The organism is Streptomyces katrae, assembly GCF_000717655.1.
GTDB classification, from domain to species: domain Bacteria; phylum Actinomycetota; class Actinomycetes; order Streptomycetales; family Streptomycetaceae; genus Streptomyces; species Streptomyces katrae_B.
In genome coordinates this window covers 224,967-282,002 of sequence record NZ_JNZY01000002.1, presented here as the reverse complement: position 1 = coordinate 282,002, position 57,036 = coordinate 224,967, and the positions used below count along the sequence as shown (strand labels likewise).

Sequence of the window (57,036 nt, the reverse complement as noted above, 5' to 3'; positions counted from 1 at the left end):
GCTCGGTGCCGCCCTCCAGCAGCTGCTTCCAGTACTCACCGATCCAGGACTCCGCGTCCCCTTGCGTGGTGAACTCCTCCGGCTCCACCGACGGGCTCGTCTCGGTGCCGTCGGCCTTCTCGAACCGCCACGTCCACGCCATGTCCGCCTCCGTTGCTCGTCCGCTGCTCGCACGCGTCTCTTCTTGAGTCTGCCCGCAGAGTAGCCGGGCGCGCACCAGTCCCGGCGACGCGGGAGGATCTTCTCGTGGAACTCACTCTGCTCGGCACCGGCACACCCGAAGGACTGCCCCGCCCCGGCTGTCCCTGCGCGGCCTGCGCGGTCTCCGTCGGCCCCCGGTCGCGCGCCGCGACGTCCCTCCTCGTCGACGGGGCGCTGCTGCTCGACCTGACCCCCGGGGCGGTCTTCGCCGGCGCCCGCGCGGGGCATTCGCTGGCCGGCGTACGGCAGGTCCTGCTCACCCATCCGCACGACGGGCCGCCGGTCGAGCTGCCGCCGGGGCTGCCGGCCGCCGGGCGGGTGCCGGACGGGCGGGAGCTCGCGGTGATCAGCGGGCACCGGGTGCGGGCGGTGCCGATGGACGCGCCGGGCACCGGGTACGAGGTGACGGGGCCGGACGGGAGCCGGCTGCTGTACCTCCCGCCCGGCGGGGCGCCGGCCGGCTGGGGGTCCCCCCGGACGGAGTCTGGGGGAGGCGCCGCCGGGCAGCGCCCGTACGACATGGTCCTCGCGGACGTGCTGGGCCGGCCGGAGTCGCTGGTGCGGCTGCGGGCGAGCGGCGCCGCCGGGCCGACCACCGACGTGATCGCCGTGCACCTGGACCACGACACCCCGCCGGGCCGGGAACTGGAGCGCCGGTGCGCTGCGGCCGGCGCGCGGGCGGTGCCGGACGGGACGACGGTGACGGTGGGCGAGTACCACGCGGTGCCGGACCTGCCGCGCCGGACGCTGGTGCTCGGCGGGGCCCGCTCGGGGAAGTCCTTCGAGGCGGAACGCCGGCTGGCGAGCTTCCCGGAGGTGGTCTACGTGGCCACCGGCGGATCCCGGGACGGCGATGCGGAATGGGCGGCGCGGATCGGCCTGCACCGGGAGCGGCGGCCTGGGAGCTGGCGCACGGTGGAGACGTGCGAGCTGGCGCCGCTGCTGGTGGAGGGAGGGCCGCCGTTGCTGATCGACTGTCTGGCGCTGTGGCTGACCGACGCGATGGACCGGGCGGGGGCCTGGGACGACGCCGTGTGGGCGGGGCAGGGCCAGAAGGAGCTCCGGGAGCGGGTGGCGGAGCTGGTGGCGGCCGTGCGGGCCACCCGCCGCACGGTGGTGGCCGTCAGCAACGAGGTGGGCTCGGGCGTCGTTCCGGCAACCGCTTCCGGCCGGCGTTTCCGCGACGAACTGGGGCGCCTGAACAGCCTGGTGGCCGCCGAGTGCGAGCACGTCCTGATGGTGGTCGCCGGGCAGGCGGTGGTCCTGAAGGACTGACTCCGCGCCCCGCCCGGCGAGCAGCCGGACGGGGCTTGGGGAGGGCCTTACCCGCTGTACGCTCTGGCAGATGACCACGCTGAATCTCGACGACTTCTCCGATCTGATCGAGCGCCCCGACGGGGGCGTCCGGCGTGACGCCGAGGAACGCCGTGAGCGGCTGGCCGTGCCGGCCGGGGCGCTGGGGCGGCTCGACGAGCTCGCCGAGTGGCTCGCCGCCGCGCAGGGGCGGGTGCCCGTCCGCCCGATCGAACGGCCCCGCGTCGTGCTGTTCGCCGCCGACCACGGGATCGCCGCCGAGGGGGTGTCCGCCCGCGCCGCCGGCAGTGCGCACGAGCTGGTGCGCTCCGTGCTCGACGGGAAGAGCCCCGTCTCGATCCTCGCCGGGCGCCTCGGCGCCACCGTACGGATCGTGGACGCCGGCCTGGACTGCGAGCCCGGCCTGCTGCCCGAGGACGTGGTCCGCCACCGCGTACGCCGCGGCAGCGGGCGGATCGACATCGAGGACGCGCTCACCCTCGAGGAGGCCGACGCGGCCCTGCGGCTCGGGATGCGGATCGCCGACGAGGAGGCCGACTCGGGCACCGACCTCGTGGTCCTCGGGGACGTGAGCGTCGGCGGGACGACGGTCGCGGCGACGCTCGTCGCCGCCCTGTGCGGAACCGACGCTTCTGTGGTCACCGGCCGCGGGGGACTGCCCATCGACGACCTGACGTGGATGCGCAAGTGCGCGGCGATCCGCGACGCGCTGCGCCGGGCCCGCCCGGTCCTCGGCGACCAGGTGGCCCTGCTCGCGGCGGTCGGCGGCGCCGACGTGGCCGCGATCACCGGGTTCCTGCTGCAGTGCGCGGTCCGCCGTACGCCGGTCATCCTCGACGGCATCGTCTCGGCGGCCTGCGGACTGGTGGCCCAGCGCGCCGCGTTCCGGGCCCCCGACTGGTGGCTGGCCGGGCAGGCCAGCGGCGAGCCGGGCCAGACGAAGGCCCTGGACCGGATGGCGCTCAACCCGGTGCTCGACCACGGCGTCACTGTGGGAGAGGGAACCGGGGCATTGCTGGCTCTCCCCCTGGTCCAGGCGGCCGCCGCGCTCGCGGCGGAACTCCCGGAGCAGGTGGCGCAGGAGCCTGCGGAGCCGGAGGAGCCGAAGGACTGAGCGTCCGGTCGGCGGCGCGCCCCATATGATCGCGTTTCATGGGAGAGGCCCGCTTGACCAGCGCAGACATCGACCGGACCGCACAGGCTGCCAAGGCAGCACAAGGATCCGGCAAAGACACGAACAGCAGGAAAGACGAGAAGAAGGACGAAGGGGGCGGCCGGGAGACCGGCCGGGGATCCGCCCGGTCGCGGCGCAGCGCCGCGTTCGCGGTCTGGTACCTGCGCGCCGTCACCTTCGTCAACTTCCTCAGCGCGGTGTGGCTTTCGCTCGGGCAGGACCTGCGCCGCCACAACACCGCCGATTTCTACACCCCTTACCTGCTCACGGCGGGCTTCGCGTCCGGCCTGTTCTCGCTGCTGCTCGCGGTCACCATGGGCCGCCGCAAGCGGGCCGCGTGGATCCTGAACCTGGTGCTCAGCGGCATGCTGCTGCTGGCCTTCGCCACCGCGGCCTTCGCCCCGTGCACCAGCGGCGACTTCGACCTCTGCTACCCGGAGTTCCGGGACCACACCCAGAACTGGGTCTCCCTGGCCCTGACGGCGGCCTTCGTCGGCGCCCTGCTGCTCGGCCGCCGGGAGTTCTACGCCAAGGGCGACCGCTCCAACCCCAAGCTGGCCACCATCGTCGGCGCCGTCGGCCTGCTGGCCACCTCGTTGCTGGCCGCGCTGATCGTCGGCGCCGCCAACACCGACCCGGACGCCGCCGACGCCACGTTCCTGGCCCGCTGGCGGTACGGCGTGATGCGGCTCATCACCCTGGAGCCCAACGCCCGCGACTACGCGGCGATCACCACTCCCGGCTGGGTGGACATCGTCATCAACGTCATGTCGACGCTGCTGCTGATCGCCGTGCTGCTCGCCGCCTTCCGTTCGCGCCGCGCCGTCGACCCGCTGACCGAGGAGGACGAGGAGAAGCTGCGCGCGCTGCTCGCCCGGCAGGGCGACCGCGACTCGCTCGGCTACTTCGCGCTGCGCCGCGAGAAGTCCGTCATCTGGTCCCCCACCGGCAAGGCCGCCGTCACGTACCGCGTCGTCGGCGGGGTCTCGCTGGCCTCCGGCGACCCGATCGGCGACCCCGAGGCCTGGCCCGGCGCCATCGAGCCCTGGCTGGCCGAGGCCCGCGAGCACGGCTGGGTGCCGGCCGTGATGGGCGCGAGCGAGGAGGCCGGGCAGATCTACGCGCGGCACGGTCTGGACGCGCTGGAGCTGGGCGACGAGGCCATCGTCGAGACCGACGAGTTCACCCTGGAGGGCCGCGCCATGCGGACCGTCCGGCAGGCCTACAACCGCGTCAAGCGCGCCGGGTACACCGTCCGGATCCGCCGGCACGCCGACATCCCGGCCGAGGAGATGGACGTGCTCCTCACCCGCGCCGACGACTGGCGCGACGGTGCGACCGAGCGCGGCTTCTCCATGGCACTGGGCCGACTGGGCGATCCCGGCGACGGCCAGTGCGTGATGCTGGAGTGCACCGACGGCAACGGCGATCTGCGCGCCGTGCTGTCCTTCGTGCCGTGGGGCCCCAAGGGTCTGTCGCTGGACCTGATGCGCCGCGACCGCGATTCCGAGAACGGTCTGATGGAGTTCATGGTCATCGAACTCCTGGAACGCTCCAAGGAGATCGGCGTCACACAGGTGTCGCTCAACTTCGCGATGTTCCGTTCTGTCTTCGAGCGGGGGTCCAAGCTCGGCGCGGGTCCGGTGCTGCGCATGTGGCGCTCGCTGCTGAGCTTCTTCTCCCGCTGGTGGCAGATCGAGTCCCTCTACCGGGCCAACGCCAAATACCGGCCGATCTGGGAACCGCGGTTCATGCTCTTCGAGAAGAGCTCCGACCTGCTGCGGATCGGCATCGCCGCGGGCCGGGCCGAGGGCTTCCTGGAGGCTCCCGGGCTGCCGAAGTGGCTGAACCGCAGACATCTGGAGACCAATCGTTGACGGCGTGGACGACCACCCCCCTGCGGCGGTTCGCCCGCCGCGAGTGGGGGCCCCTGTTCTGGACCGTCCGCGACGCGCTCGTCCGCGACAAGTGGCGGGCCGCCCCGATGACGCTGGGGGCCGTCTGCCTGACCTCGGTCTTCCAGATCGTCCAGAACACGTCCTGGGGGTTCCAGCCGGTCCAGAACCTCGGGTCGGTCAAGGCCGCCGATCCGCTGTGGCTGGCCCTGCTGCGCACCCCGCTGTCCCTGTTCGTCCCCGCCCTCGACCTGCCCGTGTGGGGGGCCCTCGCCCAGATCCTGCTGGTCTTCGGGATCTCCGAGATCTGCATCGGCTGGTGGCGCACGCTGCTGATCGGCTACGTCGCCACCCTCGCCGGGACCACGTACGCGCGGATCGGGCTCTCGCTGGGCCCCGACCACCCCTTCGGCCTGCCGGTGTCCGACCGCGTCGTCAACGACACCGGCCCGTCGGCGGCGGTGGTCGGTCTCGCGATCTACGTGTGCTGGCGCTACCGGGCGTACCTGACCGGGGCCGCCGTGATCGCGGTGATGATCGGCGAGGTGCTTGTCAAGGACAACCTGGCGGGCAAGGAGCACCTCGCGGCCATCGCCGCCGTCATGGCGGTGTGCGTGGTCCGTGCGAAATGGGGCCCTGAACGCTCCCGGACCCCCCTCGGCCGGCGCCCGCCCCCGGCCGCCCCGCTGCCCCCGCAGCGTCCCGGCTTCTGACGCCGTCCGCCCGGCCGGAGGCAGGCCGTACCGTATCGGGGTGACGACACACCTCGGGCCCTTCGCCCCCACCCGGCACTGGATGCGGACCCATCCGCTCGCCACCGATGCCGTTCTCGCGCTCGGGGCGCTCGTCTCCATGGTCGTCGGCTCGTTCGCCGATCCGCACGGCCCGCACGGCCCCACGTTCGGGACCCGGACCCCCGAGCCGTTCTCCCTGCTGCTGATGGTGCTGGGCGCGGCCGCGCTGGTGTTCCGGCGGCGGCACACGCGCACCGTGCTCGCCGTGACCATCGGGCTCTGCCTGCTGGAGCTGACCACCGGCGAGCCCCGGGCCCCGGTCGCCATGTCCACGGTGATCGCCCTGTACACGCTGGCCTCCCGCACCGACCGGCCCACCACCTGGCGGATCGCCGTGCTGACGATGGCCGGACTGACGGGCGTGGCCATGCTGGCGGGCCCCCTGCCCTGGTACGCGCAGGAGAACATCGGCATCTTCGCCTGGACCGGGATGGCCGCGGCCGCCGGCGACGCGGTGCGCAGCCGGCGGGCGTTCGTCGACGCGATACGGGAGCGGGCCGAACGGGCCGAGCGGACCCGCGAGGAGGAGGCCCGGCGGCGGGTCGCCGAGGAACGGCTGCGGATCGCGCGCGACCTGCACGACGTGGTGGCCCATCACATCGCCCTGGTCAACGTGCAGGCGGGGGTGGCCGCGCACGTCATGGACAAGCGTCCCGACCAGGCCAAGGAGGCCCTGGCGCACGTACGGGACGCGAGCCGCTCGGCGCTGAACGAGCTGCGGGCCACGGTCGGCCTGCTGCGGCAGTCCGGCGATCCGGAGGCACCGACCGAACCGGCGCCGGGGCTGGCCGTACTGGACGAACTGGTGGACACCTTCCGGCACGCCGGGCTGCCGGTGAAGGTGATGGTCGAGCTGGGCCGGGAGCGGGACGCGCTGCCGGCCGCCGTGGACCTGGCCGCGTACCGGGTGATCCAGGAGGCCCTGACCAACGTGCGCAAGCACGCGGGCCCGGAGGTCCGGGCCGAGGTCAGCGTGGTCCGGGTCGGCGCCTCGGTGGAGGTGACCGTGCTGGACGACGGCGGCACCGCCGAGCTCCCCGCGGACGACGGCGCTGGCGGCGGCCACGGGCTGCTCGGCATGCGCGAGCGGGCCACGGCCCTGGGCGGCTCCTGCTTCGCCGGGCCCCGGTTCGGCGGCGGCTACCGGGTGCACGCGGTCCTTCCGGTGGCCTAGTTCCCCGGCGGGCAGACCTGCCGCCAGACGCCCAGTTCGTACTTCTTCTGCAGCGAGCTGAACTGGAGCTCCTGCGAGCGCTCGCACCACTCGCCGATCCGGCTCTCGTACTCGACGTGGAAGACGGCCTTGCCCGCCGCGATGAACGGGGTGAGCCGCTCGCACTCGTCGTACTCGGCGCACTGCTCGTTGACCGCGAAGTCGAAGTCCCCCACCAGCTGCGGGATCTGGTCGAGGTCGTTCTTCAGCCCGACCGCGAGGCCCCGGTCGTGCGCCAGCTTCGCGATCAGCCGGTTGTACTTCAGCTGGTCGTCGGCGGAGAGCGGGAAGCCGGACTTGTTGCGGTAGCCGTCCATGTTGTCGGGCTCCACCGCGTCGAAGCCCTTCTCCCGGCACATGTCGAACCGCTTCGCGATCAGCGGCTCCAGCTCGGCCAGCCGCCGGATGTCCAGCCAGCGCTCGCCCTCCCAGCCGTTGCCCTCGCCGAGCACCGCCTTCGGGAAGGCGCCGGCGTCGGGGCGGAAGTCCTCCCAGGCGCCGGTGGAGAGGTAGCAGATGGTCCGCCGGCCGGCCTTGTTCAGCTCGGCGACCTGCTCCTTGGTGGTGTTGAACCCGTCGACGTCGTAGACGGCGGCCTTCACCGAGGTGTCCAGCTTCCCGGTCAGCTGCCACTGCCAGCTGACCCCGGGCTTCGGCTGCCAGCGCTCCCCCGGCGCCGGGGCGGGCGACACCTCGTGCGGCTCCTGCCCCTCGGTGGTGCAGGCGGCCAGCACGAGCAGCAGGAGCAGCGGCAGTGCGCGGCCGCGCCGGAGCGAGCGCGTCATCCGGTGGCCTCCAGGGCGTACGGGAGGGTCCCCCACGGGTGCGCGCCGGTCCCGGGGACGGCGCAGTGCACCGCGGCCCCGCGCTGCCGGGCGAGCTCGGCGGCGGGCGCGCCCGGCGGGACCGCGTACACGAGGTGGCAGAACCGCTGGGCGGGGTGGTCGGCCGTCCAGGGCGGCACCGCCGCGTCCCGGTAGGCGTCCCAGGGTCCCTCGAAGGTGACCAGCAGATCGGCGAGCCGGGCGTAGCCGGGGTGCGGGTGGACCCCGTGGTTGAGGACGAGGGTACGGGCGCCGGCGGCCCGGGCGGCGACGGCGAGCCGCCCGTAGTGCGACAGCAGCGCCGGATCGGCGGAGGCCTGGTCGAGGAAGGCCCCGTCGGCGCCGTACCAGTCGCGGTGGCGCAGCAGGTCCGCCACGACGGCGGCGTGCGGACGCCGCCCGTAGTCGGTGTCGGTGTAGCCGAGGACGGTCACCCCGGCGTCGCGCAGCCGCTCCGCGACGGCGGCGAACCGCTCGTCGGGGGCCTCCCCCGGCCCGCTGGCCGGGTTGAGGACCACCGAGTGCAGCCGGCCGGCGGAGCGGATCAGCCGTTCCCAGTCCTCGGGCCGGTCGGCGGGGTGCTCGTAGAGGGGCACCAGCAGCATGAGGTCCTTCTTCTTGTACGGGTTCACGTGGTACGAGTTCACGTTGTACAGGTCACGTTGTACGGGGCCGGAATCAGCGGTGGGCCGTCGCGCGGCCGAGGAGCAGGCAGACCAGCGTGCCCAGCGCCGCCGCGGCCGCACCCGCCACCGCCAGCTGGACCAGCCGCGGCTGCCCCACCCCCAGCAGCAGCGCCAGGCTCTGGGCGACGGCCGCCGAGGCGCAGACCACGGCCGCGGGCCGCACCGCCCCGAAGGACTGGAGCAGCAGCCCGGTCCACATGACGGCGCCGAGCAGCAGCAGGGTCGCGACCCGGACCACGGTCAGGCCCGGGGCTCCCGGCCACAGCAGGGTGCCGACCAGCCCGAGGAGCAGCAGCACCGCCAGGTACGCGGCGAGGCAGCGGCCCAGCGTGCCGAGCATCCGCAGCCAGAACTGCCGGGGCGAGCGGGCCGCCCGCAACCCGGCCAGGCTCCCGCTGCGGAACCGGTGGAGCAGCCATTCGGCGGGACCCATGCTGAGGGTGAGCGCCACCGCCGAGGGGGCGGCGACGGCCTCGGCGGGACCCCCGGCGAGCACCTCCCCCAGGGCGGCGTACAGCACGAGCAGGCCGGTCCCGAGGCCGAACACCCCGTACGGCACGGAGTCCCCGATGCGGGGCCCGCGCGGGCCGTACTCCTCCTCGGCGCCCCGCAGCATCCGCCAGCGCACCGGGCCCTCGCCGGGCCGGTGTCCGGCCCAGCCCCGGATCCGGCGCGCGCCGGCCCGTACTCCCTCGGCCAGCGGCAGCTCCCGTACGGCGAGGGTGCAGGCGGCCAGCAGGGACACCAGCAGCAGGCCCACCCGCAGCGGCACGGGCGGGTCGGTGAACAGCGCGAGCAGCGACCCCGCGGCCATCGGGGCGAGCGCGGCGAGCAGCACCCGCTCCCGGCCGAGCACCAGCAGCACGGTGGCGGCCCCGACGTACAGGGCCTGCCCGGCGGCGAACGCGTACGAGAACGGCGGCCCGCCCGGCACGGTCAGCGCGGCGGCGATGCCGAGCAGGGCGCCGGCGGGGGCGCCGACGAGCAGCGTCCGCCCGGCGGCGGCCCGGTCGCCCAGGCCCAGCCAGGAGTAGGCCCGGTGGGACAGCGTCTGGTCCCACACCCAGCCGATGAGCGCCCCGGCGAGCAGGGTCAGCGTCCCGGCGGGCAGCCCGAGCCGGTCCTGCGGACCCTCCAGCAGCGGGGCGCCCAGGACGTACGCCAGACCGGGCAGCGCGAAGATCACCCCGCGGAGCAGGCAGGCCGTGAGGGAGACCTTCCAGGGGTCGGGGACGTGTTCGGGCTCCGGGAAGGCGCGCGGCACCCGGGCGTAGAGCTCCTCGGCGAGGCCGAAGGAGTCGTGGCGCCCGTAGGTGAGGCGGATGTGCTCGTCGGTCATCCCGTCGGATTCGAGGACGGCGGCGATCTCGTCGGGGTGGACGGCCGCCGCGATGAAGGGTCCGAGGCGTTCGGCGAGTTCGTCCATCGGGTCGCCGGCCGGGCCGTCATCCCCCGGCCCGGTGTCCCGGGGCCGGGGGATGACGGGCAGGGTGTCGCCGCCGGGGACGCGCAGCCAGAGGGATCCGCTCACCACAGGCTCCCGTCGGCGGCGAGTTCGCGGTACCAGGGGTCGGCGACCCGCTGCGTCCAGTCGTCGCCCGCGCGGACGGGCAGCACGGGCTGCCCGGCCTGGGCGAGGCCGCGGTAGATGTGCCGGAAGCCGTCCACCGACTGGTGGAGCGTGAACTTCTCGATCACCCGCTTGCGGGAGCGCCGGCCCAGTTCGGCGCGGCGTTCGTCGTCGCGGAGCAGGGCGAGGGTGGCGCGGGCCATGGTCTCCGGTTCGCGCGGCGGGACCACGAGCCCGGTGTCGCCGACGGCCTCCCGCACCCCGCCGACGTCGGTGGAGACGGTGGTGCGGCCGCAGGACATGGCCTCGATGATGCTGAAGGGGAAGCCCTCGCTGATGCTGGAGAGCATCACGACGCTGCCCGCCGCGTAGGCCCGGGCCACCTCGGCGATGCGGCCCTCGTACGAGATGCCGTCGCTCACCCCGAGTTCGGCGGCGAGTTTCTCCAGGCGGAGCTTGTACTCCTCGCAGCCGGCCGGGACCGGGCCGAACAGGCGCAGCCGCAGGGCGGGCAGCTCCTCGCGCATGAACGCGTAGGCCCGGATGAGGGTTTCGAGGTCCTTGATCGGGTCGATGCGCCCGCACCAGCTGAGGGTGGGCACCTCGGGTTCGGGTCCGGCGTCGGGGAAGACGTACGGGTCGACCCCGTTGTAGACCGTGCGGATGCGGTCGGGGGCGGCGCCGCCGCGCTCCTCCCAGCGGCGGTTGTACTGGTTGCACGGGGTGATCAGGTCGGCCTGCCGGTAGCCCTCGGTGTTGAGCTCCCGGTAGAAGCCGAGCATCAGCGCCTTGACCGGCCAGCGCTGTTCGGCGGTGCGGTAGCCGAGGTAGCGCTCGCGCAGGTAGATGCCGTGCTCGGTGAGCAGGAAGGGCACCTTGTCGAGGTACTTGGCGGCGAGGGCCGGGAGCGTGGCGAGCCCGCTGCTGACGGAGTGCGCGACGCTGTCCGGGGGGATCCGTACGGACAGCGGCCGCAGCGCGTGCTCGATCAGGTCGGTGGCGGTGAGCGCGTCGTGGACGGTGGGCTCGGCGGCGGCGGTGACGAGGCCGGGCCGGGTCCATACGGTCATCAGCAGCCGCAGGACCGTTTCGGAACGCAGGGCCGGGGCGAGGCGGCCCGCCCGGGCCAGGACGGCGAGCTCGTGCAGGGCTTCGGAGAAACCGCCGCGGGCCGGGTCGAGGAGCGAGAGCAGAAAGGTTTCGTAGGTCTCGGTGAAGCGGCGGTGCGCCTTGCCCCGAAGGGCGGAGCGGCGGCTGCGTCCCGGCGGCGGTCCCCAGAGCGGGACGGCGGTGTGCCGGTAGACGTTGCGCGGCAGCTCCCAGGTGACCGGCTCGCGCCCGGAGCCGGTCAGGGCTATGACGTTGAAGTCGACCTCCGGCATCCCGCGTACCAGCTGGTCGCACCAGGTGCTGACTCCCCCGTGGACGTGCGGATAGGTGCCTTCGGTGAGCATGGTGACATGACGCCCATGGCTCATGTGCTGTGTCCCCCCAGGACTCTTTTTCTGGGCTCGTTCGCCTCCGGGGGCGCTCTTGTCGGCTCCAGGAGGGCGTGCGTCCTCGAGAACCGCATCGACCTCGCGGTTCTCTCCGGGCGCTCGCCCTCCTTCGCCGACGCGTCCCCTTCGGCTCACTCACCCGTGCAGATGGTGCAGCGGCAGGTCAGCTGGGCAGCTTGAGCGTGACCGCGCTCTGCAGCAGCTCGGGCGCGGTCCACGCCGAGCGGTTGCCCGCGTAGGCGGTGCCGAAGTCGGCGGTGCCCAGCAGGAGCTGCTTCTTGGTGCCGGTGGGTGCGGTCACCGGGGCGACGACGCCGGACGGCGCCTTGACGGTGACGGCGGTCCCGATGCGGTAGGCGGTGACCTTGCCTTCGGCCAGCGCCTTGTCCCAGGCGGCCCGGCGGCTCAGCTCCACCCCGGTGTCCTTCATGCTCTGGTTCACGATCGGGGCGCTGGGCGCGTAGAGCGCGCGGTAGGTGTCGAGGACCTGGTTGAGCACCGGGTAGAGGGTGCGGTCCTCGGCCAGGTTGGACTGGTGGACGTAGTGCGGACGCGGGTCGTTGGCCAGGACGTGGCGCAGGGCGGTCCGCGCCTCGGCCGGGACGATGTAGTCCAGGTAGCCGGTGGTGGTGCTGAGCGGGGCCGGGAGGCAGGTGGAGGTCGCGGGGTTGTCCTCGCAGACTCCGCTGCCGCCGTCGGCGCGGCTGGTGTAGATCCAGTTGTACTCGTCGGCCATCTCCGCGTTGGTGCCCGTGTTGTAGTACACGTTCATCGGGTAGCGGGGGACGGTCAGGGCGGCGCCGACCGCGCGCTGCACGGGCTCGCGCGAGTTGTCGCTGCCCGCCCACTTGACCCCGTTGTCGGCGAGCGCGCCCGCCAGGTTGGGGTTGTCCTGGTCCTGCTGCGGCAGGGTCTTGAGGCCCGAGTGCTCGCCGGTGACGAGCTCGCTGCGGTCGGTGGTGATGCCCTTGGCGGCGGCCCAGCTGTTGTTGTCGCGGATCTGGGCGGAGATCTCGGCGCGGCTCATCCAGTTGACGGCGCCCTGGGCGTTCTTCGTACAGGTCCACGGGATGGTGGCGGTGTTCTGCACGCAGCCGAGGAACGGGTGCGTGTAGGTGTGGTTCATCCAGCGGTACTTGGCCCGGTCCGAGACCAGCTGCGCGGTGAGGGCGTCGGTGCCGCCGTTCTCGGCCTTCCATTCCTCGCCGGCGCCGGCGTTGAAGAGGAGGTCGAGTTTGAAGTTCTTGCTCGTCTGCCACTGCGCCGCGTACTGGGCGTCGGCGGCGGTCATGCGGATGGTGCTCTCCTTGCCCTCGCCGCCCGCACAGGCGTAGTCGCCGGGCGTGCAGTTGAGGTCCTTGCTCCAGCGGGCGTCCGGGGCGAAGACGTCGTCGACGTGGACCGCGAAGTAACTGCGGCTCTGGCCGAGGTGGACCCCCTGGGTGAGCCAGTCGACGATGCCGCGGGCCAGCAGCCGGAACTGCTGCTGGTACTGGTTGTATCCGAAGGTGACGACCAGTTCGCTGCGTCCGTCGTGCATGTACTCGCCGACGAGCGAGGCCCGTCCGCCGGCGACGGGTGCGTCGAGGTAGCTGGTGTAGCCGGCCCGCGGCTTGCCCATGAACCCGAAACTCTCCGGAACCAGGGTGGAGTTGTCCTCGAAGGCGACTTGACCGGCGAGGTAGTCGAAGGGGCCCGCCTTGCCGGCCGCGGTGACCGCGGCCTGGGTGCCGTCGAGCTGCCCGCTGTAGCCGCCGTTGTCGGTGTACTCGAGCCCCACGCCCGGGTGGGCCCAGGTGTACGCGTCGACCTGGCGGATGCCGTACGTCGTCTCGTACGCGGTGAGCGCGGCCATCTCGGCCGAGCCCTCGCCGAACGGGTTCTCGTTCGGCAGCACGACGCCCTGGTACTTGGCGCGCGGCCGGCCGTCGACCGTGTCGCTGAGGAACGCGGCGTTGATCACCGGGCGGCCGGAGCCGCCCAGCAGCACGCGGGTGTAGGGGACTCCGGTGTCCCGGAGCTCCGCGGTGATGGCCTCGACCGAGCTGCCGCCGTCGTCGACGACGAGCACCTTCAGGTCGATGCGCGGTGTCACGGCCGCCTGTGCGGTCGCAGCGGGCATTGCCACGGACATCAGCGCTGCCACCGCCATTGCGGCGGCAGCCCTGTTCATCCGGTTCTTGTTGACCATTTCGGCCTTTCCCCCCGCAGGCATCACTCGACAACGGCCCTATGGCGGTCGGCCGGGCCGAGGAGGCTCTGTGGAAATCATGCAAAGGGACCCCGCGTCCCCTTGCGAGAGTGGCTCGAGTCTCTCGGACCTCGTCAGGTCTAAAGGGCAAACCTGGTCCGGAAGCCACGGATGGGTGAACCTGGTGGCGTCTTGATCGAACAACTTGCCAAACCTTCGAGTGACGTACGGACCAGCCGGTACGCGTAGGCTCATTTCTGGCGGCCGTCGGGCCGGAATACGATCGCTACGGATGGCCGTCCACCCACTCGGCCCACAACACAAACGGAAGCGAGACTTCACCACCGTGACTGCTCTGACTCTCAGCACTGCCGGCGCGGCGACGCTCCGCGCCGACGCCCTCGTGGTCGGCGTGGCGAAGGGCCCGAAGGGCCCGGTCGTCGCCGCAGGCGCCGAGGCCGTGGACAAGGCGTACGACGGAAAGCTCGCCGCCGTGCTCGACGCACTCGGTGCCTCCGGCGCCGAAGGCGAGACCACCAAGCTGCCGGCGCCGGACGGCCTGAAGGTCCCGGTCGTGCTGGCGGTCGGACTCGGCCCCGTCCCCGAGAAGGACGAGTCGTACGACGAGGAGGCCCTGCGCCGCGCCGCCGGCGCCGCCGCCCGTGCGCTGCACGGCACCAAGAAGGCCGCCTTCGCCCTGCCCCTGGACGACGCCTCCGCCATCACGGCCGTCGCCGAGGGCGCGCTGCTGGGCGCGTACGCCTTCACCGCCTACCAGGGCGGCGAGAACAAGGCGGCCCGCAAGAACGGCGACAAGAACGGCGGCCCGAAGCAGCCGCTCGCCGAGGTCGCCCTGCTGGGTGCCAAGCCGCGCGACAAGGAGCACAAGGCCGCCGTCGAGCGCGCCACGGTCGTCGCGACCGAGGTCAACGTCGCCCGCGACCTGATCAACACCCCGCCGAACGACCTCACCCCCGAGGCCTTCGCCGCCGTCGCGTCCGCGACCGCCAAGGAGCACGGGCTCAAGGTCCAGGTCCTGGACGAGAAGGCACTGACCAAGGGCGGCTTCGGCGGCATCATGGGCGTCGGCAAGGGCTCGGAGAACCCGCCGCGTCTGGTGAAGATCGCCTACACCCACCCCAAGGCGGAGAAGCACCTCGCCTTCGTCGGCAAGGGCATCACCTACGACTCGGGCGGCATCTCCCTGAAGCCGGCCGGCCACAACGAGACGATGAAGTGCGACATGTCCGGCGCCGCCGCCGTGTTCGCCTCCGTCGTGGCCGCGGCCAAGCTGGGCCTCGAGGTCAACGTCACCGGCTGGCTCGCGCTCGCCGAGAACATGCCCTCCGGCTCCGCCACCCGCCCCGGCGACGTGCTGCGCATGTACAGCGGCAAGACCGTCGAGGTCCTGAACACCGACGCCGAGGGCCGCCTCGTCCTGGGCGACGCGCTGACCAAGGCCTCCGAGGAGAACCCGGACGCGATCGTCGACGTCGCGACCCTGACCGGTGCCATGGTGCTGGCCCTGGGCAACCGGACCTTCGCGATCATGGCCAACGACGACGCCTTCCGCACGGCGGTCCACGAGATCGCCGAGGAGGTCGGCGAGGCCTCCTGGCCGATGCCGCTCCCCGCGGACCTGCGCAAGGGCATGGACTCCCCCACCGCCGACATCGCCAACATGGGCGAGCGCATGGGCGGCGGCCTGGTGGCCGGCCTCTTCCTGCAGGAGTTCGTGGGCGAGGGCATCACCTGGGCGCACCTCGACATCGCGGGCCCGGCCTTCCACGAGGGTGCGCCGTACGGCTACACCCCCAAGGGCGGCACCGGTTCCGCCGTGCGCACGCTGGTGCGGCTGGCCGAGCGTACGGCCACGGGCGACCTGGGCTGACGCTCCCCGTGTGAGACGCGACTCGCCCCGGGCCCTTGGAGGAGGCCCGGGGCGAGGTTCGCTCACGACGGAATCCGAAGCAATCCGTAGGTTTCTACGCACGGGTAACCGTTACTTCGGGCAGAACGACCTGCCACAGTCCGGGCCCGGCGTCCCGCGTTCCCCCGACAAATGCGAAGATGGGTTCTCGGCAGGACAGGGCCCCCACCACAGGGCCGAAGAAGCAAGCGGCCGATTACCAGCCGCCGCCCGGTCACAGAGGACCGGTGCCCGGCGCACATGCATGGAGGACGTGACGTGGCGAACGACGCCAGCACCGTTTTCGACCTAGTGATCCTCGGCGGTGGCAGTGGCGGTTACGCCGCAGCTCTGCGCGCATCCCAGCTGGGTCTGGACGTTGCCCTGATCGAGAAGAACAAGCTCGGCGGCACCTGCCTGCACAACGGCTGCATCCCCACGAAGGCCCTGCTCCACGCGGGCGAGATCGCGGACCAGGCGCGCGAAGCCGCCCAGTTCGGCGTGAAGGCCACCTTCGAGGGCATCGACATCGCGGGTGTGCAGAAGTACAAGGACGAGGTCATCTCGGGCCTGTACAAGGGCCTGCAGGGCCTGGTCGCCTCCCGCAAGGTGACGTACATCGAGGGTGAGGGCCGCCTTTCCTCGCCGACCTCCGTCGACGTGAACGGCCAGCGCATCCAGGGCCGCCACATCCTGCTGGCGACCGGCTCCGTGCCGAAGTCGCTGCCGGGCCTGAACATCGACGGCAACCGCATCATCTCCTCGGACCACGCGCTGGTCCTGGACCGCGTCCCCGAGTCGGCGATCGTCCTGGGCGGCGGCGTCATCGGCGTCGAGTTCGCCTCGGCGTGGAAGTCCTTCGGCTCCGACATCACCGTGATCGAGGGCCTCAAGCACCTCGTCCCGGTCGAGGACGAGAACAGCTCGAAGCTGCTGGAGCGCGCGTTCCGCAAGCGCGGCATCAAGTTCAACCTCGGCACCTTCTTCGACAAGGCCGAGTACACCGAGACCGGCGTGCGCGTCACGCTGGCCGACGGCAAGACCTTCGAGGCCGAGGTGCTGCTGGTCGCCGTCGGCCGCGGCCCGGTCTCGCAGGGCCTCGGCTACGAGGAGCAGGGCGTCGCGATGGACCGCGGCTACGTCCTGGTCGACGAGTACATGCAGACCAACGTGCCGACGATCTCGGCCGTCGGTGACCTCGTCCCGACCCTGCAGCTGGCGCACGTCGGCTTCGCCGAGGGCATCCTGGTCGCGGAGCGTCTGGCCGGTCTGAAGACCGTCCCGATCGACTACGACGGCGTTCCGCGCGTCACGTACTGCCACCCCGAGGTCGCTTCCGTCGGCATCACCGAGGCCAAGGCCAAGGAGATCTACGGTGCGGACAAGGTCGTGGCCCTGAAGTACAACCTGGCGGGCAACGGCAAGAGCAAGATCCTCAAGACCGCGGGCGAGATCAAGCTCGTCCAGGTCAAGGACGGTGCCGTGGTCGGCGTCCACATGGTCGGTGACCGGATGGGCGAGCAGGTCGGCGAGGCCCAGCTGATCTACAACTGGGAGGCCCTGCCGGCCGAGGTCGCGCAGCTCATCCACGCGCACCCGACCCAGAACGAGGCGCTCGGCGAGGCCCACCTGGCCCTGGCCGGCAAGCCGCTTCACTCCCACGACTGATCGTCCCGGGCGCGACGACCACTTCCGCACTTTCGTAAGGAGCAACAGAAACCATGTCGGTTTCCGTAACCCTTCCGGCGCTCGGCGAGAGCGTCACTGAGGGCACTGTCACCCGCTGGCTGAAGGCCGAGGGCGAGCGCGTCGAGGCCGACGAGCCGCTGCTCGAGGTCTCGACCGACAAGGTCGACACCGAGATCCCGTCGCCCGTGTCCGGCGTCCTGGCGTCCATCAAGGTCGCCGAGGACGAGACCGTCGAGGTCGGCGCCGAGCTCGCCGTCATCGACGACGGCTCCGGCGCGCCGGCTGCCGCCGAGGCCGAGACCGTCGTCGCCGAGGTTCCGGCCGCGCCGGCCGCTCCGGCTCCGGTCGCCGAGGCCCCCGCGGCCGCGGCTCCGGCCGCCGCGGCTCCGGCCGCCGCCCCCGCCGCCTCCGGCACGGACGTCGTTCTCCCCGCCCTGGGCGAGAGCGTCACCGAGGGCACCGTCACCCGCTGGCTGAAGCAGGTCGGCGAGTCCGTCGAGGCCGACGAGCCGCTGCTCGAGGTCTCCACGGACAAGGTCGACACCGAGATCCCCGCGCCGGTTTCCGGCACGCTGCTCGAGATCCGGATCAACGAGGACGAGACCGCCGAGGTCGGCACCGTCCTGGCCGTCATCGGCGCCGCGGGTGCCGCCCCGGCCGCCGCTCCGGCTCCGGCCGCCGCCGCTCCGGCCGCTGCCGCCCCGGCCCCGGTCGCGGCTGCTCCGGCCGCTGCCGCCCCGGCTCCGGCCGCCCCGGCTCCGGCTGCCCCGGCCGCCGCTCCGGCTCCGGCCGCCCCGGCCGCTCCGGTTGCCGCTCCGGCCCCCGTGGCCGCTGCGGCTCCGGTCGCTGCCCCGGCTCCGGCTGCCGCCCCCGCTGCCCCCGCCGCCCCGGTCTCCGCCGGTGACGAGGGCGCGTACGTGACCCCGCTGGTGCGCAAGCTCGCCTCGGAGTCCGGCGTCAACCTGGCCTCGGTCTCGGGCACCGGCGTCGGTGGCCGTATCCGCAAGCAGGACGTCCTCGCCGCCGCCGAGGCCGCCAAGGCCGCCGCTGCCGCCCCGGCTCCGGCTGCCGCCGCTCCCGCCGCGAAGGCCCCGGCCGCCGCGGTCTCCGAGCTGCGTGGCCAGACCGTCAAGATGACCCGCATGCGCAAGGTCATCGGCGACAACATGATGAAGGCGCTGCACTCGCAGGCTCAGCTCAGCTCCGTGGTCGAGGTGGACATCACCAAGATCATGAAGCTGCGCGAGCAGGCCAAGGGCTCCTTCCTGGCCCGTGAGGGCGTCAAGCTCTCGCCGATGCCGTTCTTCGTCAAGGCCGCCGCCCAGGCGCTGAAGGCCCACGCGGTCGTCAACGCCCGGATCAACGACGACGAGGGCACCATCACCTACTTCGACTCGGAGAACATCGGCATCGCCGTGGACTCCGAGAAGGGCCTGATGACCCCGGTCATCAAGGGTGCCGGTGACCTCAACCTGGCGGGCATCTCCAAGGCCACCGCCGACCTGGCCGCCAAGGTCCGCGGCAACAAGATCACGCCGGACGAGCTGTCGGGCGCGACCTTCACCATCAGCAACACCGGCTCGCGCGGTGCGCTGTTCGACACGGTCATCGTGCCCCCGAACCAGGTCGCCATCCTGGGCATCGGTGCCACGGTCAAGCGCCCGATGGTCATCGAGACCCCCGAGGGCACCGTTATCGGCGTCCGCGACATGACGTACCTGACCCTGTCCTACGACCACCGCCTGGTGGACGGTGCGGACGCGGCCCGGTACCTCTCGGCCGTCAAGGCGATCCTCGAGGCCGGCGAGTTCGAGGTCGAGCTCGGCCTCTGAGGCTGACGCCCCATCGGCAGACGCCACGAAGGCGCCCCCGCCCGGAACCACTTCGGGCGGGGGCGCCGTCGTCATACCCTGGTGGGTCCATGTGTGACATCTCGGGGGGCGTCGTATGGCACGGGCACGGGTGACGGATCTCGTCGTGGTACTGCCGGGCATGACGGGCAGCCGCCTGGCGGCCGCCGACGGCACGGCGGTCTGGGACCTGTCGGGCGCCGCCCTGTTACGCGGCCTGCAGGCCTTCGGCCGCTCCGTTACGGCCCTTCGCCTCCCGGAGGACATCGGCGACGGGGACCCGGGCGACGGCGTCGTCCCCGTGGGCCTCATGCCCGATCTGCACGCCCTCCCCGGCATCTGGCACCCGGTGGACGGCTACACGGACCTGCTGCGCTGGCTGGAGCGGCACTTCACCCTGTCGGTGTCGGACAACCTCCTCACGTTCCCGTACGACTGGCGCCTGTCGTGCCGCTTCAACGCGCAGCGGCTGAAGGGCCGCATCGACCTGGAGCTGGAACGCTGGCGGGCCTCGGCGCCCGAGCGCCGCGAGGCGCGGGTGGTCTTCCTCTGCCACTCGCTGGGCGGGCTGGTGGCCCGGCACTACGTGGAGCGCCTCGGCGGCCACGAGATCACCCGCCGCCTGATCACCCTGGGCACCCCGCACCGGGGCTCCGTGGAGGCCCTGGCCAGCCTGGTCAACGGCGGCCTCCTGCCGGGCCCGGACCTCGGGGCGTTCGCCCGCAGCCTGCCGTCCCTGCACCAGCTGGCCGCCGACTACGCGTGCGTGACGGGCCCGCAGGGCCTCGCGTGCGCACGCGACCTGCCGGGTCTGCCGGGCGTGGACGCGGCCCTGCTGGCGGATGCGGCCGGCTTCCACGCGGACCTGCGCAGCGCCCCGCCGCAGGCCGAACTGCACGCGATCGCCGGCGCCGGCCAGCCCACGGCGATGAGCGCCTCGTACGCGGACGGCCGTCTGACGCTCCTGCCGGACCTCGACGGCGCCGCCGGGGGCGGCGACGGCACGGTACCGCTCCTCGCGGCCCTCCCGGCGGACGCTCCCGGCGACGGCCGCGCGGTTGCCGGGTCGTTCACCCCGTACGAGCAGCACGGCTCCCTGCACCACAACCGGGGCGTCCGGGACGCCCTGTGGGGTCTCCTGGGCCATACGCCCCCGCCCCACCGGCGCGAACACCCGGCCGCCACGGCCCGCCTGGGCGTACAGGCACCCGCCGTAGTGGCGGCCGGAGTCCCGTACGAGGTCACGGTCACGGCTCCCGACGCGGAACTGCGGCTCACGGCGGAACTGCGCCCGTCGGACGGCAGCCGCCCGACGGCCCTCCCCCTGCGCAGCCTGGGCGGCGGCCGCTACGCCGCCTCGTTCCCGCCGCCGCAACCGGGCGCGTACCGGCTGTCGGTGGGCCGGGTCACGGCGCTGGGCGTCGTCCTTGTTACCAGCCTCACCCAACGGCCCTGACCAGGAACGCATCCCAGCGGGCTACTCCGCCGTATTGTCTACGCATCAGAGCTCTGCATGCCCCCACAGGAGATGAAGCCCGGATGATCACCCCACCCGTCGTGCACTCGCTGCGCGAGCAGATCCGCGAGCACATCGTGGAGGGGATCGTCAGCGGGCGCTGGAAGCCCGGCGAGCGGATCGTCGAGCGGCGGATCGCCGTCGAGCTCGAGGTCAGCCAGACGCCCGTGCGCGAGGCGCTGCGCGAGCTGGAGACGCTGCGGCTGATCGAGTCGGCGCCGAACAAGGGCGTACGCGTACGGAACCTGTCGGCGGCCGACCTGGAGGAGATCTACCCGGTCCGGGCCGGCCTGGAGCAGATCGCGGCCGAGCTGGCCGCGCCCCGGCTGGCGGCCGACTGCTCGGCGCTGGAGCCGCACGTGGCGGCCCTGTGGGAGGCCGACCGCACCGAGGACGGGACCGCGCAGGTGCGGCACACCGTCGGGTTCCACCGGGAGCTGGTGCGGGCGGCCGGTAACAGCGTGCTGCTGCACACGTGGGAGAGCCTGGGCATCGAGGTGTTCACGGCCCTGTCCATCCGCTGGCTCGGAACCGTCCAGAAGTCGTACGCCGAGGAGCACGCGGCCCTGGTGGAGGCGTTCCGCAATCAGGATCCGGACATCGGCGTGCTGGTGAAGCGGCACGTCCTGGGGTGCGCACCCCGCGCCTGACGGGTCATTCTGTCCCGGTTTGCCCGGCACCGGGTGCCTGATTTCATGGCACCGGGTGCCGACTTTTGGCCGGATGGCCATTTCAACGTCACATTCGTTTGATCGATCATCGATCAGCGATTTACAGTCGACGACGGACCCCACCCGGGCCCATCGACCCTGTCCTGCCCGTCAGGGATTTCTTCACCACCTCTCCTTTGTCCGGAAGGCGGCGCACACCGATGTCCGACCCCGTAGGAAAGCTTCCGAGCGAGCTCGACCAGCTCCCGGACCGCGACACCGAGGAGACCGCCGAATGGGCGGCCTCCCTCGACGCCGTCGCCAAGGCCGCCGGTACGCGCCGCGCCGAATACCTGCTCCGCCGCACCCTCCAGCACGCCGAGGCCGCCGGCCTCGCCCTGCCGAAGCTGCTGGAGACGGACTACGTCAACACCATCCCCACCTCCGCCGAGCCCGAGTTCCCGGGCGACGAGGAGATGGAAGCCAAGATCACCGCATGGAACCGCTGGAACGCGGCCGCCATGGTGACCCGCGGCTCCAAGTACGGCGTCGGCGGCCACATCGCCACCTTCGCCTCGGCGGCCTGGCTCTACGAGACCGGCTTCCAGCACTTCTTCCGCGGGAAGGAGGCCGACGGATCGGGCGACCAGCTCTACATCCAGGGCCACGCCTCCCCCGGCATCTACGCCCGCGCCTTCCTCGACGGGCGCATCTCCGAGCAGCAGCTCGACAACTTCCGCCAGGAGTCCGGGGGCAACGGCCTGCCGTCCTACCCGCACCCGCGGCGCCTGCCGTGGCTGTGGGAGTTCCCCACGGTGTCCATGGGCCTCGGCCCGCTGTCGGCGATCTACCAGGCGCGCTTCAACCGCTACCTGCAGAACCGCAGCATCAAGGACACCGCGAACTCGCACGTCTGGGCCTTCCTCGGCGACGGCGAGATGGACGAGCCCGAGTCGACCGCCGCCCTGGCCCTCGCCTCCCGCGAGCAGCTCGACAACCTGACCTTCGTCATCAACTGCAACCTGCAGCGCCTCGACGGTCCGGTCCGCGCCAACTTCCGCGTGGTCCAGGAGCTGGAGGCGCAGTTCCGCGGCGCCGGCTGGAACGTCATCAAGTCGCTGTGGGGCTCCGCCTGGGACGAGCTGTTCCGGCTCGACACCACGGGCGCCCTGGTACGCCGCCTGCGCGAGGTACCGGACGCGCAGTTCCAGACGTACGCGACCCGCGACGTGGCCTACATCCGCCAGCACTTCTTCGGCGCCAACGCCGAGCTCGTGCAGCTGGCCGGCGTACTGTCCGACGCGAAGATCGCCGAGTGCTTCCACAGCTCCCGCGGCGGCCACGAGCCCCGCAAGGTCTACGCCGCGTACAAGGCCGCCCTGGAGCACAAGGGCGCGCCGACGGTCATCCTCGCGCAGACCGTCAAGGGCTACACGCTGGGTGCCGGGTTCGAGTCGAAGAACGCGAACCACCAGATGAAGAAGCTGACGACCGACGAGTTCAAGGACATGCGTGACCTCCTTGGCCTCCCGATCCCCGACAGCGCCTTCGTCGACGGCAAGGTCCCGTACGGCCACCCGGGCGCCAACAGCCCCGAGGTCCAGTACCTGAACGAGCGGCGCGCGGCCCTCGGCGGCCCGGCCCCCGCCCGCAAGGTGCACCACGTGGCCCTGCCGGCTCCGGCCGAGCGCTCCTTCGCCCCGCTGCTCAAGGGCTCCGGCAAGCAGGAGATGGCCACCACCATGGCCTTCGTCCGGCTCGTCAAGGACCTGATGCGGGACAAGGAGACCGGCAAGCGCTGGGTCCCGATCGTCCCCGACGAGGCCCGTACCTTCGGTATGGAGTCCCTCTTCCCGTCGGCCGGCATCTACTCGCCGCTGGGTCAGACGTACGAGCCGGTCGACCGCGACCAGCTGATGTACTACAAGGAAGCCAAGGACGGCCAGATCCTCAACGAGGGGATCACCGAGGCCGGTGCCATGGCCGACTTCATCGCCGCCTGCACGTCGTACGCGACGCACGGCGAGCCGATGATCCCCTTCTACATCTTCTACTCGATGTTCGGCTGGCAGCGCACCGCCGACCAGATGTGGCAGCTCGCCGACCAGCTCGGCAAGGGCTTCATCGTCGGCGCCACCGCCGGCCGCACCACGCTGACCGGTGAGGGCCTGCAGCACGCGGACGGCCACTCGCACCTGATCGCGTCCACGAACCCGGCGTCGCTGAACTACGACCCGGCGTTCGCGTACGAGATCGCGGTGATCGTCAAGGACGGTCTGCGCCGCATGTACGGCGAGCAGCCCGAGGACGTCTTCTACTACCTGACGGTCTACAACGAGCCGAAGGTGCAGCCGGCCATGCCGGAGGGCGTGGAGGAAGGCATCCTGCGCGGCCTCTACCGCTTCAACGAGGCCTCCTCGCTGGAGTCGGCCCCGGCCGCCGACGCCCCGAAGATCCAGCTGATGGCCTCGGGTACGGCGATCCACTGGGCGCTGGAGGCGCAGCAGCTGCTCGCCGCCGACTGGAACGTGGGCGCCGACGTCTGGTCCGCCACCTCCTGGGGCGAGCTGCGCCGCGACGCGCTGGAGTGCGACGAGGCGCTGCTGCGCGGCGAGATGCGCACCCCGTACGTCACCCGCGCGCTCGAGGGCGTCACCAGCCCGGTGCTGGCCGTCTCCGACTGGATGCGCCAGGTCCCGGACCAGATCAGCCAGTGGGTGGAGCAGGACTGGACCTCGCTCGGTACGGACGGCTTCGGCCTGTCCGACACCCGCGAGGGCGCCCGCCGCCACTTCGGCGTCGACGCGCAGTCGATCGTGGTGGCCGCGCTGGCCCAGCTCGCCCGCCGCGGCGAGGTGCCGGCGTCCGCCGTCAAGGAGGCGCGCGAGCGCTACGGCCTGTAAGGCAACGGCACGGTGAGGCCGAAGGCCGGTGTCCACCCCTGTGACGGGGGCGGACACCGGCCTTTGGCCGTATGAGCGGTGGCGGCGAGGGGGCGCACCCGTGATGCTGGAGCGGTGATGGACGAGACGGAGTTCTGGGAGATCGTCGACCGTACCCGCGAGGCCGCCGAGGGCGACCCCGAGGAACACGCCGAGCTGCTCGTGGAGCGGCTGGCGCAGCTCGATCCGGACTCCGTCCTGGACTTCGCCCGCCACTTCGAGTCCCGGTACAACCGGGCGTACACGTGGGACCTGTGGGGCGCGGCCTGGGTACTGCTCGACGGGGCGAGCGACGACGCGTTCGACTACTTCCGGTGCTGGCTGATCGGCCAGGGCCGGGAGGTCTTCGAGGGCGCGGTGCACGACCCGGATGCGCTCGCGGAGCTCCTGGACGAGTTCGACGAGGACATCGACGGGGACGGCGAGGAGCTCGGGTACGCGGCCGACGAGGCGTACGAGCAGCTGACGGGCGCGGTGGCACCGGACCTGGGGATTCCGCTGCAGGCGGCCGAGCCGGAGGGCACCCCGCTGGACTTCGAGAACGAAGCCGTGCTCGCGGAGCGCTTCCCCCGGCTGTGGGACCGTTTTCGCTCGTAGCAGTGTCTTGGCAGTGTGCTCAGTAGTGGGTACCGCCGTCGATACGGATCTCCGTACCGGTGATGAAGGCGCCGTCCTCGGAGCCCAGCATGGCGACGACGCCGGCGACGGTCTGCGGACCGGCGAAGCCCTGGCCGATGGCCGGGGCCAGCTTCGTGAACAGGCTCCAGTCGGTGTCCTCGGGCAGGCCGGGGCCGTTGCCCGTGGTCATGCCGCTCTCGATGGAGCCGGGCGCGACGGCGACGAAGCGCAGGCCCTGCTTGCTGTACTCGGCGGCCAGCGCGTGGGTCATGGACTGGATGCCGCCCTTGCTGGCCGCGTACGCGGACATGTAGGGGTGGGCGAAGGACGCCGAGGTGGAGCTGAAGTTCACGACGACCGGCTGGTCGCCCTCCAGCAGCGCCGGGAGCGCCTCGCGGATCACCAGGAAGGTGCCGGTGAGGTTGACCGCGATGACCTTGTTCCAGAACTCGAGCGTGGTCTGGTGGGTGTGCGCGGAGCGCAGGATGCCGGCGGCGTTGACGAGCACGTCGAGCCCGCCGAGGCCCTGGACGGCGGCGGCGACGCCACTCTGCACGGCAGCCTCGTCGGATATGTCGAGGACGGCGGTGGTGAGCCGGTCCGCGCACCCGTCGGCGGCGGCCTGCTCCGCGGTGCGCTTGAGCCCCTCGTCGTTGACGTCCACGGTGTGCACGCGGCCGCCCTCGGCGAGGATGCGGTGGACGGTGGCCTGGCCGATGCCGGAGCCGCCGCCGGTGATGAGGACGCGACGTCCTTCGTAACGGTTCATGGGGGCGAGCGTACCGAGTCGGTGACACGCTTTGCCAGACTGTCAAAGCATGCAATAACTCTCTTTCCCGGGAGGTAGGCTTCACCCGTGAGATCCCCTCGCCCGTACTCTCCCCAGGCCGGCCCCGGAGCCCAGTCGCTGACCGAGCGCCGCAAGGCCGCCACCCAGCTCGACATCGCCCGCGCGGCCTGCGAACTCTTCGCCGAGCACGGCCCCGACGGCACCACCGCCGAGGACATCGCGCACCGCGCCGGCGTGGCCCTGCGCACGTTCTACCGGTACTTCCGCAACAAGCAGGAGGCCGTGGCCCCGCTGCTCGCCGGCGGCGGCGACGCCTGGCGCGCCCTCCTCGCCGAGGAGGATCCCGGCACCCCCCTCGACGCGGCCCTGGAACGCGCGGTGACCCGCTCGCTCAGCGACCTCCACGCGATCGAGGAGGGCCTGGAGGTGACCCGCGGCCTGCTCCGCGCGGCCGCCTCCGACGAGGCGCTGCGCGCGGTCTGGTACCGGGTGAACCAGGACTCCGAGGAGCGCCTCGTCCCGGTGATCGCCCGCCTGGCCGGCGAGGACGCCGACCCCCTGGGCGTCCGACTCCTCGCAGCGGCCGCCACGGACGCCATCCGCATCGCCCTGGAACTCTGGTCGACCACGGAAGCCCCCGTCTCCGGCCCGGGCTCCCCCCCGGAACTGGCGGTCCGCTGCCTCCGCGAACTGACGAGCGGCATGTCGACCCTGCACTGAGCCGCCGGGTCGCGGTGCGGTCCACGGACGCGATCAGGTGCTCATCACGAGACCGAGGAGGCTCGGCAGGCCCTCGAACAGCTGAGCACGCTGCCCGGCACCCCCTCGGTGGTGACTCACGCCGCGCAGCACGCCGCGGCGGAACGCCGAAGGCCGTCGCCCCGGACGGGGCGACGGCCTTCATGCGAATGACGGCTCTACGGCTTAGATGTCGAAGTAGAGCTCGAACTCGTGCGGGTGGGGGCGCAGGGCGATCGGGGCGATCTCGTGCGTGCGCTTGTAGTCGATCCAGGTCTCGATCAGGTCCGGGGTGAAGACACCGCCGGCCAGGAGGTACTCGTGGTCGTCCTCCAGGGCCTTGAGGACGTCCTCGAGGCTGGTCGGGACCTGCGGGACGCTCGCGTGCTCGTCCGGGGAGAGCTCGTAGAGGTCCTTGTCGATCGGCTCCATCGGCTCGATCTTGTTCTTCACGCCGTCGAGGCCGGCCAGCAGGAGGGCCGCGAACGCCAGGTACGGGTTCGAGGACGGGTCCGGGGCGCGGAACTCGACGCGCTTGGCCTTCGGGTTCGAGCCCGTGATCGGGATGCGCATCGCGGCGGAGCGGTTGCGCTGCGAGTACACCATGTTGACCGGCGCCTCGAAGCCCGGGACCAGGCGGTGGTACGAGTTCACCGTCGGGTTGGTGAAGGCGAGCAGCGACGGGGCGTGCTTGAGGATGCCGCCGATGTAGTAGCGGGCGGTGTCCGACAGGCCCGCGTACCCGGCCTCGTCGTAGAACAGCGGGTCGCCGTTCGCCCACAGCGACTGGTGCACGTGCATGCCCGAGCCGTTGTCACCGAAGATCGGCTTCGGCATGAAGGTCGCGGTCTTGCCGTTGCGCCAGGCGACGTTCTTCACGATGTACTTGAAGAGCATCAGGTCGTCGGCCGCGGCCAGCAGCGTGTTGAACTTGTAGTTGATCTCGGCCTGGCCGCCGGTGCCGACCTCGTGGTGCTGGCGCTCGACCTGGAGGCCCTGGGCGTCCAGCTCGAGGGAGATCTCGGCGCGCAGGTCGGCGAAGTGGTCGACCGGGGCGACCGGGAAGTAGCCACCCTTGTAGCGGACCTTGTAGCCGCGGTTGTTCTCCTCGGAGCCGGTGTTCCAGGCGCCGGCCTCGGAGTCGATGTGGTAGAAGCCCTCGTTCGCGGAGGTCGCGAAGCGCACGCTGTCGAACACGTAGAACTCGGCCTCGGGGCCGAAGTACGCGGTGTCGGCGATGCCGGTGGAGGCGAGGTACGCCTCGGCCTTCTTCGCGATGTTGCGCGGGTCGCGGCTGTAGGCCTCGCCCGTGATCGGGTCGTGGATGAAGAAGTTGATGTTGAGCGTCTTGTCCTTGCGGAACGGGTCCAGACGCGCGGTGCTGATGTCGGCACGCAGCGCCATGTCGGACTCGTGGATCGCCTGGAAGCCGCGGATCGAGGAGCCGTCGAAGGCGAGCTCCTCCGCCGGGTCGAATGCCCGAGCCGGGATGGTGAAGTGCTGCATCACACCAGGCAGGTCGCAGAAGCGGACGTCGACGAACTTGACGTCGTTCTCCTCGATGTACTGCTTCACTTCGTCGGCGTTCTGGAACATCCAACTCCTCCTACTCCCGACCCCGGGGCAGGGCGGGCTTTATAGCTCGTGGTGCGTCAGTGCGGTGCCGCACGCTGACCCGACCATAAGCAGACGGGATTTCTCAAGCATGACCCATTTGTTTCGCTCAAGTTAACCAGGGTCCCGTCGGAACGCCGTCGGACACCACCGGTACCGTGGTCGGGTGGACAACAGACAGGCAATCGGATCCTGGCTCTCCGGCCCCCGCGCGGCCGCCGAGGACATGGGCGTCGACTTCGGCTACCGGGGTCAGCGGCTCGGCCTGCCCCAGGAGGGGCCGGGCTCGGTGGCGCGCTTCGGCCGCCGCCTCGGCGCCCTCGCCATCGACTGGGTCGGCTGCCAGGTGATCGCATACGGGCTGATCACGGGCGGCAACGCGACCGCCACGGGCAACTGGACGCTGGCGCTCTTCGTGGTGCTGAGCATGCTCACCGTCGGCACCGTGGGATTCACTCCCGGGAAGCGGCTCGTGGGCCTGCGGGTCGTCGCGGAGGGCGGCGGCCGCCTCGGCCTCGGCCGGGTCGTGCTGCGCACCGTGCTGCTCGCCCTCGTCATCCCGGCGCTGGTCTGGGACCGGGACGGGCGCGGCCTGCACGACCGCCTCGCCCGCGCCGTCCAGGTCCGCATCTAGCCGGAGGCGGCAGCGAGACACGGCAGCGAGACACAGGGGCGCCCCCGGACCGGTCGGTCCGGGGGCGCCCCTTGTTCGTATACGAAAATCAGCTGAGCCGGTCAGCGCATCTTTCCGCCGCGCGGCATCCGCATGCCCTTCGGCATCGGGCCCTTCGGCAGCGGCATGTTGCTCATGAGGTCACCCATGGCACGCAGCTTGTCGTTGACCTGGGTGATCTGCGGGCCGGCCAGCGTGCGCGGCAGCTTGAGCAGCGTCGTGCGCAGCTTCTTCAGCGGGACCTCGCCCTCGCCGGTGCCCACGATGAAGTCGTACACCGGGATGTCCGGCATGATCCGGGCCAGCTTCTTCTTCTCGGCGGCGAGCATCGGCTTCAGCCGGTTCGCGTTGCCCTCGGCGATCAGGACGACGCCCGCCTTGCCGACGGCCCGGTGGACGATGTCCTGGCTCCGGTTCATCGCGACGGCCGGGGTGGTCGTCCAGCCCCGTCCCACGTTGTCCAGTACGGCCGCGGCCGCGCCCGGCTGTCCCTCCATCTGCCCGAAGGCAGCCCGCTCGGCCCGCCGTCCGAAGACGATCGCCATCGCGAGGAACGCCACCAGGAAGCCCAGGATGCCCAGGTAGACCGGGTGGTCGATCAGGAAGCCGATCGCAAGAAAGACACCGAAGGTGACGATTCCCACGCCCGCGACGATCAGACCGACCTTCGGGTCGGCCTTGCGCGTCATCTTGTACGTCAGGGCGATCTGCTTCAGTCGCCCGGGGTTCGCAGCAGTCTCTGCGTTTGACTTCCTCGCCATACAGCGAAGTTTACGTGGCCTGCGAGGTCCGGGTCGCCGCGGCCTCGAGTACGTGCTCGGTTTCGACCCGGTCCTTGGCTCGGCGGCGGTCCTCGAGGACGGCGGTCCAGGCGTTGCGGCGGGCGCCGCTCATGAGCAGCGACTCGATGCCCCGGAAGGCGTCGGTGAACGACGGAATGGCAATGGCGCGTACGGGCGCGGCCTGCATGATGTCGATCCCTTTCACGGTGCTCATGTCGGTCTGGATGTGCTTCGGGCGTGCGTCAGCGGTGGGCGACGGTGTGTGCGGTGCGTGGACCCATCGTCACTGACTGGTGTTACCAGGGCATGACCGGTCGGTCAAACGGTGATGAAACATTTACGCGGCCCGCCGGGCTCTTCGTTACAAAAAGAGCCTAGGGGCCGCGTCGATGCGGGGTTACCCGTTGGTAAGACTTTGTGCGTGAGTTCACACAGTCCGTGTGGTAGCGCGCGTCACACGTGCGCTCAGACTCGGCTGCGCTTCTCCATCGCCTGCTGGTAGAGGCGCCCGGCGCGGTACGAGGAACGGACCAGCGGACCCGACATCACGCCCGAGAAGCCGATCTCCTCGGCCTCCTTCGCCAGCTCCACGAACTCGGCCGGCTTCACCCAGCGCTCGACGGGGTGGTGCCGCGGCGAAGGCCGCAGGTACTGGGTGATGGTGATGAGCTCGCAGCCGGCCTCGTGCAGCTCCTTCAGCGCCTCCGAGACCTCCTCGCGCTCCTCGCCCATGCCCAGGATCAGGTTGGACTTGGTGACGAGGCCGTAGGCGCGGGCCTGCCGGATCACGTCGAGCGAGCGCTCGTAGCGGAAGCCGGGGCGGATCCGCTTGAAGATCCGCGGCACCGTCTCGACGTTGTGCGCGAAGACCTCGGGGCGGGAGGCGAAGACCTCCTCCAGCAGCTCCGGGACCGCGTTGAAGTCGGGGGCCAGCAGCTCGACCTTGGTGTGGCCGGTCTCGCGGCCCGCCGTCTGCTGGTGGATCTGGCGCACGGTCTCCGCGTACAGCCAGGCACCGCCGTCGGCCAGGTCGTCGCGCGCGACGCCCGTGATCGTGGCGTAGTTCAGGTCCATCGTGACGACCGACTCGCCGACGCGGCGCGGCTCGTCCCGGTCCAGGGCCTCGGGCTTGCCCGTGTCGATCTGGCAGAAATCACAGCGCCGGGTGCACTGGTCGCCACCGATGAGGAAGGTGGCCTCGCGGTCCTCCCAGCATTCGTAGATGTTGGGGCAACCGGCCTCCTGGCACACGGTGTGCAGTCCTTCGCCCTTCACCAGGGCCTGCATCTTCGTGTACTCGGGACCCATCTTCGCCCGGGTCTTGATCCACTCGGGCTTGCGCTCGATGGGCGTCTGGGCGTTACGGACCTCGAGGCGCAGCATCTTGCGTCCGTCGGGTGCGACTGCGGACACGACCGGCTCCCTGTGACTTCGATTCTTCGGCGCCCACCAGGGTACGCCCGTAATTTCATACGCTCTTACGTCCGCCAACCTGGGGGGCGGCGGTCGCATTCCCCCGGGCGTCAGCCGGCGGCCGGCTCTGTCTCCCGGGGCCGCAGCTCGGCCTGCTCCAGTACGTCCTTCAGGTGGCGTTCGACGACCGGCAGCACCTCGGCGATGGTGATCTCCCGGCCCAGTTCGTACGAGAGCGAGGTCACACCGGCGTCCCGGATCCCGCACGGGATGATCCGGTCGAACCAGGTGCTGTCCGGGTTCACGTTGATCGCGAAGCCGTGCATGGTGACGCCCTTGGCGACGCGGATGCCGATCGCGGCGAGCTTGCGGTCCTCGCGGCGCTGGCCGGCGTTGGAGGGGGCGTACTCGGGGCCGTTCAGGCGCGGGTCGAACTCCTCGTCCGTCAGCCGCGGGTCGAAGTCGAGGGAGAGGCCGCCGATCTTCGGACGCTCCTCGACCGGGTCGCCCAGCACCCACACGCCGGAGCGGCCCTCGACCCGGGTGGTCTCCAGGCCGAACTCGGCGGCGGTGCGGATCAGCGCCTCCTCCAAGCGGCGGACGTGCGCGACGACGTCGACCGGGCGGGGCAGCTTCATGATCGGGTAGCCGACCAGCTGGCCCGGGCCGTGCCAGGTGATCTTGCCGCCGCGGTCCACGTCCACGACGGGGGTGCCGTCCAGCGGCCGCTCGTTGTCGGTGGTGCGTCGGCCGGCGGTGTAGACGGGCTCGTGCTCCAGCAGGAGGCAGGTGTCGCCGATCTCGTCCGCGAAGCGCGCGGCGTGAACCCGCCGCTGCTCCTCCCAGGCCCGGGTGTACTCGACGTAATCGGGTCCGAAGCCCAGACGGACAAACCCAAGCTCAGCCACCGCAGCGCCTCCTCGTCGAACCTGCCGTGTGCACGTATCGCACCAAGCCAAGAGTACGGCGGCCGGATTCCGCCCCCTCAGTCGCCCGTCGGCGGCCCCTCCTCGGGGCCCGCCGCCGGCCCTGGCGGCGGCCCGTCCTGCGGGCGCGGCGGCAGCGGCCTGGGCCGCCTGCGGCCCCGGGGCGGCCGGTCCGGGTCCTCGTCGGCCCGCGGCAGCCGCCGGTGGCCCTCGGAGTGGTCGTTGACCCAGCCGCAGACCCCGCACGCGTACCGGCCGTCCAGGCCCGCGATGTACGTGCCGCACCGGCGGCACTCCGCCTCGGTCAGCTCGGGCGCCGTCAGCGGCGCGGGCAGCTCGGGCGCGGGCAGTGGCGCGGTGGCGTCGGCGGAGGGCTCCGCCGCGGGGGGCCTGCGGGTCATGTCGCGCAGCGTACGCGGACGGAAGGGGTCGGTCCGTAAAGAGCTCTACCGATTCTGCACACGATCGGATGAATGTGGGACAGAGGGGGCGGCATGAGCGGAGTTCGCCGCTACATTCACGCCGTTCACAGGGCCGGGACTCCGGTCCGTCACGTCAGGAAACCGTGGAGCCGATGACGGAACGACCTGCCCAGCGCGTCCCCAACCGGCAGCTCGCGGCGCTGATCGCGGAAGCCGGGTTCTCCAACGCCGGTCTGGCCCGCCGCGTCGACCAGCTCGGCCTGGAGCACGGTCTCGATCTGCGGTACGACAAGACCTCCGTGACCCGGTGGCTGCGCGGGCAGCAGCCGCGCGGGACCACCCCGGCGCTGATCGCCGAGGTCTTCACCCGGCGCCTGGGCCGGCGGCTCTCCGCACAGGACCTGGGCCTGGACGCCTGCGCGCCCGTCTACGCCGGTCTGGAGTTCGCGGCCACCCCGGAGGAGGCCGTCGACATCGCCAGCGGGCTCTGGCGCAAGGACTCCGGCTCACACGCCGAGCTGCGGAAGATCGCGTTCACCCCGGCCGGGCTGGTCGTGCCCAGCAGGGACTGGCTCATCGGGCGGGCCGACGAGCGCGTGGGCCGCGGCGCGGACCCGGCGGCGGCCGCGGCGGCGGCCCGCGTCCCGGTGCAGGGGCGCAGCTCGGTGCCCCGGCAGCGGCAGATCGACCGGGGCCCCGGTCAGCGGGTGACCAGCGGGGACATCGCGGCCCTGCGGTCGGTGAGCGAGCTGTTCCGGACCCTGGACCAGGCCTACGGCGGCGGGCACGCCCGGCAGGCCCTGGTGCGCTACCTCGAGCACGAGGCCGAGCCCATGCTCCGCGGCACCTACGGGGAGACCACCGGGCGGCGGCTGTTCTCGGCCGCCGCCGACCTGACCCGGCTCGCGGGCTGGACCTCGTACGACATCGCCGCGCACGGGCTCGCCCAGCGGTACTTCGTGCAGGCGCTGCGCCTCGCGCAGGCCGCCGGGGACCGGCCGTACGGCTCGTACGTGCTGGTGACCATGAGCCGGCAGGCCGTGTACCTCGGCCACGGCCGGGAGGCCGTGCAGCTGGCCCGCGTCGCGCAGCAGGGCGTCGGCTCGGGGCCGCCGCCGGTGCTGCAGGCGCTCCTGCACTCGGCGGAGGCGCGCGGGCACGCGGTGCTCGGCGAGGTCCGGGCGGCGACGGCTTCGCTGGTGCGGGCCGAGCGCGCGCTGGGTGCTGCCCGGTCGGGGGACGACGTACCGCCCTGGGCGCGGCTGTTCGACGAGGCGCAGCTGGCGGACGAGTTCGGGCACTGCCACCGGGACCTCCAGCAGTACCGGGCCTCGGCGCAGCACGCGGAGCGGTCCCTGCAGTTGCGGGCGCCCGGCTTCGCGCGCTCGCGGCTGTTCTGCCGGGTGGTGCTGGCCACGGCGCGGCTGGGGCTGGGCGAGCTGGACCAGGCGTGCGCGCTGGGTGCGGAGGCGGCGCAGCAGGCGATGGAGATGCGGTCGGTGCGCGCGGTGGAGTACGTACGGGACTTCGAGCGCCGGCTGGAGCCGTACCGGGACGCCTCGGCGGTGCGGGCGTACCGGGACCGGGTGGCAGCGCTGTCGTGAGCTGCTGATACGGGGTCAGGCGTGGGCCCGGTTCCGCGGGGCGGAACCGGGCCCTGGCGCCGTGGTGCTCAGGCCATGGTTCTCAGGCCACCGCCGGAAGGGCGGGTTCCGCGCTCGCCGGGAGCCGGATGCCGAAGTCGCGCAGGGCGGCCGTGGCGGCGCGGCGGGCCGAGTGCAGCGCCCCCTGGACGGTGTTGGAGTCGCGGTGGTCGCCGCACACGTACAGCCCGGCCAGGACCCGGACCGGACGGCGCAGGTCGTGGGGCGGCGGCATCGCGGGGACGGCCTCCGGGGTGTGGTGGACGGACAGCAGCTCCCAGTCCCGGGTGCCGGTCTCGTACAGCCGCGCCAGGCGCGAGGCGACCGTCCGCGCGGGCGGCGGCGGGCCGAGCACGGTGGTGGTGACCAGGCTCCGGCCGGCCGGAGCCCGCGTCGGGTCGACCGCGCTCATCACGGCGGTGTGCGCGACGGGCCAGCGCGGATCACCGTCGATCAGGAGCGAGCCGTCCCACGGGAGCGGCGTGGCGGTGGCGTGGTGGATGACGGTGACCTCGTGGAACTCCGGCACCCGCAGCCCCGGGAGCAGTTCGGCGGCGGCCCGCGCGCCGGTCGCCAGGACGGCGGAGCGGCAGCTGAAGTCGCCGTGCTCCTCGGTGGTGACGAGTTTGGTCGCCACCGACCGGACCCGGACCCCGGTGCGCACCGTGCCGGGCGGCAGGGTGGCGGCGAGCAGCTCGGGCAGGGTGGCGGCGCCGCCCTCGGGCACGGCGAGCCGGCCGCGGGCGAAGGTGCGCAGGGCGAGGTCGGCGACGCGGCTGGAGGTGGTGAGCTCCGGATCGCGCAGCAGGGCGGCGAGCAGGGGCCGCAGGGTGGTGCCGTGGGCCCGGGAGCGCAGCGCGGCGAGTGCCGTGCGCTCGGGGCGGGCCAGTACGCGTTCCACGGGCACGGCGGCGAGCCGGCCGAGGTAGGCGCTGAGCCGGGCCTGGTCGAAGGAGCCGCTGGCCAGCGCACGGGCCGGGGTCAGCGCTCCGGCGCGCAGCTGCCTGCCGTCCGTGTGGACGAGCGCTCCCGGCGCGAAGGCCCGCAGGACCAGTCCGGCCAGGCCGGGGGTCCGGTCGAGCTCCGTGTACGAGGTGTTGAGCAGCTGCCCGATCCGGTCCAGCCGGAATCCGTCGACGTGCTCGGTGGCCATCCGGCCGCCGGGATCGTCGGCGGCCTCCAGAACGGTGACCGTGACCCCTGCCGCGATCAGGTGGTGTGCGGCCGCGAGTCCTGAGACCCCGGCTCCTACGATGACGACGTCCGCATGCTGTGCGGCGCGGTGTGAGCTGCTGAGCACGTGCCCCTCCCCGAGGTCGGCGCGGCTGTGTGGGTGTCCTCCTTCCCCCAACGGGCTCGATGGGAACCCGAGTTCGGTGCCGTATTACGTCCGGCTCCGGTCGCACACCGGTCGCATCCGGGTCACGACCGGTCGCACGGCGCCGGAGCCGCGCGCCGCGGCGAGGTCCGGGGGCCGCGGTGGGGGTGGGACGGAGCGGCTAGCGGGCGAGCGCGGCGCGGATCGCCTCGTCGATGCCCGGGTGCCGGAACGTGAACCCCGTCTCCAACAGCCGGGCGGGCCGTACCCGCTGACTGCCGAGAACGTCTCCGGCGAACTCCCCCAGGACCACGCGCAGGGCGGGCGCCGGTACGGGGAACAGCGTCGGCCGGTGCAGTACGCGGCCCATCGCGGCGGTGACCTCACGGTTGGTCAGCGGCTCGGGGGCCGTCAGGTTGACGGGGCCGGACAGCTCCGGGGTGTCGACGGCATGCCGCAGGGCGGCGATCTCGTCGTGCAGGGAGATGAAGGACCAGTACTGCCGGCCGTTGCCGAGCCGGCCGCCGATCCCGGCGCGGAAGATCGGGAACAGCTTGCCCCAGGCCCCGCCCTCGGCGGCGACCACCAGTCCGGTCCGGGCGAAGACCGTCCGTACGCCGGCCTCCTGGGCGGGGGCGGCTGCCGCCTCCCACTCGATGCAGACCTCGGGCAGGAAGCCCTGCCCCGCCGGGGCGTGCTCGTCGACGGCGCGGTCGCCGGTGTCGCCGTAGTAGCCGATGGCGGAACCGCAGACGAAGACGGCGGGGGGCGCATCGAGCGCGGCGATCGCCCGGGCCAGGGCGGTGGTTCCCGCCACCCGGCTGTCCCGGATCTCCTTCTTGTACGCGGCGGTCCACCGGTGTTCGCCGACCCCGGCCCCGGCGAGGTGGACGACGGCCCCGCAGCCGGCGAGCCCGGCGGGGTCGACGTACCCGCGCCGCGGGTCCCAGGCCGATTCGTCGGGTGCGGCGGGCGTGCGGCGCACGAAGCGGACCACGTCGTGGCCGTCTGCGCGCAGGGACCGTACGAGGGCCTGGCCGATGAGGCCGGTGGAGCCGGTGATGGCGATACGCATGGGCCCATGATGCAGGTCCGCTGCGCGGTGCATCCCGTGGCGCTGCGCGAACTCCCTCCCCGCGCCGCCCTTCCCCCGTTCCCCGGGCCCCGCCCGGACCCGTCCGGGTGCGGCGCCGTCGCCGGCGTCCGAGGCCGGCGGCGGGGTCAGGTCGTGCCCAGCCAGGTGCCTACCGCGTACGTGACCGTCATGGCCAGGGCGCCGCCCGCGACGTTGCGCAGGACGGCCCGGAGGGGAGGTGCGCCGCCGAGGCGGGCGCTGATCACCCCGCACAGCGTCAGCGCCGCCAGCACCGCCGCCACCGTCACCGGCACCCGCTCCGACGGCCCCGGCAGCACGATCGCCAGCAGCGGGAGCAGCGCCCCCACCGTGAACGCGACCAGGCTCGCGAACGCCGCGTGCCAGGGATGGGCCAGCTCGTCGGGGTCGATCCCGAGCTCCACCCGCGCGTGCGCCTTCAGCGCGTCCCGCTCCGTCAGCTGCTCCGCCGCCTCCCGCGCCAGCTCCCGGCTCAGGCCCCTGCCCTCCAGCAGCTCGGTCAGTTCCGCCAGCTCCGCCTCGGGCTCCTGCGCCAGCTCCTGCCGCTCCGCCTCCAGCGCGGCCTGCTCCGAGTCCCGCTGGGAGCTCACCGAGACGTACTCCCCCGCCGCCATCGACAGCGACCCCGCCAGGAGCCCGGCCACCCCAGCCGCCAGGATCGACGCCCGCGAGGTGGTGGCCCCGGCCACGCCCACCACCAGGCCGGCCGTGGAGATGATCCCGTCGTTCGCGCCGAGCACCCCTGCCCGCAGCCAGTTCAGCCGCGTGCTGATCGCCGCGCTCTGCTCCACCCCGTCCGTGTGCGTCACGGGACCACTGTCGGCGCCCGGACCCCGCAGGTCCACCCGGCAGGCCGGTCCGGCGTGCGCGGCCCGGGCCCCGGTACCAGGGTGGAGGGGTGAGACGCCGACGCGAGGAGCCTGGCTGGCTGCACGGGAAGCCGCCACCACGCTGGGCGCGGCTCGCGCCCCCCGTGGCGCTGGTGGCGCTGGTGCTCGCACAGGCCGCCACGCCGGGCGACGTCGAGCTGGGCTACTTCCTGGCCGGACTGCCCCCGGTCGCGGCCTTCGCGTACGGCGCGGCCGGCACCGCCGTCTTCGCCGGGATCGTGCTGCTGCTGCTCGGCGTGTCGTCGCTCGGGATCGGGCACGCCCAAGGCGCGGACCTGGCCACCGTGGCCGTGGTCGCGCTGCTCAGCGTGGTGATCGCCTGGGTCCGGCGGCGCCGCGACGCGCAGCTGGTCAGCGTACGGACCGTCGCGGAGGCGGCGCAGCTGGCGGTGCTGCCGCCGGTTCCGGAACGGGTCGGCCCGGTGCGTTGCGCCGGGCTGTACCGGGCCGCCCAGCGCGGCACGCTGGTGGGCGGCGACCTGTACGACGTACGGGTCGGGCCGTACGGGGTACGGGCGCTGGTCGGGGACGTGCAGGGGCACGGCCTGGCGGCGGTCGGCACGGTGGCGGCGCTGCTCGGCGCCTTCCGCGAGGGGGTGCTGGACGATCCGGAGCTCGCGGGGGTGGCCGCCCGGCTGGACCGCAGACTGCTGGCGGACACGGCGGCGCCGGCGGGGCCGGCCGGCTCCGCCGGGTCGACGGGCCCGGCCGCCCCAGACGCCACGGACGCCAAGGCCGGCGCGAGCGTCGAGCATCCGGAGCTGTTCGCGACGGCGCTGCTGCTCGAGTTCCCGCCCGGGCTGGACCTCGTACGGATCGTCTCGTGCGGGCATCCCCCGGCGCTGCTGCTACGGGCGGCCACGGTGTCGGAGATGGCCGTGGAACCGGGCCCTCCGCTGGGGCTCGGGCTCGCCGGAGCGGACCTCGCGGTGGTGGCCGACGTACCGCTGCTCCCGGGCGACCGGCTGCTCGTACACACGGACGGGGTGACGGAGGCCCGCGATGCGGCGGGCGACTTCTACCCCCTGGCCGCCCGGATCCCGGTCCTGGCGGAGGATCCGGCCGGGCTGGTCGAGGCGGTGTGGCACGACCTGGTGGCGTTCACCGACGGCGGCCCGCGCGACGACGTGGCCCTCCTGGTGCTGTCGCTCCCGGACGGGGCGGGCGCCCCTCGATGACCGGGGGCGGTCCTGATCACGGGGCCGCGGTCGCGTCGTCGGGCAGAGCGTCCGAGAACGCTCTGCCCGACGCGTCCGACCGCCGGCCCTGTCGGTTGCTCAGGCTCCGTTGCTGATGATGAAGGCGCGGACCATCTTGCACGTGACGTTCGACGGGCGGTGGATGCCCGTGCGGACGGCCATCGTGCGGATCTTGCGGTTGGTGGCGCGACGGGCGTCGTACGTCCCCGAGTCGAGCAGGGATATCGCCAGCCGCATCGCCTTCAGACGGCGGTTGTGGCTCTCGTACCACTCGCGGGGCAGGCCCGCCGGCAGCGGCTTCTTCTTGACGGGCCCCATGGTCGTGGCAGTGGCCATCTACAGCCTCCCAAACGGTAGTTGGCTTCCTGTCGTTCTCCCTCGATTTTACCGGGGACCACTGACAGAAGCCCCTGGCCAGACAGGCTCTGACTAGGCTGTGGGCCCATGGAGATCTGGATCAATCCCGCCTGTTCGAAGTGCCGCAGCGCGCTGACCCTGCTGGACGCGGAGGGCGCCGAGTACACCGTGCGCCGCTACCTGGAGGACGTGCCGTCCGAGGACGAGATCCGCGAGGTCCTGGGCCGGCTCGGCCTGGAGCCGTGGGACATCACGCGCACCTCGGACCCGCTCGCGAAGGAGACCGGCGTACGGGACCTGCCGCGCGAGGAGACGGACGAGGCCCGGGGCCGCTGGATCGCCCACCTGGCGGCGCACCCGAAGCTCATCCAGCGCCCGATCATCACGGCGGAGGACGGCACGGCGGTCATCGGCCGCTCGGAGGAAGCGGTCCGCGAGGCCCTGTCCCGCTGAGACCCGCCGGGCAGCACAGGGTGGAGGGGCGCCCGCCTACGCTCCCGGTATGACGTCCGACCACACGGCCACCGCCGCCACCGCGTCCGGCACCACCACCGCCGGAACCGGCGGCGGCACGGGCCCGGACGCAGGGGCGGACGCCGGTGCCGGCACCGGCACCGGCACCGGCACCGACCTGCATCTCGAGCTGTCCCCGGACGGCGCCCGGCGTACCGCCCTCGCGCAGGCCCTCCGCGAAGCCGTGCGCAGCGGGCGGCTCGCCGGTGGGACCCGGCTGCCGCCCTACCGGGCACTGGCCGCCGACCTGGGGCTGGCCCGCAACGCCGTCGCCGACGCCTACGCCGAGCTCGTCGCCGAGGGCTGGTTCACCGCCCGGCAGGGCTCCGGGACCCGGGTCGCCGAGGGGGCGGCCATCGCCGCCGCGCCCGCCGCCCCGGCCCCGGCCGCCCCCGAGGGTCCCCGTCACGACCTGCTCCAGGGCAAGCCCGACCCCGCCTCCTTCCCGCGGGGCGCCTGGTCCGCGAGCGCCCGGCGGGCCCTCGCCGAGGCTCCCACCGAGGCCTTCGGGCCCGGCGATCCCCGGGGCCGCCCGGAGCTGCGGCGGGAGCTGGCCGCGTACCTGTCCCGGGCGCGCGGCGTGCGTACCGGCCCGGAGAACGTCGTGGTCTGCTCCGGCTTCGCGAACGGCCTGCGGCTCCTCGCGTCGCTGCGGCCCCGCGACTGGGCCGTGGAGGAGTACGGACTCCCGTTCCACCGCGGCATCCTCGAAGCGGCCGGGGTCCGCCCGCACCCCGTCCCCGTCGACGAGGACGGCGCCCGCCCGGACGAGGTCCCGGCCCGGGCCCGCACCCTGCTGCTGACTCCGGCGCACCAGTTCCCGACGGGCTCCCGGCTGCTTCCGGCGCGGCGGGCCGCCGCCGTGGAGTGGGCCCGTACGACCGGCGGACTGATCGTGGAGGACGACTACGACGGGGAGTTCCGCTACGACCGCAAGGCGGTCGGCGCCGTACAGGGCCTGGACCCCGGACACGTCGTCTACGCGGGCTCGCTGAGCAAGTCCCTCTCCCCCGCCATCCGCCTGGGCTGGCTGGTGCTGCCGGACCACCTGGTCGACCGGGTCCTTGCGGCGAAGGGGCTGCGGGAGTCCTGGGCGAGCGCCCTGGACCAGCTGGCACTGGCCGACTTCATCGCGTGCGGTGGGTACGACCGCCACATCCGCCGCATGCGACACCGCTACCGCGACCGCCGCGACCAGCTGGTCTCCGTACTTGCCTCCCGTGCGCCGGAGTTGCGGGTGACGGGCATCTCGGCGGGGCTGCACGCGGTCCTGGAGCTCCCGCCGGGGAGGGAAGCCGCCGCTCTGGAGGCGGCCCGCGCGGCGGGCCTGGCACTGGACGGCCTCTCGGAATACCGGCACCCGGCCGCCGCCGGGGCGGGCAGGGAGGGTCTGGTGGTGGGCTACGCGGCGCCACCGGACGCGGCGTTCGGCCGGGCGGTGGACGCACTGGCGCAGGCGCTCAGCCGCGCAGGCGAGGCGGGGTGCTGATCCCGGGACGGCTCGGCCTCGCCCTGTCAACGGGACCGTGCTCGCGTCTGCGCCGCCGGCCGCGCTCGATCAGGCGGGCGACGCGTTCACCCCGTTCTACGACGCCACCTGAGTGCTGGTCACCGCCTGCGCGGCCGCACTCGCGCATGGCCGTTCACCACATGGCCGGACATCAGGCCGGCTCCGCCGCCCACCGCCGGCGGGTCCTCTCGCGGGCACTGTGGAACGAGTGGCCGATGATCGTGGCCACTCGACCATCGGACTGGCCGTCATCGTGGCCAACGCCGTCATCAAGTGGCGCCCCGGTCCGGGCCTGCCGCGGCCCGACGCCCGGCCCCGCCCCCTCACGCCGGCAGCTGCGCCTCCGCCTCCGCCAGGATCTCCGTCAGCCTGGCCGCGAACTCCGCGTCGCGCGCGTCCGGCACCCCCGTCCGGGCCGCGGTGAGCAGCGCGTCCAGGGCGCGGCCGTACGCGCCGGGTACGTCGGACCAGTTGGGCAGCGAGAACACGCCCTCGGCCCCGCGCAGCTCCAGCCCCACCCCGGCCGCCGCGGCCGGCGCACCGAGGCTGAGCACCGCGGTGCTGGCGGCGCCCGAGGCGTGGCGCAGCGCGAGCTGGACCACGTCGGAGGGCCCGCGGTTGGCGGTGACGGCCGTGACGTCGCCCAGGACCGGGATCAGGACGGACAGGGCGTGCGGGCCGACGTCCCAGAGCCCGCCCTTGGTCTTGCGCCAGGGCGAGGCGGCGTACGCGCTGGGCGTGCCGTCGGGCGGGAAGACGGCGCCGAGCCAGTGCGCGCTCGCGGTGAACCAGCCGGAGCGACCGGCCTGCTCGGCGACCCAGCCGGCGGCCGGCTCGGCGAAGCGCAGGGTGAGGAAGACGACGGAGGCGACGCCGTGCCGGGCGACGGCGTCGGCCACGGCCCGGGCGTCCTCGACGGTCGTGGCGACGGGCTTGTCGAGCAGCAGCTGGCAGCCCGCCGCGGCGGCGCGCACCGCGAGCGGGGCCTGTACGTCGGGCGGCAGGGCGAAGGCCACGACGTCACAGTCGGCGAACAGCGCGTCGGGGTCTTCGTACACCTTCACGCCGTACGCGTCGGCCAGCTCGGCGGCGGCTTCGGGGCGGCGGCCCCACACTCCGGCGAACTCGGAGCCGGCGGATTCGGCGGCGGCGTGCGCGGCAAGGGCCGGGGCATGGGTGCGGTGGGCCCAGGGGCCGGTACCCAGCAGGCCGACGCGGGGGCGGTCCGGCAGGCGGGGGGAGTCCGTGGGGGCGGCGGCCGAGGTCAAATCGTACGAAATGCTCACCTGCTCAGTCTGCCCCACTCGGACGGGTGTGCTGCCACCGACCCGCACAACCCACCCGACCTGCGGAGTAAACCTCGGTAACACGGGGTTCACACCCGGGCAACGGAAGAGAAATCGCGAGCGGGCACGCTGCGGTCGACACCGCAGCGACATCGCAACACCACGACCGCAGCACCCGCAACGCAGCACCCGCAGGGTCTGCGACGGAGCGACGCACCGAAGGATGGGGCCCGTGAGCTACAAGGCTGAGTACATCTGGATCGACGGCACCGAGCCGACGGCGAAGCTGCGCTCCAAGACGAAGATCCTGGCCGACGGCGACGCGCTGCCGGTCTGGGGCTTCGACGGATCGAGCACCAACCAGGCCGAGGGCCACGCCTCCGACCGCGTGCTGCAGCCGGTGTTCTCCTGCCCGGACCCGATCCGCGGCGGCGACAACCTCCTCGTGCTCTGCGAGGTCATGAACATCGACATGACCCCGCACGAGTCGAACACCCGCGCCCTGCTGCGTCCGATCGCCGAGCAGTTCGCGGACCAGGAGCCGATCTTCGGCATCGAGCAGGAGTACACCTTCTTCGACGGCATCCGGCCGCTCGGCTTCCCGGCGGGCGGCTTCCCGGCCGCGCAGGGCGGCTACTACTGCGGTGTCGGCTCGGACGAGATCTTCGGCCGCGAGATCGTCGAGAAGCACCTGGACCACTGCCTCGCGGCGGGCCTGAGCATCTCCGGCATCAACGCCGAGGTCATGCCCGGCCAGTGGGAGTTCCAGGTCGGCCCCGTGGGCCCGCTGGAGGTCTCCGACCAGCTGTGGATCGCGCGCTGGCTCCTCTACCGCACCGCCGAGGACTTCAACGTCTCCGCGACGCTGAACCCGAAGCCGGTGAAGGGAGACTGGAACGGGGCGGGCGCGCACACCAACTTCTCCACGAAGGCGATGCGCGAGGACTACCGCGCCATCATCACCGCGTGCGAGTCGCTGGGCGAGGGCTCGAAGCCGCTGGACCACGTCAAGAACTACGGCGCCGGCATCGACGAGCGTCTGACGGGTCTGCACGAGACCGCCCCGTGGAACGAGTTCAGCTACGGCGTCTCCGACCGCGGCGCCTCGGTCCGCATCCCGTGGCAGGTGGAGAAGGACGGCAAGGGCTACATCGAGGACCGCCGCCCGAACGCGAACGTGGACCCGTACGTGGTGACCCGGCTGATCACGGACACCTGCTGCACGGGCCTGCAGAAGGAGGGCCTGGTCTAAGACCCGGCCTCCCCCTTCCGCAGCGAAACACTGCGACACGACGCGCGACGCCCGCCGAGCCCCCGTGGCCCGGCGGGCGTCGTGCGTCGCGCGTGATGCGTCCACGCAACCGACCAGCATGCGATACGGGCCGCCGGTGCGGATACCTGGACCGGCGCCACCCGGTGACGTTTTGTCCGCTGTTGTCCAGGCCAAGTCACGGAATGATCGCGGAATTTGAGATTCCGATCCACGACCTGAGACGGGGTCTGCCCCGCACCCGTCGCGTCTGCTTCAATGAGCTCATGGCCAGCCACTCGCACACCTCGAACGGTCGCAGTGACCTCGAGCCGTTCTGGCCCTCCCGTCAGGACCACGATTTCGACCGGGTGTGTCGCCGCGTGAAGAACGCGCCGACCCTCTAAAGCCTTCCGGGATCTCCCACCGGACCTTCCCCGGGGCCTTCGGTCTGCGCGGAACGCGATGACGTACGCACGTCTCCTGCCGACCACTCCGCGTGAAAGAGCTGACCACTCATGTCCCACACCCGTTCCCTGACGTCCGCCGCCTCCGCCGCGACCACTGCGACCACGCCCCTCGCCCATCCGCCCAGTCCGCGCCACCGGCTGCGTGCCGTGGACCGCGACGAGGTCGCCCGCGTGGTCGACCTCCTGCCGCCCGGCGCCACCTGGCTGCCCGCGCCGCAGCACACCCTGCCGGCGCTGCCGGGCCGGCCGCCGATGGTCGGCTACCTGGTCCTCGTACCGGCGGACCAGCAGCCGCCGATCGCCTTCGCCCCCCAGGCCGTTCCCGCCCCGGCCGCTCCCCGGCCGGCCCCGGCCGCCACCGGGGACGAGCTCGTCCGCATCGACGCGGCGCAGCGGACCGCCGAGGTCGACGGCCGGGTGCTCGACCTGACGTACTTGGAGTTCGAGCTGCTGGCCCACCTGGTGGCGCACCCGCACCGGGTGCACAGCCGCGACCAGCTGGTGACCACGGTCTGGGGCTACGGCCACGTCGGCGACGGCCGGACCGTGGACGTCCACGTCGCCCGCCTGCGCCGCAAGCTGGGCGCGGCGCACCGCGGCGCGATCCGGACGGTGCGCCGCGTGGGCTACAAGTACGCCCCCTGAGTGCCGGTTCGCCGCGCCCCGGCGCCCCGCACGAAAGGTGGGCCCGTACTCCCTCGCGGACTACGGGCCCACCGTGCGCACCGGGACGGACCGTCCGGGCTAGACCGCGGCGGCCGCCTTGGCGCGGCGCGCCGCGAGCAGCCCCAGCAGCACGTCGACGGCCAGGAAGGCGACCAGGCTGATGCCGAGCAGCGGTACGAACCACCCGACCACGGCGACCACGGCGGCGAGCGGGAGCAGCAGGCTCAGCGGCACCTTGCGCCAGGCTCCGCGCGGCTGGGCGCGGCCGACCGAGAGGGTGCGGTCCTTGGTCGGCCGGCGCAGCCACCACATCCGGTAGCCCCAGAAGACCAGGAACATCACCGCGACCGCGAGCGCGGCGAGCGCGATCTGGTTGGCGAGGCCGAAGGTCTTCCCCATGTGCAGGTCGATGCCGAAGCGCGTCAGTTGCGCGAGGACGGGGTAGTCGGCGAAGCGGAGCTCGTCCATGATCCGGCCGTCGGCGGGGTCCACGGCGACGGAGTCCAGGTGGACCGGCAGCTGCTTGTCCTGCTCCTTGATCACATAGCCGTTGCCCTTGGCGGGCAGGGTGATGCGCAGTTCCTCGGTGACCCCGGCGGCGCGTGCTGCGGCCACGGCCTTGTCGATGCCGATGTCCGCGGCGGCCGGCGTCCGGGGCGTCTGCGTGCCGTCGGCCGTCCCGTGCCCGGCGTGCTCGCCGGAGCCCGAGCCGGAGCCCGAGCCGGAGCCGGAGCCTGAACCGGGCGCGAGGGCCGCGGACACGGACGGGGTGGCGCCGCCGAGGCCGTCCTGGAGCTGCCCGATGTTCTCGCCCGCGTACTTCGACCAGGTCAGGCCGGTGGCGGACAGCGCGACGAGTCCGGCGACGGCCCAGAGGCCGACGGCCCCGTGCCAGGAGAGGGTCTTGCGGCGGCCGGTGGCGGCGCGGTCGGGCAGGACGAGCAGGGCCTTGCGGGACCGGCGGCGGCCGATCCACAGGGCGAGTCCGCCGAGTGCGACGACCCACAGCCAGCTCGCGGCGAGCTCGCTGTAGTGACGGCCGAACTCGCCCAGCTGGAGGCTGGAGTGGAACTCGCTGAGCCACGCGCGCAGCGGCAGCGCGTCGCCCTCGGTGGTCAGCTGTCCGTTGACGTGGGCCGTATACGGATCCACGAAAACGGTCCTGGTATGCCCCTCCTCGAGCCCCGGAACCTGCATGATCACGCGGGTGGTCGCCTCGGCGTCGGGCGCGGGCCACACGCCCACGACCTTGCCCTCGGGGACGGTGGCCCGGGCGGCCGTGACCTGGGCGCTGAGCGGCACCGTGCTGTCGCGGACCTCGGTGACGGTCAGTTCGTCGGAGTAGATGATCTTCTCGGCCTGCCAGGAGGCGGCGTACAGCAGGCCGGTGGCGGCGGCGAGGAACATCAGCGGGGCCATCAGGATCCCCGCGTAGAAGTGCATGCGCAGGAGCAGTGGCCGAAGCGCCGCCCAGGTGCCGGGCTTCGAGGACGCGTCGGCTATGACGGGCGTGTCAGTCGTGCCAGGTGTGTCAGGCGTGTCAGGCGTGTCGGAGTCCGGGATGCGGACGTCCTGAACCTCTTCAAGGGACATGTGGGTCCTAGGTGTTGGCCCTGTGGGCGAAGACTCGGGTGAACCGGCCCCGGGTCCCGCCACCTCGCCGGTGAAGGAGGTGCGCCGGTCAGGCGCAGGCAGGACGGCCGGGGGCCGTGGCGCGGGTGTCTCGCCACCCGGGCGGGCCTCGGCGCACCAGGGCGTGCGCGGGCACGGCTCCGCGCAGCCTGCGCGGGGGTTCGTACGAGGGGCCCGCCGCGGGCCGCGGCGGGACGGGGGCCACGCGGGCCCGGAGCAGGGCGACCGCGCGGGCGAGCGGCCGGGCCGCCAGCAGCGCGGCGGAGCCGAGGACCGCGGCCAGCCGGCACACGGCGGCCTCGCCCCACGCCAGCCAGGCGGCACAGAACAGCCCGGCGAGCACGTGCGCGGCGATCATGCCGAGGCCGCCGTGCCCGGCCATGTCGGCCGTGCCCGCCATCCCGCTCATGTCCGCCATCCCGGCCATGCCGTCCGTACCGGTGGCGCCGGCCGCCGTCTCCGGCAGCGCCGTGCCCGCCAGGCGGTGGTGCCCGGGCATCGGCTCGGGCATGGACAGGGGCAGGGGCAGGGACCTCGCGGTGCGGCCGGCGTACCCGGCGTGACCGGTGTGGCCGCCGTGTCCCGCCTGGCTGCCGGAGAAGACCAGGTGCAGTACGCCCTGGACGGCGAGCAGCGCCGCGCTGATCCCGACGGGTCCGCGGCGGCGCCCGGCTGCGAGCCATGCGAGCCCGCCGGTCACCCCGAAAGCACCCAGAAGGCCCATCAGCGGGATATCCGTGCCGGACATGTACGAATGCCCCACAGCACCCAATGCGGTGCACACCGCCGCGAACATCGCGGCCCGTGCGGTGCGCATCGGCGCGGGCATCACTGGCATGGCTGGAACATGCTCGCACGGGACCCGGTTCCGCCAGCCCCGGGGTCGTATCCGATCATGATCGGATGAATTCACTGCCATGGCCGCCGCCGGCCCTCGGCGTGGTGTATGCGGGCGGGGTCCAACTCGGCGCCTACGCACTGGACCGGCTGGGGGCGGCGGAGCGGGCCCGGGTGCTGCGGGGCTGCTCGACGAATGTCGACAACCTCGCCGCCGGCCGCTGGGAGACCCTGCTGAGCAGCGCCTTCGTCGTCGAGGAGCCGATGCCGCTGCCGTACGCGCTGCTGCTCGTCGCGGTCCTCGGGTACGCGGAGTACGCGTACGGGGCCTGGTGGACGGCCGCGGTGTTCGCGTTCGGGCACGCCACGGCGACCCTCCTCGTCTACGGCGCCCTGCGCCGGACGGCCGATCTGCCGACCCGGCGTGCCGTGGACGTGGGGACCAGCTACGGGTTCAACGCCGTGCTCGGCGCACTGACCTCCGCACTGCCGCGCGGGCCGGTCCGTACGGCCGCCCGGGTGGGACTGCTGGCGCTCGCCGCGGGGCCGGTGCTCAGGCGGGACCGGACCTTCACGGACGCCGGGCACCTCGCGGCGCTGGGGATCGGGGTCGGGGTCTCGCTCGCGCTCGATTACCTATCCGGGACGAAACATCCGAAAATCGGGTGAACACGGACGACCCGCACGACCCGCACGATCCGCATGACCCGCACCGCCCACCCGCCCTCTGCACCGCTCGCACCGCCTGCACACCGCTGGAGTCGCCACGATGACCACGACCACCCCCTCCACCACCGTCGCCAACCTGCGCGACCTCGGCGGTACCCCCCTGTCCGGCGGGCGCACCGTCCGTCCCGGACTGGCCCTGCGCTCCGGCCAGCTCGACCGGCTCGACGTCGACGCCGACCCGGTCGTGGCCGCGCTGGGCCTGCGTACGGTCATCGATTTCCGCACCGACCCCGAGCGCGCCGACCACCCGGACCGGATACCGGCGGGCGTCCGCCTCCTGATCAGCGACGTCCTCGCCGACAAGCTGCGCTCCGGCAGGATGCCGGCCGCCACGCAGCTCAAGGACCTGCTGTCGGACCCGGCGGTGGCGGAGGAGCACCTGGGTGGCGGCAAGGTGCAGAAGCTGTTCGCCGACACCTACCGGTCCTTCGTGAACACCGCTTCCGCGCAGGCCGCGTACCGGATCCTGCTCACCGAGCTCGCGGACCCGGACGCGGGCCCGCTGCTGTTCCACTGCACGGCGGGCAAGGACCGTACGGGCTGGGGCGCGACCGTCGTCCTGTCTTTGCTCGGCGCGGACGACGAGACCCTGATGGCCGAATACCTCTCCGTCAATCCGGCGGTCAAGCAGGCCTTCGCTCCGCTGATCGAGGGCTTCATCGTCGCCGGCGGCAACCCGGACATCGCGCTCGGCCTGATCGGCGTGTTCCCCTCGTACCTGGAGGCCGCGCTCGACGAGGTGAACACGCGGTACGGCTCGATGGAGAAGTACGTGCGCGAGGGTCTCGGCGTCCCCGACGAGACGGTCGAGGCGCTCCGCGCCCGCCTCGTGGCCTGATCCGGGCCTGCCCCGCCCCCCTCCCGCGGCCGGTATTCGACCCGAACGTGTGACCTGGGGAGGGGTGACCATCCGACGATTCGCTCGTTCTGCTGAACGTGACTGCGCCGGATACCGCCACCCGCCCCCCGTCTCCCGTGCCGCCCGACGTCGAGCTGGCCGAGGCCGCCATCGTCGAGCACTACCCGCGGCTGGTGCGGCTCGCCTATCTGGTGCTGCCGCCCGCCCTCGGCCGCAACCGCCGGGTGCTCACCGCCCATTCGCTGGCCCAGCGCGCCCTGCCGCGCGGGCGGCGCGGCGCCGGTGCGGAGGCCGCCGCCGCAGCCGCGGTGCAGGGCGGGGTGCCGGGCCAGCGCGGGACCGCGGGCACCGAGTCCGGGTACGCGTACGTCCGTCTGCGGGTGCTGCGCGCCGCCTTGGAGGCCGGGATTCCGCTGACCTTCCGGGCGCTGCCCCGGCGGGCGCAGCTGCCTCCGCTGCTCCCCCAGGTGTGGGGCCTGCGGCTGTTCCCGCGCTCGGGCGGGGCCGAGGAGCTGGCGCTGGACCAGTGGCTGGCCACCCTCGACGGGCCGGGCCGGGCGGCCTGCGTGCTGCGCGCCCTCGAGCGGCTGCCGGAGTCCGAGGTGCTCCGGGTGCTGACCGAGGCCGGGGTCGCGAACCCCGCCGCCGCGGTCGCGGAGTCGGGGGATCCGGCCAACGACGCCCTGTTCGCCTCCCCCGAGTTCGATCCCTGCGTGCTCCAGGCGCGGCCCACCGACCTGCTGCGCCGGCGCCGGTTCGTCCGGGCCGCTCTGGCCGCCGCGGCCGCCCTCGCCGTGTGCGGGGCCCTGCTGGCGCTGCCCGGCGGCGGCTGGGGCGCGGACGGGGCGGCGGCTCCGCCGTACGCACGCAACGCGGCTGCGGAACAGGCCCTGGATCCGGGCAAGCTGGTCCGGGTCGCGCCCTCGCTCTGGCGTACGTCCTCCCGTACGGGCTTCTCCACCTGGCCCGCGCGCGGCGACCGCGCCGACGACTCCGAGCTGCTGCGCCGCGCGCTGGCCGTCTGGGCCCGGCCGGGGCCGACGGTGGTCGCCTCGGGCACCCCCGGCACGCCGCCCGGACCGCCGATGGGCCCGCCGCAGCTGCTGTTCGCGGGCACCGTCGACCAGGCGGTCGTGGTCCTGCTGTACGACGGCCTGCGCGTGGTCCGGTACGCCGAACCGCGTACCGGGACCTCGGTCGCCGCCCTCGACTTCGCCCGGACCGACGGCGCCTCGGCGGAGAACTCAGCCGCGCTCGTACTGAGCCGGGTCGACGGCAACGTCCGCTACCTGACCGCGCCGTGGGTCACCGGCGTGGGGCTGCGGGACCTGCTGAAGCCCGGTGAAGCCCCGGTGGCGCTGAAGCTGAGCCAGGAAGGGATCACCCCGCCGGTGGCGAGCCCCGCGCCGTCCGGCAACTGCACAGGCTGGAACGCCCTGGCGCTGACCGGCAACGCCTCCACCCGGCTGGTCACCGACCTCGGCGAGCTGACCCCGGCCCGGCTGACCTCGGGCGCGCCGGGTGCGGAGCGCGATGTGGCGGAGGGTGCGGAGCTCGGCGACTGGTCGCGGATCGCGTGCCTGCTGCCGTCGGTCCGCTCGCACGGCGTCCGCAGCGTCAACGCCTGGACGTACGCGAAGCAGCCGCTGCCCGAGGGCGACGGCACGGCGACGTGGCTGTGCACCCGGGCGGAGACCTGGGCGGGTACGGAGGACCGGGTGCAGGCCCAGTTCCTGACCCCGGGCGCCCCGCTGGCCGCGCAGGCGGCGAAGGCGGAGGGCTCGCCGGCGTGCGGGCCGCGGGAGCCGCGGGTGCTGGCGGGCGTGCTGTGGAAGTCGAAGGCGGGCCAGTGGTACGTGCTGGCGGCGGGCAGTGCGCAGTTCGCGTCGCTGTCGGTGTCGGGCAGCGGGGTGAGCGGGTCCGCGAACGGCAACCGGCTGGCGGTGAAGGCGCCGGCGGGCGCACAGGTGGAGCTGGCGGGCAAGCTCACGGACGGTACGAAGGCGGGGGTGCTCCGGTAGTCGCACAGCAGGGTGGGTGAATCTTCAACCGTCAAGAACGGCCGGGGAGTTGGCGGGATCCGGACATGACTGCCGCAGCGCACCCATGGCATGATCGGATTCCGGTTACCTCGCGGTAACCCGCCAACACCCCCCTCACGTACTGAAGGTTCACCCACGTGCGCACGCTCGCCCGACGGTTCCTCCTGCCCGGCCTGACCACCCTGGCGCTCACCGCCACCGGCTGCTCCTCGACACCACACACCGGCGCCGCCGACGCGGCCGCCCCCGCCACCCTCGCGCCCGCGGGCGACGGCACGTCGCAGCAGCTCGACGTGGCCGCGGCGCCCCAGGGGACGCCGACCCCGGCGGCCGTGGCCCGCGCCGGCGGAAAGGGGAAGACGGAGCAGTCCTCGCTGAAGGTCGCCTCGTACGACCAGGCGAGCGGACGGGCCGTCATAGCCAAGGCCCCGCAGGGGCCCGCACCGAAGCCGACGAAGTCCGCCTCCCCCTCCTCCTCGCCCTCCCCGACGGCCGACAAGCCCGTCGCCGTGGGCGACGTCATCGCCAGTGCGCCGGCGCCCGGCGCCCCCAACGGCCTGCTCGCCAAGGTCACCGAGGTCGTCGGGAAGACCGACCGCGGCACCGAGGTCAAGACCGCCTCCACGACGCTGGCCACCGTCCTGAACGACGACAAGGCCGACGGCAAGGTGCCCGTCGACCCGTCAACGGTCACCGTCGAACCCCTGATGAAGGGCGTCACCTTCTCCTGGGCCAAGGGCCAGGGCGTGAAGTTCGGCCCCGAGGGCGCCAAGCTGCCCCTCGGCAACCTGCGGCTCGACGTGAACGCCGCCGTCGACACCGCCCCGGACGCCCCCGCCTCCGCCGGAGCCTCGGTGTCCGGGTTCGTCCAGCTCGCCCCCCAGGTGGAGTTCTCGTACGACGGCAGCTCGGGCGGCGGTCCGCGGTCCGCCTTCCTCGGCATGAGCGGCGACTGGTCCTCGCAGTGGAAGCTCCAGGGCCGCGCCGCGGCGAGCACCGGGGCGGCGAAGCGGATCCCGTTCGCCAAGCTGCACAGCGCTCCGGTCATCCAGGTCGGCCCGGTGCCGGTCGTCGTGAACCTCGACCTGACCTGCTACGTCCAGGTAGAGGCCGACGGCCGCGTGACCCTCGACGTCCAGCAGGACGTCAAGGGCGACTTCAAGGTCGGCGGCAGCTACGCGACGGGCAAGGGCTGGACGCCGGTCAGCGCGTCGAACGTGCAGAGCACGCCGGTCAAGGCGAGCGTCACCGCCGCCGGCAAGGTCAAGGGCGCGCTCGGCGCCGAGGCCTCGGTCGGTCTGTACGGGGCTGTCGGCGTCAGTGCGGACTTCGCCCCGTACCTGCGCGGCGAGGCCGACGCCAAGGCCAGCGCGTCCAGCGACGGCAAGACCTCCCTCAGCGGCTCCTGGGCGCTGTACGGCGGCTTCGACCTGAGCGGGAACCTGCACCTGCAGCTCTCCCTGTTCGGCACGCCGCTCTTCGAGCGCAAGATCCCGCTGGGCACGCTCAACCGCGAGTGGACCCTCGCGAGCGGCCACGCCGAGCGCTAGCCGGACGAGCCGGACGGCAGACCTGAGTCCCCCGGGCGCGGTGCGCGCCCCGGGGGACTCTTGCGTGAAGTGGTGGGCGCAGAGGGGTTTTCCTCTGTCCTACCCCTCAGTACATTGACGCCATGTCTAATACGCCGCTCGCGCCCGTCCCCGTGGCGTCGGAACACATGGACCTCAAGGCGCGGAACGTGTCCTTCGGCTGGGAGGACACCCCGCTCCACTGGCTGCCCGGCGACCCGTTCGCCACGCACACCATCAACGTGCTGCACCTGCTGCTGCCCGCGGGCGAGCGCTGGTTCGTACACGTCTACAAGCAGGTGCTCCCGTACATCAAGGACGAGCAACTGCGCGCGGACGTCATCGGGTTCATCGGGCAGGAGGCCATGCACGCCGCCGCGCACGACGACGTGCTCCCCCACCTGAAGCGGCTCGGCCTGGACCCGACCCCGTACACGGCGCAGGTGGACTGGCTCTTCGAGAAGCTGCTGGGCGACCGGACGCTGCCCCCGGGCAAGGCCCGGCACTGGTGGCTCATGGAGCGGGTCGCGATGATCGCGGCGATCGAGCACTACACGGCGTTCCTCGGGAACTGGGTGCTCAACGCGGACGAACTGGACCGTCGGGGGGCGGACCCGATGATGCTGGACCTGCTGCGCTGGCACGGCGCGGAGGAGGTGGAGCACCGCTCGGTGGCCTTCGACCTCTTCATGCACGTGGACGGCGGCTACCGCCGGCGGGCCCGGACCTGGGCCACCGCGTTCACGGCCCTCGTCTTCCTGTGGCAGCGGGGCGCCCGCTTCTTCATGGAGAACGACCCGGAGCTGCCCGGCGCCAAGGCCTCGCTCGGCCAGTTCTTCCGCGCGGGCCGGCAGGGCACGCTCCCTTCTGCGGGAGCCATGCTCAAGTCGATCCCGACGTACCTCTCCCGTACGTACCACCCCTCCCAGGAGGGCTCGACGGCCCAGGCCGTGGCCTACCTGGCCTCCTCGCCCGGCGCGAACGGCGGTGCCACCGCATGAGCCGCGCTCTGAAGGCGGCGGCGCTGGCGGGCGCGGCCCTGCTGACCCGCCGCGCCCTGCGGGGGCGCATCGCCCGCTCCCCGCTGTGGCCCCTCCCGGCGCTGGAGACCCCGGTCTCGGGCCACTCCCCGCGGCGTTGGCTGCCCGCCCTGATCGTGTCCCGTACGGAGCCGGCCGACGGGGTCATGGCCCTGACCCTCGAATCCCCGGAGTTCCCGCCGTGGACGCCGGGAGCGCACGTGGACGTACGGCTCCCCTCGGGCCTGGTCCGCCAGTACAGCCTCTGCGGTGACCCGGCGGACGCGGGCCGCTACACGATCGCGATCCGCCTGATCGAGGACGGCCGCGGCGGCTCCCGCGAGGCGCACGCCCAGCTGGTGGAGGGCGCGGAGCTGGCCGTACGCCCGCCCCGCAACCGCTTCGCACTGGAGCCGTCTTCCTCGTACGTCTTCATCGCGGGCGGAATCGGCATCACGCCCATCCTCCCGATGCTGCGCGCGGCCGAGGCGGCGGGCGCGGACTGGACCCTGATCTACGGCGGCCGCTCGCGCTCCTCCATGCCGTTCATCGCCGAACTGGACGCGTACGGCCCCCGGGTCACGATCACCCCGCAGGACGAGGCGGGCCACCCCGACCTCACACCGCTCACCGCAACGGCCCCCGGCACCCTGATCTACTGCTGCGGCCCGGACCCCTTGATGAAGGCGGTCGAAGCGGCAGCCGCGCCCGCCGCCCCGGTCCAAGTGGAACGCTTCACGGCAACCACCGCCACGACGGGGGCCTCCCACCCCTTCACGGTCGAACTCCACCGCTCGGGCCGCACGATCGAGGTGGCGGCGGACGAGTCCACCCTGACCGCGGTCCGCCGGGAACTCCCCACCACCCCGTACTCCTGCGAACAGGGCTTCTGCGGCACCTGCCAACACCGCGTCCTGGCAGGCGAGGTCGACCACCGCGACACCCTCCTCACGGACCGGGAACGCGAGGACTCGATGCTCCTCTGCGTCTCCCGCGCCAAGGACGACCGCCTGGTCCTGGATCTCTGAGCCCTGCTGCGGGCCCAGTAGGGTGTCCGCATGACTACCGGGACGCGGCGCAGGATGGGTGTCGAGGAGCGGCGGCAGCAGCTGATCGGGGTGGCCCTGGAGCTGTTCAGCCACCGGTCGCCCGACGACGTGTCGATCGACGAGATCGCGGCGGCCGCGGGGATATCCCGGCCGCTCGTCTACCACTATTTTCCGGGCAAGTTGAGCCTGTACGAGGCCGCGCTGCGGCGGGCCGCCGATGAGCTCGCGCAGCGGTTCGTGGAGCCGCAGGAGGGTCCGCTCGGGGCACGGCTGCTGCGTGTCATGGGCCGGTTCTTCGCGTTCGTCGACGACCACGGGCCCGGGTTCTCGGCGCTGATGCGCGGCGGCCCGGCGGTCGGGAGCAACCGGACCAACGCGATGATCGACGAGGTCCGCCAGGCCGCGTACGAGCAGATCGTCACGCACATCGGAATCGAGAAGCCGCCCGCGCGCCTGGAGCTCGTGGTGCGGTCATGGGTGTCGCTCGCGGAGTCCACCGCACTGATCTGGCTGGAGGGGCGGAAGATCCCGCGGGCCGAGCTGGAGCTGCAGCTCGTGCACGACTTCGCCGCGCTGGCCGCCGTAAGTGCCGCGTACGACACGGAGATGGCCGGGATCCTCGGGCGGATCCTCGCCGACGAACCGTCCGACGGGCCGTTCGGCGAGCTGGTCGGGCGGCTCGTGGGGCTCGTCCCCGCAACGGTGGAGGCCGGGGTGCCCGGCCCCCGCTGACGGGCCCCCGGTGACCGGCCCCCGGTGATCATCCGCGTGATAATACCCGCGTGATCATTGATGACGGGATCTTGTTCCGGCGCGCCGTGGAGAAGGACGCCGCCACGCTGGTGGCCCTGTACGACCAGGCCGCCCGATGGATGCGCAAGCACGGGATCGACCAGTGGAAGCCCGGGGACAAGGACGCCGCGCACTTCCTGGCGAAGATGCGCGGGGGCGAGGTGTGGCTCGCCGGGGACAGCGACGGACGGATCATCGGCGCGTACGAGCTGTGGTGGTCCGACGAGGAGGCCTGGGGCGTGCAGCCGCCGGTCGCCGGCTACGTGCACCGGCTGATGGTGGATCGCGAAACCGCGCCCGCGGGCGCCGGGCGCCGGCTGCTCGAACATGCCGAGCGCCGGATCGCCGGGTCGGGGTTGCCGCGGGCGCGGCTGGACTGCGTCTCCACCAACCCCCGGCTGCTCGCGTACTACCGGGGTGCGGGCTACCGGGTGGTCGGGGAGTACCCCCACAAGGAGGGCAAGGACGGCCGGGTGTACGGGGTGATCCTGCTCGAGAAGCGGCTCGATCAGCTCACCGTCGTGTGAAGACCGACACGGTGCGGGGCGGGGTCGTGAACTCTCCTGTCCGTGCGTCGTACGCCGCCTGCTTGACCGCGGGGTCGGATCCGGCCGCCTGGACCGGGTGCAGGGCGTAGGCGGTGCCCGCGAGGGCCGGAATGCGCTGGGCCTGAGCGGTGGGCGTGGCGTTGAAGACCACCACCAGGTCGCCGAGGGTCATGGTGATCACCCCCGGGGTCTCGTCCTTGCCGGAGAGCGGGAACGCCAGCGCGGCCTGGACCGCCTCGGGTGTGGTGAGGGCGAACGCCGGTTCCGTCGTACGGATCCGCAGCAGGTCGCGGTAGGCCGCCGAGGCTCCGGTGATGTCGGCGCAGGCGGGTGTGGAACGACCTGCCAGCAGGGGCTTCGCGTACGGCCACTTGGAACCGTTGTCGGCGGCCGGCGGCAGCCCGCGGCCGAAGCCGTTGCCTTCGCGGCAGTCCCAGTGGACGGCGTTGAACCAGTCGCCGCTGTCGTACGAGTTGCGGTCCAGGGACTTCGAACGGAGCAGGTCCGTGCCCGCCTGGGACAGCGACGGGCCCTGCGAGAGGGTGCCGACGGCCATCGCCAGGACCTGCATGCGGGCCTGGTCGGCGGTGGAAGTGCCGTCCGGGAGCTTGTACGTCAGGGCGTCGGCCAGGGTCTCGTTGTCGTGGGCGTCCGCGTAGGCGAGGGCGTCGCCCGGGGCCGCCGCGTAGCCGGCCGGGGAGCCGTTGTAGTCCACCTCGGAGCCCTTGGTGCGCCGGCCCGTGGTGTCCGTGAAGGCGTACGAGGCGAGGTTGCCGGACAGCCCGACCTTGATCAGGTCCTGGGCGTGCAGGAGCCGGGCCCGCTGCTGGTCCGCGGTGCCGTTCGCGGGTGAGGCGTTCGGGGCCGTGAACAGGCCGGAGGCGAAGCCCTGGACGCGCGGGTCCTCGTCGAAGGGGCCGCCGCCGCGGACCGCATCGCGCGAACGGTCCGAGAAGGTGGCGATGCCGGTGCCGGCCATGTTCTTCTGCGTGGCCTGGACGAAGCGGGCGTCGTCCGCGACCTCGCCGAAGTTCCAGCCCTCCCCGTAGAGGATGATCTTCTTTCCGTCGACGCCGTCCTTGGCGGGCGTGAGCGCGTCGAGGGCCTGGCGGACGGCCAGGATGTTCGCCTTCGGGTGGTGGCCCATCAGGTCGAAGCGGAAGCCGTCGACCTTGTACTCCTTGGCCCAGGTGACGATGGAGTCCACGACGAGGCGGCCCATCATGGCGTTCTCGGGGGCCGTGTTGGCGCAGCAGGTGGAGTTGGCGACCGAGCCGTCCGCCAGCAGCCGCTGGTAGTACCCCGGCACGATGCGGTCCAGCACCGACTTGTCGGACTGGCCTGACGCCACGGTGTGGTTGTAGACCACGTCCATCACCGTGCGCAGGCCGGCCCCGTTCAGCGACTGGACCATCCTGCGGAACTCGACCGTCCGGGCCGTGCCGTGGGGGTCACTCGCGTACGAGCCCTCCGGCACGGTGTAGTGCAGCGGGTCGTAGCCCCAGTTGTACGCGTCCTTCGCGGCCGCGGCGGCCACGCAGGCCTGCTGCTCCGGCGAGTCCGGCGCGTACACCTTCAGGTCGCAGGCGGGTTCGGTGCGGTCGGAGGCCTTCTCCGGGATGGTCCCGATGTCGAAGGCGGGCAGAAGGTGGACGTACGAGGTGCCGGACGCGGCCAGGGAGCGCAGGTGCTGCATGCCCGCCGAACCGGTGTCGGTGAAGGCCAGGTACTGGCCGGGGTGCGTGCTCGTACGGTCCGCGACCGAGAAGTCGCGGATGTGGAGCTCCTGGATCTGGGCCGAGGCGAAGGGGACGGGCGCGGGCTTGCGCAGTGCGCCCCAGCCGGGCGGGGCC

The 57,036-nt window shown here is 72.8% G+C and carries 49 protein-coding genes (2 of these 49 running past the window's edge); 28 read left to right on the top strand and 21 right to left on the bottom strand.

Going from position 1 to position 57,036, the window contains the following annotated elements:
- Nucleotides 1-142 carry the 5' portion of a hypothetical protein gene (locus tag IF09_RS0103470; RefSeq protein ID WP_030291740.1) on the bottom strand. It extends 71 nt beyond the left edge of the window, so the window shows 142 of its 213 coding nt (coding positions 1-142); it begins with the start codon at nt 140-142; its stop codon lies off the left edge, out of view.
- 104 nt (nt 143-246) lie between these two features.
- Here IF09_RS0103470 and IF09_RS0103465 point away from each other — a divergent pair, with 104 nt between their 5' ends.
- The 5 genes from IF09_RS0103465 to IF09_RS0103445 all read left to right on the top strand — a co-directional run bounded on the left by IF09_RS0103465 (nt 247) and on the right by IF09_RS0103445 (nt 6,552).
- Nucleotides 247-1,476, top strand: coding sequence for a bifunctional adenosylcobinamide kinase/adenosylcobinamide-phosphate guanylyltransferase (locus tag IF09_RS0103465; protein WP_030291738.1), 1,230 nt, complete (start codon nt 247-249; stop codon nt 1,474-1,476).
- A 70-nt stretch (nt 1,477-1,546) separates the two neighbouring features.
- Entirely contained in the window at nt 1,547-2,629 is a 1,083-nt protein-coding gene (gene cobT, locus IF09_RS0103460; protein WP_037633827.1) for a nicotinate-nucleotide--dimethylbenzimidazole phosphoribosyltransferase, read from the top strand.
- A 38-nt stretch (nt 2,630-2,667) separates the two neighbouring features.
- Nucleotides 2,668-4,566, top strand: coding sequence for a phosphatidylglycerol lysyltransferase domain-containing protein (locus tag IF09_RS0103455; RefSeq protein ID WP_030291729.1), 1,899 nt, complete (start codon nt 2,668-2,670; stop codon nt 4,564-4,566).
- A complete protein-coding gene (locus IF09_RS45445) occupies nt 4,563-5,297 on the top strand; it encodes a hypothetical protein (protein ID WP_030291728.1) in 735 nt (244 codons plus the stop codon). Before IF09_RS0103455 ends, IF09_RS45445 begins: the two co-directional genes overlap by 4 nt.
- A gap of 82 nt (nt 5,298-5,379) precedes the next feature.
- Nucleotides 5,380-6,552: a sensor histidine kinase gene (locus IF09_RS0103445; protein ID WP_078613051.1), complete on the top strand. Its 1,173-nt coding sequence runs from the start codon at nt 5,380-5,382 to the stop codon at nt 6,550-6,552.
- On the opposite strand, the gene IF09_RS0103440 is transcribed toward IF09_RS0103445, so the two are convergent.
- The 5 genes from IF09_RS0103440 to IF09_RS0103415 all read right to left on the bottom strand — a co-directional run bounded on the left by IF09_RS0103440 (nt 6,549) and on the right by IF09_RS0103415 (nt 13,361).
- Complete coding sequence (locus IF09_RS0103440) at nt 6,549-7,376, bottom strand: endo alpha-1,4 polygalactosaminidase (protein ID WP_037633825.1); 828 nt, start codon at nt 7,374-7,376, stop codon at nt 6,549-6,551. The genes IF09_RS0103445 and IF09_RS0103440 overlap by 4 nt on opposite strands.
- Nucleotides 7,373-8,020 (bottom strand): spherulation-specific family 4 protein, encoded by a 648-nt coding sequence (locus IF09_RS0103435; protein ID WP_030291722.1) that lies wholly within the window; start codon nt 8,018-8,020, stop codon nt 7,373-7,375. Before IF09_RS0103435 ends, IF09_RS0103440 begins: the two co-directional genes overlap by 4 nt.
- 73 nt (nt 8,021-8,093) lie before the next feature.
- Complete coding sequence (locus IF09_RS0103430; protein WP_030291720.1) at nt 8,094-9,632, bottom strand: hypothetical protein; 1,539 nt, start codon at nt 9,630-9,632, stop codon at nt 8,094-8,096.
- The gene (pelF, locus tag IF09_RS0103425; RefSeq protein WP_030291718.1) at nt 9,629-11,149 is read right to left on the bottom strand and encodes a GT4 family glycosyltransferase PelF; all 1,521 of its coding nucleotides are present in this window, start codon (nt 11,147-11,149) and stop codon (nt 9,629-9,631) included. The genes IF09_RS0103430 and pelF overlap by 4 nt, the downstream gene beginning before the upstream one ends.
- 184 nt (nt 11,150-11,333) lie before the next feature.
- The gene (locus IF09_RS0103415) at nt 11,334-13,361 is read right to left on the bottom strand and encodes a hypothetical protein (protein ID WP_030291714.1); all 2,028 of its coding nucleotides are present in this window, start codon (nt 13,359-13,361) and stop codon (nt 11,334-11,336) included.
- Nucleotides 13,362-13,707: 346 nt separating this feature from the next.
- Here IF09_RS0103415 and IF09_RS0103410 point away from each other — a divergent pair, with 346 nt between their 5' ends.
- From IF09_RS0103410 to IF09_RS0103380, 7 genes are all read left to right on the top strand, one after another.
- Nucleotides 13,708-15,252 carry a leucyl aminopeptidase gene (locus IF09_RS0103410; RefSeq protein WP_030291712.1) on the top strand — a complete coding sequence of 515 codons (1,545 nt, stop codon included), beginning with the start codon at nt 13,708-13,710 and terminating at the stop codon, nt 15,250-15,252.
- Nucleotides 15,253-15,549: 297 nt separating this feature from the next.
- A complete protein-coding gene (gene lpdA, locus IF09_RS0103405; protein ID WP_030291706.1) occupies nt 15,550-16,938 on the top strand; it encodes a dihydrolipoyl dehydrogenase in 1,389 nt (462 codons plus the stop codon).
- Between the two features lie 53 nt (nt 16,939-16,991).
- Entirely contained in the window at nt 16,992-18,791 is a 1,800-nt protein-coding gene (gene sucB, locus IF09_RS0103400) for a 2-oxoglutarate dehydrogenase, E2 component, dihydrolipoamide succinyltransferase (protein WP_030291704.1), read from the top strand.
- Between the two features lie 115 nt (nt 18,792-18,906).
- Nucleotides 18,907-20,265 carry a lipase/acyltransferase domain-containing protein gene (locus IF09_RS0103395; RefSeq protein WP_030291702.1) on the top strand — a complete coding sequence of 453 codons (1,359 nt, stop codon included), beginning with the start codon at nt 18,907-18,909 and terminating at the stop codon, nt 20,263-20,265.
- Nucleotides 20,266-20,351: 86 nt separating this feature from the next.
- On the top strand, nt 20,352-20,975 hold the full coding sequence (locus tag IF09_RS0103390) for a GntR family transcriptional regulator (protein WP_030291700.1): 624 nt from the start codon (nt 20,352-20,354) through the stop codon (nt 20,973-20,975).
- Between the two features lie 221 nt (nt 20,976-21,196).
- A complete protein-coding gene (aceE, locus tag IF09_RS0103385; protein WP_030291698.1) occupies nt 21,197-23,878 on the top strand; it encodes a pyruvate dehydrogenase (acetyl-transferring), homodimeric type in 2,682 nt (893 codons plus the stop codon).
- 117 nt (nt 23,879-23,995) lie between these two features.
- Nucleotides 23,996-24,514: a DUF4240 domain-containing protein gene (locus IF09_RS0103380; RefSeq protein WP_030291696.1), complete on the top strand. Its 519-nt coding sequence runs from the start codon at nt 23,996-23,998 to the stop codon at nt 24,512-24,514.
- 19 nt (nt 24,515-24,533) lie between these two features.
- Here the strand turns inward: IF09_RS0103380 and IF09_RS0103375 are convergent, their stop codons facing one another.
- Complete coding sequence (locus tag IF09_RS0103375) at nt 24,534-25,304, bottom strand: SDR family NAD(P)-dependent oxidoreductase (protein ID WP_030291694.1); 771 nt, start codon at nt 25,302-25,304, stop codon at nt 24,534-24,536.
- An 87-nt stretch (nt 25,305-25,391) separates the two neighbouring features.
- On the opposite strand from IF09_RS0103375, the gene IF09_RS0103370 reads away from it, so the two are divergent.
- The gene (locus IF09_RS0103370) at nt 25,392-26,045 is read left to right on the top strand and encodes a TetR family transcriptional regulator (RefSeq protein WP_030291692.1); all 654 of its coding nucleotides are present in this window, start codon (nt 25,392-25,394) and stop codon (nt 26,043-26,045) included.
- Between the two features lie 204 nt (nt 26,046-26,249).
- On the opposite strand, the gene glnA is transcribed toward IF09_RS0103370, so the two are convergent.
- The gene (glnA, locus tag IF09_RS0103365) at nt 26,250-27,659 is read right to left on the bottom strand and encodes a type I glutamate--ammonia ligase (RefSeq protein ID WP_030291690.1); all 1,410 of its coding nucleotides are present in this window, start codon (nt 27,657-27,659) and stop codon (nt 26,250-26,252) included.
- 184 nt (nt 27,660-27,843) lie between these two features.
- On the opposite strand from glnA, the gene IF09_RS0103360 reads away from it, so the two are divergent.
- Nucleotides 27,844-28,311 (top strand): RDD family protein, encoded by a 468-nt coding sequence (locus IF09_RS0103360; RefSeq protein ID WP_030291687.1) that lies wholly within the window; start codon nt 27,844-27,846, stop codon nt 28,309-28,311.
- 101 nt (nt 28,312-28,412) lie between these two features.
- Here IF09_RS0103360 and IF09_RS0103355 read toward each other — a convergent pair whose 3' ends face one another.
- The 5 genes from IF09_RS0103355 to IF09_RS39885 all read right to left on the bottom strand — a co-directional run bounded on the left by IF09_RS0103355 (nt 28,413) and on the right by IF09_RS39885 (nt 31,872).
- A complete protein-coding gene (locus IF09_RS0103355) occupies nt 28,413-29,111 on the bottom strand; it encodes a DUF4191 domain-containing protein (protein ID WP_030291685.1) in 699 nt (232 codons plus the stop codon).
- Nucleotides 29,112-29,121: 10 nt separating this feature from the next.
- Nucleotides 29,122-29,319, bottom strand: a complete 198-nt coding sequence (locus IF09_RS0103350; RefSeq protein WP_030291684.1) for a hypothetical protein — start codon at nt 29,317-29,319, stop codon at nt 29,122-29,124.
- A gap of 278 nt (nt 29,320-29,597) precedes the next feature.
- Nucleotides 29,598-30,545: a lipoyl synthase gene (gene lipA / locus IF09_RS0103345; protein WP_030291682.1), complete on the bottom strand. Its 948-nt coding sequence runs from the start codon at nt 30,543-30,545 to the stop codon at nt 29,598-29,600.
- A 110-nt stretch (nt 30,546-30,655) separates the two neighbouring features.
- Complete coding sequence (gene lipB / locus IF09_RS0103340; RefSeq protein ID WP_030291680.1) at nt 30,656-31,453, bottom strand: lipoyl(octanoyl) transferase LipB; 798 nt, start codon at nt 31,451-31,453, stop codon at nt 30,656-30,658.
- 77 nt (nt 31,454-31,530) lie between these two features.
- Nucleotides 31,531-31,872: a hypothetical protein gene (locus tag IF09_RS39885; RefSeq protein WP_037633823.1), complete on the bottom strand. Its 342-nt coding sequence runs from the start codon at nt 31,870-31,872 to the stop codon at nt 31,531-31,533.
- 173 nt (nt 31,873-32,045) lie between these two features.
- Between IF09_RS39885 and IF09_RS0103330 the strand changes: the two genes are divergently transcribed.
- Nucleotides 32,046-33,497 carry a hypothetical protein gene (locus IF09_RS0103330; protein ID WP_030291677.1) on the top strand — a complete coding sequence of 484 codons (1,452 nt, stop codon included), beginning with the start codon at nt 32,046-32,048 and terminating at the stop codon, nt 33,495-33,497.
- Between the two features lie 82 nt (nt 33,498-33,579).
- Here IF09_RS0103330 and IF09_RS0103325 read toward each other — a convergent pair whose 3' ends face one another.
- The 3 genes from IF09_RS0103325 to IF09_RS0103315 all read right to left on the bottom strand — a co-directional run bounded on the left by IF09_RS0103325 (nt 33,580) and on the right by IF09_RS0103315 (nt 36,777).
- Nucleotides 33,580-34,836 carry an FAD-dependent oxidoreductase gene (locus IF09_RS0103325; protein ID WP_030291675.1) on the bottom strand — a complete coding sequence of 419 codons (1,257 nt, stop codon included), beginning with the start codon at nt 34,834-34,836 and terminating at the stop codon, nt 33,580-33,582.
- A gap of 199 nt (nt 34,837-35,035) precedes the next feature.
- Entirely contained in the window at nt 35,036-35,929 is an 894-nt protein-coding gene (locus tag IF09_RS0103320) for a TIGR01777 family oxidoreductase (protein ID WP_030291673.1), read from the bottom strand.
- Nucleotides 35,930-36,075: 146 nt separating this feature from the next.
- Entirely contained in the window at nt 36,076-36,777 is a 702-nt protein-coding gene (locus IF09_RS0103315) for a VIT1/CCC1 transporter family protein (RefSeq protein WP_030291671.1), read from the bottom strand.
- 89 nt (nt 36,778-36,866) lie between these two features.
- Between IF09_RS0103315 and IF09_RS0103310 the strand changes: the two genes are divergently transcribed.
- Nucleotides 36,867-38,036: a PP2C family protein-serine/threonine phosphatase gene (locus IF09_RS0103310; RefSeq protein WP_037633822.1), complete on the top strand. Its 1,170-nt coding sequence runs from the start codon at nt 36,867-36,869 to the stop codon at nt 38,034-38,036.
- 99 nt (nt 38,037-38,135) lie between these two features.
- On the opposite strand, the gene IF09_RS0103305 is transcribed toward IF09_RS0103310, so the two are convergent.
- Nucleotides 38,136-38,393, bottom strand: a complete 258-nt coding sequence (locus IF09_RS0103305; protein WP_030291668.1) for a hypothetical protein — start codon at nt 38,391-38,393, stop codon at nt 38,136-38,138.
- A gap of 108 nt (nt 38,394-38,501) precedes the next feature.
- Here IF09_RS0103305 and IF09_RS0103300 point away from each other — a divergent pair, with 108 nt between their 5' ends.
- Complete coding sequence (locus IF09_RS0103300; RefSeq protein ID WP_030291666.1) at nt 38,502-38,867, top strand: ArsC/Spx/MgsR family protein; 366 nt, start codon at nt 38,502-38,504, stop codon at nt 38,865-38,867.
- A 49-nt stretch (nt 38,868-38,916) separates the two neighbouring features.
- Complete coding sequence (locus tag IF09_RS0103295) at nt 38,917-40,416, top strand: PLP-dependent aminotransferase family protein (protein WP_078613030.1); 1,500 nt, start codon at nt 38,917-38,919, stop codon at nt 40,414-40,416.
- A gap of 344 nt (nt 40,417-40,760) precedes the next feature.
- On the opposite strand, the gene IF09_RS0103290 is transcribed toward IF09_RS0103295, so the two are convergent.
- Nucleotides 40,761-41,705 carry a Gfo/Idh/MocA family oxidoreductase gene (locus tag IF09_RS0103290; RefSeq protein WP_030291662.1) on the bottom strand — a complete coding sequence of 315 codons (945 nt, stop codon included), beginning with the start codon at nt 41,703-41,705 and terminating at the stop codon, nt 40,761-40,763.
- 250 nt (nt 41,706-41,955) lie between these two features.
- Between IF09_RS0103290 and glnII the strand changes: the two genes are divergently transcribed.
- Together glnII and IF09_RS0103275 are read left to right on the top strand one after the other, a co-directional pair.
- A complete protein-coding gene (glnII, locus tag IF09_RS0103285; protein WP_030291661.1) occupies nt 41,956-42,975 on the top strand; it encodes a glutamine synthetase in 1,020 nt (339 codons plus the stop codon).
- A 515-nt stretch (nt 42,976-43,490) separates the two neighbouring features.
- Nucleotides 43,491-44,087: a winged helix-turn-helix domain-containing protein gene (locus IF09_RS0103275; RefSeq protein ID WP_030291658.1), complete on the top strand. Its 597-nt coding sequence runs from the start codon at nt 43,491-43,493 to the stop codon at nt 44,085-44,087.
- A gap of 99 nt (nt 44,088-44,186) precedes the next feature.
- Here IF09_RS0103275 and IF09_RS0103270 read toward each other — a convergent pair whose 3' ends face one another.
- Together IF09_RS0103270 and IF09_RS0103265 are read right to left on the bottom strand one after the other, a co-directional pair.
- Complete coding sequence (locus IF09_RS0103270; RefSeq protein WP_030291656.1) at nt 44,187-45,701, bottom strand: PepSY-associated TM helix domain-containing protein; 1,515 nt, start codon at nt 45,699-45,701, stop codon at nt 44,187-44,189.
- An 88-nt stretch (nt 45,702-45,789) separates the two neighbouring features.
- Nucleotides 45,790-46,578, bottom strand: a complete 789-nt coding sequence (locus IF09_RS0103265; protein ID WP_030291654.1) for a hypothetical protein — start codon at nt 46,576-46,578, stop codon at nt 45,790-45,792.
- Nucleotides 46,579-46,643: 65 nt separating this feature from the next.
- Between IF09_RS0103265 and IF09_RS0103260 the strand changes: the two genes are divergently transcribed.
- From IF09_RS0103260 to IF09_RS0103225, 8 genes are all read left to right on the top strand, one after another.
- Nucleotides 46,644-47,246, top strand: a complete 603-nt coding sequence (locus IF09_RS0103260) for a rhomboid-like protein (RefSeq protein WP_106974978.1) — start codon at nt 46,644-46,646, stop codon at nt 47,244-47,246.
- A gap of 100 nt (nt 47,247-47,346) precedes the next feature.
- The gene (locus IF09_RS0103255) at nt 47,347-48,144 is read left to right on the top strand and encodes a tyrosine-protein phosphatase (protein WP_030291650.1); all 798 of its coding nucleotides are present in this window, start codon (nt 47,347-47,349) and stop codon (nt 48,142-48,144) included.
- Between the two features lie 98 nt (nt 48,145-48,242).
- A complete protein-coding gene (locus IF09_RS0103250) occupies nt 48,243-50,186 on the top strand; it encodes a hypothetical protein (protein ID WP_037633819.1) in 1,944 nt (647 codons plus the stop codon).
- A gap of 158 nt (nt 50,187-50,344) precedes the next feature.
- The gene (locus IF09_RS0103245; protein WP_030291645.1) at nt 50,345-51,757 is read left to right on the top strand and encodes a hypothetical protein; all 1,413 of its coding nucleotides are present in this window, start codon (nt 50,345-50,347) and stop codon (nt 51,755-51,757) included.
- Nucleotides 51,758-51,879: 122 nt separating this feature from the next.
- The gene (locus IF09_RS0103240) at nt 51,880-52,776 is read left to right on the top strand and encodes a metal-dependent hydrolase (RefSeq protein ID WP_030291644.1); all 897 of its coding nucleotides are present in this window, start codon (nt 51,880-51,882) and stop codon (nt 52,774-52,776) included.
- On the top strand, nt 52,773-53,822 hold the full coding sequence (locus tag IF09_RS0103235; RefSeq protein WP_030291642.1) for a PDR/VanB family oxidoreductase: 1,050 nt from the start codon (nt 52,773-52,775) through the stop codon (nt 53,820-53,822). The genes IF09_RS0103240 and IF09_RS0103235 overlap by 4 nt, the downstream gene beginning before the upstream one ends.
- 30 nt (nt 53,823-53,852) lie before the next feature.
- Nucleotides 53,853-54,575 carry a TetR/AcrR family transcriptional regulator gene (locus tag IF09_RS0103230; RefSeq protein ID WP_030291640.1) on the top strand — a complete coding sequence of 241 codons (723 nt, stop codon included), beginning with the start codon at nt 53,853-53,855 and terminating at the stop codon, nt 54,573-54,575.
- A gap of 50 nt (nt 54,576-54,625) precedes the next feature.
- A complete protein-coding gene (locus IF09_RS0103225) occupies nt 54,626-55,162 on the top strand; it encodes a GNAT family N-acetyltransferase (protein ID WP_030291638.1) in 537 nt (178 codons plus the stop codon).
- On the opposite strand, the gene pulA is transcribed toward IF09_RS0103225, so the two are convergent.
- Nucleotides 55,149-57,036 carry the end of a pullulanase-type alpha-1,6-glucosidase gene (pulA, locus tag IF09_RS0103220; RefSeq protein WP_030291636.1) on the bottom strand. It continues 3,455 nt past the right edge of the window, so only the last 1,888 of its 5,343 coding nucleotides appear in the window; its start codon lies off the right edge, out of view; the stop codon is at nt 55,149-55,151. The two genes, IF09_RS0103225 and pulA, sit on opposite strands and share 14 nt — an antisense overlap.

Excerpts from the sequence above, each read along its gene's own strand:
- IF09_RS0103395 (WP_030291702.1), top strand. The coding sequence starts at position 18,907 with ATGGCACGGGCACGGGTGACGGATCTCGTCGTGGTACTGCCGGGCATG.
- IF09_RS0103440 (WP_037633825.1), bottom strand. The coding sequence starts at position 7,376 with ATGACGCGCTCGCTCCGGCGCGGCCGCGCACTGCCGCTGCTCCTGCTG.
- cobT (WP_037633827.1), top strand. The coding sequence starts at position 1,547 with ATGACCACGCTGAATCTCGACGACTTCTCCGATCTGATCGAGCGCCCC.
- IF09_RS0103415 (WP_030291714.1), bottom strand. The coding sequence starts at position 13,361 with ATGGTCAACAAGAACCGGATGAACAGGGCTGCCGCCGCAATGGCGGTG.
- pelF (WP_030291718.1), bottom strand. The coding sequence starts at position 11,149 with ATGAGCCATGGGCGTCATGTCACCATGCTCACCGAAGGCACCTATCCG.
- IF09_RS0103270 (WP_030291656.1), bottom strand. The coding sequence starts at position 45,701 with ATGTCCCTTGAAGAGGTTCAGGACGTCCGCATCCCGGACTCCGACACG.
- IF09_RS0103435 (WP_030291722.1), bottom strand. The coding sequence starts at position 8,020 with ATGCTGCTGGTGCCCCTCTACGAGCACCCCGCCGACCGGCCCGAGGAC.
- IF09_RS0103260 (WP_106974978.1), top strand. The coding sequence starts at position 46,644 with ATGAATTCACTGCCATGGCCGCCGCCGGCCCTCGGCGTGGTGTATGCG.
- IF09_RS0103300 (WP_030291666.1), top strand. The coding sequence starts at position 38,502 with ATGGAGATCTGGATCAATCCCGCCTGTTCGAAGTGCCGCAGCGCGCTG.
- IF09_RS0103375 (WP_030291694.1), bottom strand. The coding sequence starts at position 25,304 with ATGAACCGTTACGAAGGACGTCGCGTCCTCATCACCGGCGGCGGCTCC.
- aceE (WP_030291698.1), top strand. The coding sequence starts at position 21,197 with ATGTCCGACCCCGTAGGAAAGCTTCCGAGCGAGCTCGACCAGCTCCCG.
- IF09_RS0103350 (WP_030291684.1), bottom strand. The coding sequence starts at position 29,319 with ATGCAGGCCGCGCCCGTACGCGCCATTGCCATTCCGTCGTTCACCGAC.
- IF09_RS0103255 (WP_030291650.1), top strand. The coding sequence starts at position 47,347 with ATGACCACGACCACCCCCTCCACCACCGTCGCCAACCTGCGCGACCTC.
- IF09_RS0103240 (WP_030291644.1), top strand. The coding sequence starts at position 51,880 with ATGTCTAATACGCCGCTCGCGCCCGTCCCCGTGGCGTCGGAACACATG.
- IF09_RS0103230 (WP_030291640.1), top strand. The coding sequence starts at position 53,853 with ATGACTACCGGGACGCGGCGCAGGATGGGTGTCGAGGAGCGGCGGCAG.
- IF09_RS0103320 (WP_030291673.1), bottom strand. The coding sequence starts at position 35,929 with ATGCGTATCGCCATCACCGGCTCCACCGGCCTCATCGGCCAGGCCCTC.
- IF09_RS0103235 (WP_030291642.1), top strand. The coding sequence starts at position 52,773 with ATGAGCCGCGCTCTGAAGGCGGCGGCGCTGGCGGGCGCGGCCCTGCTG.
- sucB (WP_030291704.1), top strand. The coding sequence starts at position 16,992 with ATGTCGGTTTCCGTAACCCTTCCGGCGCTCGGCGAGAGCGTCACTGAG.
- IF09_RS0103355 (WP_030291685.1), bottom strand. The coding sequence starts at position 29,111 with ATGGCGAGGAAGTCAAACGCAGAGACTGCTGCGAACCCCGGGCGACTG.
- IF09_RS0103305 (WP_030291668.1), bottom strand. The coding sequence starts at position 38,393 with ATGGCCACTGCCACGACCATGGGGCCCGTCAAGAAGAAGCCGCTGCCG.
- IF09_RS0103295 (WP_078613030.1), top strand. The coding sequence starts at position 38,917 with ATGACGTCCGACCACACGGCCACCGCCGCCACCGCGTCCGGCACCACC.
- glnA (WP_030291690.1), bottom strand. The coding sequence starts at position 27,659 with ATGTTCCAGAACGCCGACGAAGTGAAGCAGTACATCGAGGAGAACGAC.
- IF09_RS0103330 (WP_030291677.1), top strand. The coding sequence starts at position 32,046 with ATGACGGAACGACCTGCCCAGCGCGTCCCCAACCGGCAGCTCGCGGCG.
- IF09_RS0103265 (WP_030291654.1), bottom strand. The coding sequence starts at position 46,578 with ATGCCAGTGATGCCCGCGCCGATGCGCACCGCACGGGCCGCGATGTTC.
- IF09_RS39885 (WP_037633823.1), bottom strand. The coding sequence starts at position 31,872 with ATGACCCGCAGGCCCCCCGCGGCGGAGCCCTCCGCCGACGCCACCGCG.
- IF09_RS0103275 (WP_030291658.1), top strand. The coding sequence starts at position 43,491 with ATGTCCCACACCCGTTCCCTGACGTCCGCCGCCTCCGCCGCGACCACT.
- IF09_RS0103380 (WP_030291696.1), top strand. The coding sequence starts at position 23,996 with ATGGACGAGACGGAGTTCTGGGAGATCGTCGACCGTACCCGCGAGGCC.
- IF09_RS0103445 (WP_078613051.1), top strand. The coding sequence starts at position 5,380 with ATGCGGACCCATCCGCTCGCCACCGATGCCGTTCTCGCGCTCGGGGCG.
- IF09_RS0103455 (WP_030291729.1), top strand. The coding sequence starts at position 2,668 with ATGGGAGAGGCCCGCTTGACCAGCGCAGACATCGACCGGACCGCACAG.